The sequence below is a fragment of the Streptomyces sp. NPDC029164 genome, assembly GCF_055563995.1.
In genome coordinates, this window is record NZ_JBVHWW010000040.1 from 1 (window position 1) to 56327 (window position 56327).

Consider the following 56327-nt stretch of genomic DNA (forward strand, 5'->3'; position numbering starts at 1 on the left):
CTCCGCTGCCTTGGTGTCAAGGAGAGGAAAAACTACCCAAGAACGTGCCCTCCCCGCCCCGCCCAGGCGCGCCTGGGCCCCCCGGTCCCACCCCGCCGCGCGCCGGCCGGCGCGGAACCACCGGTCCCCCGGCCGCCGCTACGGCAGCCGGGCGCCCGGCGGCGCGACGAGGGCCCCGTTCCACTCGATCTCACCGGGCGGGTTCTGGCAGGTCAGGTCCTTCGACGGCAACCGGCCGGTGAGCAGGTAGTCGTTGACGGGCGCATTGGCGCAGGCGTCGGGGCGGGAGAGGTAGACGCCGTGCCCCTCGCCGCCCGCGACGAGCACCATCCGCGATCCCTTCAGTGCGTCGTGCAGTCCCTGCCCGCTGGCGAGGGGGGTTCGGGAGTCCCATTCGTTCTGCACGGTCAGAACACCGGCCGGTTTCGTCATGGGTGTGGCCGCCTCCACGGGCCGGTCCCAGAACGCGCACGGCTTGATGTTGGAGGCGAAGTCCCCGTAGAGCGGGTAGCGGACCTTGTCCCTGGCCGCGTCCCGCTCGTACTGCTCGGTGTAGCGGGGCCAGCTGCCCGTGTCTGCGCAGGTCACGGCCCACACGGCGGCCATGCCGTTGTCGCCGGCGGGCTGGGGGCCCACCTCCGCGCTCCGCCCGGCCGCCGCCGGGCCCGAACCGGCGAGCAGCGCCTTCACGTCCGGCACCGGGACGCCCCCGGCCGGGGGCGTGCCCTCGGCCGCCGCCTTCAGGGCCCGGACGACGGACGAGGCCTCCCTCGGTGCGAAGAACATGACCGGATCGCCCCGGAGGGAGTCCCCGGTGACCTTCTCCCCGTGGAACAGGAACGGTTCGCGGTCGGCGCGGGCGACCAGCTCCCAGAACGTGGCCGACACCGCCTCGGGAGTGTCGCCGAGCCGGTACTCGGCCGACCGCTCCGCCGCCCACACGGTCCACCGCTCGAAGGCGGGCTTGGCGCCGGTGGCCCACACCTGCATCATCCCCCGCCAGATCCGCTTCGGGTCGACCCCGCTGTCCAGTACGAACCGGTCGGTCCGCCCCGGGAACATCTGCGTGTAGACGGCGCCGAGGTAGGTCCCGTACGAGTAGCCCACGTACGAGATCTTCCGCTCGCCCAGCACCGCGCGGATGGTGTCCATGTCGCGGGCCGTGTTGCGTGTGGTGATGTGCGGCAGGACGTCGCCCGCCTTCTCCCGGCACTTCTCGGCGACGGTACGCGCCCACGCGACCTCTGCGGGGAAGGTCTCGGGGTGGTAGGGCCGTTCGTCCTTCCGCTCGGCGTCCGTCAGCCCACACGTGATCGGGCTGCTGCCGCCGACCCCGCGCGGGTCGAAGCCGATGAGGTCGTAGCGGTCCCGGACCTCCCGCGGCATCAACTCGTCCATCGTCAGCGGGCGGTAGATCCCCGAGACGCCGGGGCCACCCGGGTTCAGGAGCAGGACGCCGTGCCGGGCGGCCGGATTCTCGCTCCTCAGCCGCGATATCGCGAGGTCGAGCATCCGGCCGTCGGGGTGCCGGTAGTCCAGCGGGACCTTGAGCGTGGCGCACTCGTACGCCGCCGGCCGGTCGGGGCGGCAACGGTGCCACTCCGGCTTCTGGTTGAGGTACTCCGGCTCCGGAGCCGCGGACGCCGGAGCGGCGGCCAGCAGGGGCAGGGTGGTCGCCAGGAGCCCGGCAGCGGCAAGCAGGGGTGCAAGGTGTCGTTTCAGGCGCATGAAGACCCTTTCGTCAAGGAAATCGCTTACTGATCAACCCTGTTGCACACGAAGGAGTGAGGAATCATCCCGAAGGGTCATGGTTGTCCGACTTGCGAACGAGTCGAGATCCGGACAACCGGCCGACGCGCCCCTTCGATACGCTCGCTGCGGCGTCCGGAGCACCGGCAGGGCGCAACCGCCGACAGCAGGGAATGAGTCGAGAATGAGCAGTACACCGCCCACGGAGCCCTTCCAGCCCCTGAGGGCCGACGACCCTGCCGTCGTGGGCGGGTACCGACTGGCGGCGGTCCTGGGTGCGGGCGGCATGGGCAAGGTGTACCTGTCGTTCACTCCCGGCGGGAGGCCCGTCGCGCTGAAGGTGATCCGGCCCGAGTTCAGCGAGGATCCCGAGTTCCGGCGCCGCTTCCAGCGGGAAGTGCAGTCCGCCCAGCGGGTGCAGGGCCTCTACACGGCACCGGTCATCGACTTCGACACCGACGGTGCGCAACCCTGGCTCGCCACTTCGTACGTACCCGGTCCCTCGCTCGCCGAGGCGGTGTCGACGTACGGCGCGCTGCCGCTGCGCAGCGTGCTCCTGCTGACGGCCGGCGCGGCCGAGGCCCTGCACGTGATCCACGCAGCGGGCATCGTGCACCGTGATCTCAAGCCCGCCAATGTCCTGCTCGCCTCGGACGGCCCGCGCGTCATCGACTTCGGCATCGCCCGGGCCGCCGATACCACGGCCCTCACCGGCACCGGCGTCAGTGTGGGGACGCCGTCGTTCATGGCGCCCGAACAGGCGGCGGGCGCTGCGGTGACGCCCGCCACCGACGTCTTCGCCCTGGGCCAGATCGCGGCCTACGCGGCGATCGGGGCGCCCGCCTACGGCGACGGGCCCTCCCACGCCGTGCTGTACCGGATCGTCCACGAGGACCCGGACCTCAGCCGACTGCCCTCCGAGCTACGGCCGTTGATCGCCCGGTGCCTCAGCCGCGAGCCGGCCGGGCGGCCTGCCCTGACCGAGATCATCGAGCAATGTCACGCCCTCTCCGCCGAACCGCTGCGGCAGGGGGAGGACTGGCTGCCGCAGACACTGGCCGGGTCCCTCACAGCCCGCCAACGACTCCCGGAGCCCGCCCGTACGCCGCCGCCCGCCGCGCCGACTCCCACCGCGTACTCCCCGCACGTCCCGCAGCACGGCGGGGTCGACCCGTACGCGCCGACCGGCTTCGGGCCGGCGTCCGCGCCCACGCGGACGGCACCGGTCAGGCCGGAGGCGGCTCCGGCCGGCCCCGGTTTCCCGCCCACCCCACCGCCCGCCGCCAACGGGCAGCAGGGATGGGGCCCACCGCAGCCACCGCAGCCACCGCAGCCACCGCAGCGACGCAAGGGCCGCGGCCTGCTCATCGCCGGCGCGGTGACGGCAGCGGTGGCCGGGCTCATCGTCCTCAACTCGCTCTTGCCGGACGGCTCGGGCAAGGACGGCTCGGGGGAGCCCACCGCCGGCAACTCCGCCGCCTCCTCGGGCGGGAAGCGGCCCGACCCCCAGCCCGCCGAGTACAAGGGAATCGACCTCACCGAGAACTACTTCGTGATGCTGGCCGACAACCCGCCGCGCCCCACCGACAGGAAGGGCTCCACCTTCGGCAGCAAGAGTGACCTGTTCTACCAGCCGCGCGTGCTCAACGTGGTGGACCGCGACGAGATCGGCACGGGCAACGGCAAGCTGGTGCTGCTGGCCGGCGGGCAGCAGGGTTCCCTGGACACCTGCCGCTCGGAGACCCGTTACGCCAAGTCGATCCGACTCGACCAGCTCGGCGACGGCTCACAGTTCTGTGTGCTGAGCGACGCCGGACACATCGCGCTGGCGACGTACCGCGGCGCGTCGGGCGGGAGCGATCCGAGCAAGTACGTGACCCTCGACCTGACCGTCTGGCGCAACGCCGAGGAGCCGCGGAAGAAGGGCTGAACGACCCGCCCGGCCGGTCAACCCACCCGGATGCGGCTCGTGTTGCTCCAGTGGGCTGACGTGGGGCTCTTGAAGTGCCACGATGGTCCGTGCTTCAACAGTGTGCCGTTCGGGACGCGGTGAGAGCGGTGACAGCGCGTCCCGGTGGCAGCCCTACCCCACGAAAGGGCGGACACCCCATGCGCGTCGCACCCCTCGTATCGTCCTTAGACAGCGAGCAGGGCTCAGCCGCGGACGACATACGGCTGTACTACAGCCACAAGACACAAGAGATCCTGCAGAAGTACGGTCCGGGCCCCCGCGTCCACTTCCACGTGGGGCTGTACCCGGACGGCCCGCCGGACACCACCGTCTCCCAGAACATGCTCAAACAGCGCATGCTCGACGCCCAGGAGCGGATCGTCGAGCACGCGGCCCGGTCCTGGGGTGCGTACGAGGTACCTCCCCGGCGACTGCTGGACGTCGGCTGCGGCCTGGGCGGGACGTCGCTGTACTGGGCGCAGGAGCACGGGGCATCGGTCACCAGCCTCACCCTCGCCGGGGAACACATCCCGATCGTCCGGCACTTCGCCCGGCACGCCGGGGTCGACGGGCGGGTCAATCCCGTACTGGCGGACGTGCACGACCTGGACGAGACCCGTGCGTACGACGCCGTCTACGCCAACGAGAGCAGCGGCTACACCGACCGGACCCGGCTCTTCGACGTGGTCGCCAAGGCACTGGAGCCCGGCGGATGGTTCGGGATCCAGGAGCACTTCGCGGGCCGCTCCGAGTGGCGGGAGTTCATCGACGACTACTACAGAACGCGGCTGGGGCTGCGCGGGGAATACCTGGCCGCGGCCGAGGCGGCCGGCTTTGAACTCGTGCACGAGGAGGACGTGACGGACTCGGTGGCGGAGTTCTGGGTGCAGTCCATGGCGTGGAACACCGCCGAACTCGACCGGCTCCGGGCGGGCGCACACGTCGAGCGCGGTGCGTGGACCCGCGAACGGCTCGAACAGTCGACGCTCGCGCACAGCAGGTTCTTCCGGCTCTGGCGTGACCACGCGGTGCACACCCGGCTGCTGTGCTTCCGGTTGGGTGGTGGCCGATGAAGGCGTCACCCTCACCGGCGCCGCGCCCCTCGCTCCTCGGTGCGCGCCTGCCGTCGTTCTACTGCCCCCTGGAGCGCGACCTCCTCCATCCCGAGGCGAAGCAGGTGGAGGCCCGGGCGGTCGAGTGGCTGGACGCCTTCGGCCTGTACCCCGATCCGGTCGAGCGGGCGTGGGGTCTCGCCACCCACAGCGCCGACTTCTCCTGCCGCATCATCCCCGTCGGGAACGCGGAGGCCCTCCTGCTGTTCACCGAGTGGAACTACTGGGCCAACGCCGTCGACGACTGGCAGGACTCGGGCTCCGACGAGGTGGGGACGGCCGCCGTCGTCGAACACGGGGCACGGCTGCTGCGGACCATCGAGGACCCGGGGGCCTCGGTGCTGCCCGAAGGTCCCATGACCCGCGCGCTCCTGGACCTGGTGGGCCGCACCCACGCCATGCTCACCCCCTACGAGTTGCGCCGGTTCGCCGAGGGGACGCGCGACTGGCTGCTCGGTGCGGCCTGGCGCGCCGCCCAGGCCGAGGCGGGGACCATGCCGGGGCTGAACGACTTCGTCGCCATGGGGCCGTTGGCGAACGGTACGCGTTTCTCGCTGACCTGGTCCGACGTCGCACGCGGGGACCGCCTGCCGGCGGACGTGCTCTGCTCCCCCGCCCTCTCGGCGTTGACGGACGCGGCGGGATTCGTCGTCAGCGCGGACAACGACCTGTTCTCCTACGACAAGGACGACCACCTGGAGCCGCGCGAGGTGAACCTCGTCAACGTCCTGGCCCACCAGGAGAACTGCTCCCCCGCCGAGGCGGTGCCGCTCGCGGTGGCCCTGCGTGATCGGGTGATGGTCCTCTTCACCAGGCTGCGGGCCCAGTGTGAGGACAGCACGGACACGGCGAACGGTATGGAGGGAGAACTGCGCCGCCATCTGGCCGCGTTGGGGCACTACGTGGCCGGCTCCATCGCGTGGCAGAGCCGCGCCCCCCGGTACGCGAGCCCCCGCAACCGGCACGAACTGCCGCTCGCGGACGCCCGTTTCGCGCTCCGGTACGCCGACGCCCCCAGCGTCGGCGGAACCGAGCCGCCGGATCTGCCGGCCCTCGCCTCCTGGTGGCGGCAGGTACGCGGCTGAACACAGTCGGGGCCCCGGCCGAACCGGCCGGGGCCCTGGCGCGGACGGCCGCCCTCAGCGGCGGCCGAACAGCCGGCGCCACCAGCTGACGCCACGGCGCCGGCGGCCGCCGACCGCGGGCGCCGCCGCCGGCTGCGGCGGGATGAGCGCGTGTACGGGATGCCCGGCCGGCTGCTCCTCCTGGAGCTGCGGGACCGGCACGGAGCGCGGGGCGAACCGTACCGGCAGCGACAGCAGATGGCGCGACATGAGGGTGCCCCGCCATTGGAGCTCGCTCGCGTCGACGGCCAGCTGGAGGTCGGGCAGCCGGTCCAGCAGGACCTCGATGCCGGTGTCCGCGATGGCCCGCCCGATGTCCTGGCCCGGGCACTCGTGCGGTCCGCTGCTGAAGGCCAGGTGGGATCGGTTGCCGTGGACGGAGACCTGGGGATCCGGCCGGATCTGCGGGTCGGCGTTGCCCGCCGCCAGGCCGAGCAGGATCATGTCGCCGGCCTTCACCTCCTGGCCGCCGAGCAGGGTGTCACCGGTGGCCCAGCGCCCGATGATCGTGTTGATCGGCGGGTCGTCCCACAGGACCTGTTCCAGGGCGTCGGGCAGGGTCATGTGGCCTCCGGAGAGGCTGGCCCGGAAGCGGGGGTCGGTCAGTACGGTCCGCAGCGTGTTGGCGATCAGGTTGGCGGTGGTCTCGTAGGCCGCGATCAGCACGACGCGCAGGTGCATCAGCACTTCCGTGTCGCTCAGGTTCGCGGGGTGCTCGATCAGCCAGGAGGCCAGGTCACGGGCGGGCCGGGCCTTGCGCTCCACGACCAGGTGTTCCAGCGTGGCGGTGACGTAGCGGTCGCTCTGGAGGGCCGTCTCGGTGCCCTGGAGCATGTCGCGTGCCGCGTTGACCAGGAGGGGTCCGTGTTCGTCGGGTGCCCCGATGAGCTGCGTCATGACCAGCATGGGGAGCTGGTCGGAGAAGGCGGACACCAGGTCGGCGTACCCCTCGCCCGCGATCTGGTCGACGAGCTGGTTGGCGAAGCGGGTCACGTAGCGGCGGATGCCGCGCTTGTCGAAGCGCTCCAGGGACTCCACCACGGCCGAGCGCAGCCGCTCGTGCACGGGCCCGTCGGTGAAGTTGCAGACCGGCACCCAGGAGACCATGGGGCCGAGCGGGGTGTCGGCCGGCACCCGGCCCTCTCTCATGTCGCGCCAGCCCCGGGGGTCGCGGGCGAAGCGCGAGGACGTGCGCGCCACGTCCAGGTTCTCCCGGTGGCCGAGGACCAGCCAGGCCGGGAGGTCACCACTCACCAGTACGGGGGCCACCGGGCCGTGTTCGGCCCGCAGCTTCTCGTACAGTGCGAGGGGGTCGGCCTGGGCCTCCGCTCCGTGGAGCCGGTACAGGCCGCCCGCCGTCGCCGCCGCGGCGTGGGCGGGGCACTCGGGCGGTGGGGTGGGGGTGGTGCTCACATTGCCTCCTGGGTGGCTGCCTGGGAGTGCAGGTAGCGCATGAGGGTCAGCAGGACATCGCGGGACGAGTCCCGCCGTCTGGCATCGCAGACGAGGATCGGGACGGCGGGGGGCAGATCGAGGGCCTGGCGCAGTTCCTCCACCGGATGCTCGGGCGCGCCGGGGAAGGAGTTGACGGCCACGACGAAGGGGACGCCCCGTTCCTCCAGCCGTCCGATGACGTCGAAGCTGATCTCCAGCCGTCGGGTGTCGAGGAGTACGACCGCTCCGAGCGCGCCCTCGAAGAGTCCGCGCCACAGGAACCAGAAGCGCTCCTGACCTGGTGTTCCGAACAGGTACAGGACGAGTTCGTCGTTGATGCTGATGCGGCCGAAGTCCATGGCCACGGTGGTGGTGATCTTGCGGGCCACGCCCCAGGTGTCGTCGACACCGACGCCGGCCCGGGTCATGGTCTCCTCGGTCGTCAACGGCTTGATCTCGCTGACCGCACCGACCATCGTCGTCTTGCCCACCCCGAAGCCGCCGACGATGACGACTTTCACGGCGGCCGCGGCCGTCTGCGGGAGTATGTCCGCCTCGCGCGGCCCGGCGGGCGGGTCAGAGTTTCTGAAGTCCATCGATCACTGCCTCGATCAGAGCAAGGTCGGGTAGCTGCGCGGCGGGAACGGGCGGGCGGACGTATACGCGCTGAGCGGCCATCAGGTCTCCGACCAGCACGGTGACGACGCTCACGGGCAGGCCGGCGTACGCGGCGATCTCGGCCACCGACAGCGGTGACCGGCACATCCGGAGGATGGACGCCTGCTCGGGCTGCATCTCGGGCCGGGCGTGCCCTTTGGCCACGACTAAGGTCACGAGGTCCAGATGGACGGCGGTGGAGGGTCCACTGCGTCCGCCGGTGATGACGTAGAGCCGTTCGGGGCTGCCGTCCTCCCAGCTGAGGGGCGGCTCATTCACGCGGGCTGCCCGTCATGTCGGGGCGGACTGCTCAGGTGGTCCCCCATTCGGGTCACCAGGTTGCGCATCTGCGCGCCCATCAGGCCCGCGTCCACGCCCTCGTCGGCGAGGACCGCGAGGTAGGATCCGTCGCCGGCGGCCATCAGGTAGAAGAACCCGCCGTCCATCTCGATCACGACCAGGCGCATCCTGCCCTCGGAGCGGGGCAGTTCCGCCGCCACCGCTCCGGCGAGGCTCTGCAGGCCCGCACAGGCCGCCGCCAGGCGGTCGGCCGTGTCGGTCTCGGCTCCGTACTGCGCCACGCAGAGCCCGTCCGCGGACAGGACGATCACGTGCCGCGTCTGCGGCACTCCGGCGGCAAGGTCCTTGAGCATCCAGTCCATGCTGCTGATTCGCTGAGTCATCACTGCTTACGCCCCCTTGGTCGCTGAACCCGACGCGCCCTCGGCGCCCGGCGCGTCGTGACCGGGCGCGCCGGACAGTCCGCTGTGGAAGGCCTCCAGCCACATTCCGGGGCCCTGGTCGTCCGCCGGCTGCGGCTCCGCGGCCGGCCGGACGTCGAAGGTGGTGGCACGGTCCTTCCGGCGTCGCTGCGGCAGGCCCGTCGCGGTGCGTCCGGTGTCCGGCTGCCCGCCGCCGGCGGGCGCCGGCCTGGGCACCGGAGCCGGTGCCTGCCGGGGCGCGGAGACTCCGGCCGGCGAGCGGTCGAAGGGGTGCTCGCGCGGTGTGGCGGCCACGGCCCTGGGCCCCGAGGAGGAGCCGATGCCGTGGGCGAGACCCGTCGCCGAGGACGCCGTGGTGATCAGGTGCTGCGGCACGATGACGACGGCGCGCACGCCTCCGTACGCGGACGAGCGCAGGGAGACCTGGAACCCGTACGCCTGTGCCAGCCGGCCGACGACCGCGAGGCCCAGCCTCGGCGTCTCGCCCAGGTCGTTGAGGTCGATCCCGGACTGCGCCTGCGCGAGCATCTTCTCGGCGCGGCCGCGGGCCTCCTCGCTCATGCTGAGGCCGCCGTCCTCGATCTCCACGGCGATGCCCGACTGCACCTCGACGGCCGTGAGGTGGACCCGGGTGTGCGGCGGCGAATACCGGGTGGCGTTGTCCAGCAGCTCCGCCAGGGTGTGGATCAGCGGCTCCACGATCGGGCCGACGACGGCGACCTCGGAGACGGAGTGGAGCTCCACCCGCTGGTAGTCGATGATCCTCGACATGGCGCCGCGCATCACGCTGTACAGCGTGACGGCCCTGCTCCACTGGCGGCCGGGGCGGGCACCGCCGAGGACCGAGATGGAGTCGGCGAGCCGGCCGATGAGGGCGGTGCCGTGGTCCAGTCGCAGGAGGTCGCCGAACACGTCGGGGTTGCTGCCGTGCCGGTCCTCCATCTCGCGCATCTCGTGGGCCTGCTGGTGGACGATCGCCTGCACGCGGCGGGCGACGTTCACGAAGGCCCGCTGCGCCGAGTCGCGCAGGCTCTCCTCGTTGTCGACGGCGTCGATGACGTGGGACAGCACGGCCTGCAGGGCCGCGCGGAAGGGCGGGGTCAGGGCCTCGTCGTTGCCCCAGCGGTTGCCCTGTCCGCCGCGTCCGCCCAGGGCGGTCAGCACCTCCTCGGCCAGCTCGCCCCTGCGCAGTCGCTCGATGGCCTCGGGCAGTACCGCCTGGGACAGGCGGGCCGCCTCGGTCTCCTGCCGGGACAGGGCGTGCCGGAGGGCCGCGACCTGGGCGCGCTCGGCGGCGAGCGCGCGGCCACGCCGTAACGCCTCGACGAACACCGCTGCCGTGCACACGGCGGCCACGGCGATCAGCGCGGTGCCGGCCGGTGCCGCGGAGGAGGCGAGTGCGCCGACCAGGCAGGCGGCGGCCACGAAGGCGATCGTGGGCATCATCCGGCTTGCTCTCCCCTCCACGTGGGCACTCTCGGGGGGAATGTCTCTTTGCTCCATCGGCGTCCTCGAACTATCGAAAAGGGGGGACCTTCTGACCGGTGGGCGGGAGCATAACTACGCCCAACTTCCCGCACGCGTGGTTTCGTTGGAGTTCATCGGACCGGAGGAACCGATATGCGCCAAGGTCAGCGCCGGATTCGGGCGCCGACGGAGCCCGCTCCGCGCCGCGCGGCGGCGTAGTGGGAGGTCGACGGGGTGCCGGCGCCGCACACGGCGGGTAAACCGGCGCTCACCCTCCGATCGGATCCGGCCGCGCCCCTTTGCCGGGCGGTGGCGTCCCGGACGGAAATGCGCTAAAGCCTGTCCGGGGCGCGCGGTGCGGGATCGCCTGCCCCACACTGGTGGCCAGGCACCGCATACCGCTGGTGCCGTCCGGATCCGGGTGGGCGGGAGGCGCAGCATGGTCATCAGTCACCGCATCGCCGAGGACACCCTGTACGTGCGGATCCTGCAGGAGCTGGACGTCACCAACCGGTCCGCGGCCGCCCTGCAGATCGAATCCCTCGTCCACGAGCACCGCCCCTCGCGGGTCACGGTCGAGCTGCCGACCGCCGCCCCCTCCCCCATGACCTTCAGCGCGCTGGCCCGCGCGCAGCGGATGTGCCAGAGCCTCGGCATCGCCCTCACCGCGACCGGGCCCGGCGAACACGCGCCCCCGCTGCCCCTCGGCCCTGATGCCGGTGCCGGCGCCGGCACCGGCCGGCCCCGGTCACTGGAACACGGCGCGCGCCACGACCACTGACCGGAGCCGGAGCCGGGACAGGACCGGACCGGGACGGAGCCGAGAAGCTAGTTGAACGGGTCCAGCGTCATGAAGGCCTCCTGCGGGTTGCCGTCGTGCACCAGCGACTCGTGCGCGCCCACGTCGTCGAAGGCGAAGCCGTACGCCTTGCCGTCGGCCATCTGTGCGTGGATGACGCGGGAGTAGTGGTTGGTGACGGCGTCACGGTAGAAGCCGGCGCCGTTCGGGTCGGGCTGGCTGGGATTGGTCAGGAGCGTCGACCGGTTGAAGCCCGCGCACAGGGTGCGGGAGATCGGGCCGCGGACGAGGTCGTTGGGTGCGTCCAGGAGCTTGTAGCAGCCGAAGATGCTGTCGGAGTCCGGCTTCTGGAAGCTGGTGACCACCGCTCCCGAGGCGTTGGTGAAGTTCATGACGTTGCCCGACACCCGGCCGTGGTACTTGATGTCCGGCTGGTTCGCGAACGGCGTCACGGTGAGCGTGGAGGAGCCGTACTTGTTCCAGACCCGGTTGACGTAGTCGTTCATGGCGGTGGCCGGGATCCCGCCCGCCTCGAGGCCGTGACCGGGCGAGAGCGCGCGCAGCGGTGTGCCGTCGGGGCGGTTCTGGATCAGTCCGCCCCAGCCGGCCGAACGCAGCTGGTCGAAGACGGCGTTGTAGCCCCCGGGCCGCAGCCGCCCGGTGGTGCGGACCGCGCCGCCGGCCGCCTTCACGCCGACCGCGTAGGGAGCCGAGAACATGTCGACCTGGGTGCTGTTGATCCACAGGCCGGCGTCGTTCAGCGTGTACTCGGACCAGTTGAACAGGACGTTGCGGTTGGGGTCGGAGGGGTTCTGGACGGCGGGCTGCACCAGGCCGCCGGTGCTGAGCTTGAAGACGATCTTCTGACCGATGGAGAAGTAGACGCGTCCGGAGAACTTGGGCATCCGGATCGTCTTGGTCTGTCCGTTGGCCGGGCCCGCGATCGACGCGTCGGGCGCGGGGGTGGGGGGGTTGCCTCCCGCCGGCCACGGGTGGAAGGTGCCGTTGGCGTCGGCCCAGCCCTGGCGGCCCGTCGCGAGCTCGGTGCCCAGGTTGTAGACGTAGACCGGCTCGCCCCGACCCGAGGCGTTCTTGATCGTGAGCGGGATGGTGGCCGGTACGGCCTCCGCGGACGGCGACGGACCGAAAACCATCACGCCGACGACGACGGCCAGCGCCGAGACAGCGGATGCGATCACTTTCGATAGGCGGAACACATTCTTCCTCCTGACGACTATTGACGACTGAGAGCGCTCTCAGGATCAAGCTGTGTTCAATTTCTGTCAATGAAACTGACACAGCCCGGACTGCCCCTTCGCGCCGTTGTGGCACGGGGACTGTGGGTAGTACTCGTGCGCGTGCCCGTGGTCGGCGCCGTTCGGGTGGGCGCGGACGGCGGAGTGGCCGGTGTGCAGGCCGATCAGCAGCGAGCAGCGGGAGGGCGCGCAGACGGTGGCCGTCGAATGGGCGTCGGTCGTGGCGGCTCCCGCTCTTCGAGCAGATCGTCCATCTGATCCGCCGCCACGCGCCCGGGCGGCCATCGCGTTCAACACCGGCGTCGGGGACAGCCTCGATGCGGCGCGCCGCCGGCTCCGAGCCCCCGGCCGGCGCGCCGGTGACGGCGTGTTCATCCGTCCTGCGCGGGACGCCTTCCGGTCAGCCAGGGGAACCGGTCCGCGGAGTAACGGTAGGCGCGGAAGACGGAGTTCTGGGCGCCCGCCGAGGACTCCAGGCCCACGCCCTCGCCGAAGGACCGGAACTGCGGAACGACGAACTCCCAGACCACGTCGCCGTCGGGCGTCACCTCGAAGAGCCGTCCGAAGGAGCCCTCGGCGATGAAGGTGTTCCCGTTCGGCAGCCGCTGCGCGCTGGACATGTACGGGCTGTAGAAGTTCTGCGGCGGGTTGTCCTGGTAGGACCACACCTCCTTGCCGGTGCGCGGGTCCAGCTCCAGCACCCGCGAGTACGGAACGGAAGTGCTGTCGCGGTAGGTGCCGTTGTCGAAGACGAGGATGTTGCCGCCCGCCAGCTCGTGCGGGTGGTGCTGCTGCGCCAGCACGTCGGGGCCGATGTGCCACAGCACGGACCCGTCGGCGCGGTCGACGGCCACGGTGGAGGACGCGCTGCGAAAGCCCACCACGATCGAGCCGTCGGCGCGTTCGTTGACGGTGTTGGCCATGGGCCAGTGCTCGCGGGCGAAGTGCGGGTTGAGCGGGAACTCCTCCGGGTCGAGGTGTTCGATGGCGGCCCAGCGCCACACCTCCTCCCCGTCCCAGGTCAGCTCGTACACCACGTCCCCGTAGATCACCCCGCCCGGCGCCTCGGAGCCGGGGATACCGCCCCGGATGCGGGCCGCGTCGGCCGGGTCCAGCGGTTCGACGACCGTGATGACGAGGTTGCCGTTGCGCAGGATCGAGGCGTCGTGGTGGTGGAAGGGGTGCCTCGCCTCGCGGATCACCGTGGAGTCGGGGGCCAGTTCCTGGAAGATGCCGCCGTGGTAGACGTCCCAGATGGGGAAGAGGGTCGGGCCGTCGGTGTCCTTGGCGGCGTAGAAGAGGTTCCCGTTCGGCAGGAGCTGCGCTTGGCGGCCGGGCGGGTGCGGGGAGTTCCAGATGTGGACGGTCCGGCCCTCGATGTCGACGAGGTGGATCTCGCCGGCGCTGGTGATCGGGGTGTAGAGGGTGTGGCCGCCGTGGCTGCGCTCGGGGTCGTGGGCGATCAGGCCGACGCCGCGGCGGCGCAGGGTGTTCTGGTCGACGGTCATGAGGATCGGGATCTCCTTGGGCGGGTGTGGTTCAGCGGAAGTGGGTGTGGTTCAGCGGACGGTGACGGCGGCGGGGTCGGCCGCCGTCAGCGGGCCGGGGTTCAGGTACCGCAGCAGGGCGGTGCGGTCGGCGGCGCCCGGCAGGTTCTGGGCGGCCTTGGCCCAGGCGGCCTCCTCCTCCAACTGCGCCAGCAGCTCGGGAGTGAGGGTCGCGCCGTAGGTGTAGCGGGGCTGGTAGGTGTCGACGTAGCCCGCCTGGAGCGCGCCCTTGGACTGGGCCACCAGGGCCTGCCGTGCGCCGGCCGGGTCTTCGCCGATCTCGCGCTGGGCGTGCCGCAGGGCGCGGAGCACGGCGGCGGTGGTCTCTTCGCTCGCCTTGGGGCCCGCGATCAAGAGGGTCCGTGCGGTGTAGCCGGCGAACGGGAGCTCGGCGTACCGCTCGCCGAGGGTGGTGCGCGCGGCGTCGTAGAAGCTGGGGAAGGTGACGCCGGCGTCGATGTCGCCCCGGGCCAGTGCCGGAGTGACCTGGTTCGGGGCGAGGTTCACCACGGTCACGTCGGCGGCCGTCAGCTGGACGGAGCCGAGCATGCGCGAGAGCGCGTACTCGACGTTCGTGCCCTGCGGGACTCCGACCTTGCGGCCCTTCAGCGCGGCGAAGCCGGTGATCTGCCGGTCGGTCCGGGTGAGCAGGCGCCAGTCGGAGAAGCGGGACAGGTCGGCGACGATCCGCAGGTCGCGCCCGCCGAGCGCGGCCGTGACCGCGGGCAGGTCCCCCACGACGCCGAGCTGTGCCTGGCCGCCGAGCACGGCGTTCAGGGCGTCGCGTCCGGTGGGCTGCGTGGTCACGGCGGCGTCGATGCCTTCGGCGGACCAGAGCCCGCGCTCCTGGGCCACGTAGACGGGCGCCCCGCCGAGGTGGTCGCTGCCGGCCAGGGAGACGGCCGGGCGGTCACCGCCGGTGGGGGTGGAGCCGCCGGCGCAGCCCGAGGTGAGCACGCAGAGCAGCGCCGCCATCGGTACGAGGGCCGCCGCGCGGAGTCTGGGCATGGGGAAGTCCTTCCGGGGACGGAGGTGGGGTGGGAGTGGCGGAATCGCGGAATCGCGGAATCGCGCGACGAGGAGTCGAAGGGCGTCAGTTGGATTCAGTTGGCTTCAGTTGGCTTCAGTCGGAGCCGAGGTGACGTGCGATCAGTGAGCGCAGGTCCGGGTCGGGGGGCCCGTCGGGCACCCGGTGGTCGGCCAGTACCCGCCCGGGGGAGCCGCCGAGGACGACGACCCGCTGGGCGAGGGCCAGTGCCTCGTCGATGTCGTGCGTGACGAACAGCACGGTGGTGCCCCGGCGCTGCCACAGCTCCCGCAGCAGGCTCTGCATGCGGGTCCGGGTCAGGGCGTCCAGGGCCCCGAACGGCTCGTCCATCAGCAGGACTTCGGGCTCGGCGGCCAGCCCCCGGGCCAGCGCCACGCGTTGCTGCATGCCGCCGGAGAGCTGCGCCGGGTACTTGTCGGTGCCGTCCGCCAGGCCGACCTCGGCGAGCGCCTCCAGGGCGCGCCGACGGCGTTCCGCGCGCGGCAGCCCGAGCCGCTTGAGCGCGAACTCGACGTTGCCGCGGGCGGTGCGCCAGGGGAAGAGCGCGTAGTGCTGGAAGACCACGCCGCGGTCCGGTCCGGGACCGCGGACCGGCCGCGCTCCGGCCGTCACCCTTCCGGTGGCGGGCGGTACGAAGCCGGCCACGGCGCCCAGCACCGTCGACTTGCCGCAACCGCTCGGCCCGAGCAGGGCGGTGAACGACCCCGCGGGGAGTTCCAGGTCCGTCCGCTCCAGCACGGGGGCGGCGCCGTAGCCGAGGGTCAGCCCCTCCAGTCGTACAGCCAGGCTCATGACGTGCTCCAGTGCACGAACCGGCGCCCGATCGCGGCCAGGACGAGGTCGACCGCCACACCGAGCAGTCCGAGGACGAGCAGTCCGGCGAACATCCGGTCCACGCGCAGGAACTGACCGTCCACCTGGAGCCGGTACGCCAGTCCGCTGTCCGCTCCGCCGAGCTCCGCGGCCACCAGGGCGAGCAGCGCCACCGAGGCCCCGTAGCGCAGCGCCGCGAGCAGGGCGGGTGCGGCGGCGGGCAGCAGCACCTCGGTGAACCGGCGGTGCAGCGGCGCACCCAGTGACCGGGCCGCCCGCAGGTGGGAGACCGGGACCCGGGAGACCCCGTCGTGTACGTAGAGCCATACGGCGAGCAGTACGGCGTACGCGATCAGCAGGCGCTTGGCGGTCTCCCCGATGCCGAACCAGGCGGTGGCGAGCGGTACCAGGGCGATGGCCGGGATCGGGCGCAGGAAGGAGACGACCGGGGTGACGGCGGCGGAGAGCCTCGGCAGGTAGCCGGTGGCGAAGCCCAGTGCGCTGCCGACGAGGGCGCCCAGCGCGAAGCCCTGTCCCGCGCGGGCCAGGCTGGCGCCGAGATCGGCGGCCAGGAGGCCGCTGCGGGCGCTGTCCGCGAGCGCGGCCAGGGTCTCGGCGGGGGTGGGCAGGAGTCCCGGAGCCACCGCGCCGGACCAGGCGAGCAGGTGCCAGAGCGCGAGTACGGCTCCTGCCGCGCCCAGGGCCGGGCCCAGTCGGCCGAGGGCCCGGCCGGGTGGTGAGGGGATGGCTTGCACGGGGCGGCTCCTCCGTCGTCGATAAGTGAGGTCAATAATTGACCACGCTTATGAAGGGAGTGTTGCGGCAGTGCGAAACCTCTCCGGGGCCCCGGTCCTTGATCGGTGATGCGGTACGTTCAGCTGCGTGCCTCGACCCGAACCCACGCCCGAGGCGATCGAGGTCGGACGGGTGATCCGGAGCTGTCGCAAGCAGCGCGGCGTCTCCATGGCCGCCCTCGCCGCCCGCTCCGGCCTCTCGCAGCCCTTCCTCAGCCAGCTCGAACGCGGGCTGGCCACCCCCAGCCTCAGCTCGATCTACCGGATCGCCGAGGCGCTCGACGTCACGCCGGGCACCTTCCTCAGGCCGCCCGGCCACCCGGGAGCGGTCAGCCACGAGAGCGATCCGCAGGTGATCCGGGTGGACGAGACCGCGGGGCAGGTCGCGCGGGTGCTCATCCCCGGCGGCAGCAGCGCGCTGATGGAGGCGTACGAGCACCACTTCGAGCCCGGCCAGGGCGAGCGCGGCTGGTTCGAACACCCCGGCGAGGACTTCCTCTACGTCCTGGAGGGCGAGGTCGTCCTGGAGGTCGAGGGCGAGGCACCGCTGACCCTGCGCGCCGGCCAGAGCGCCCACCACCGGGGCGACGCCCCGCACCGCTGCCGCCTGGCTGGGCCCTCCGCTGCCCGCACCCTCCTGGTCATCGCGAACGCCTAGGGGCGTCTCCCCTAGGTGGCCTTTCAGCTCCTGTCGCCGGCCTCCGCCGCCTTGTTCGCGATCTCCTCCAGGACGGCCTTCGGGTCGCCGCCCGGTTCCACGGCGCGGCCGATGTTGCGCTTGATGGTGTCGCTTACCGTCACCCACGACGGGTCGTTCACCGGGTAGAGCCGGGCGGTGCGCAGCGCGCTCAGGAAGTCCTCGTCGGTCCGGCTGAGGCCGCCGCCGGCGGGGGTGCGCGCGGCGGAGGCGGTGGCCGGCAGCAGGTGGTAGCGGCCGGCGAAGTCCGACAGGTTCTTGTCCTGGTAGACGAATTCCAGGAACCTGCCGATCTCGGCGCCCTTGCCGTTCTGTTTGAAGGCCACCATCCAGTCGGCCACGCCCACGGTCGGCGGGTTCTCGCCGGAGCCGAGCGAGTCCGAGACCGGCATGGCGACGGTGCCGACGGTCATGCCCTTCGCGGCCGCGTCGTGGGCGAGGGACGGGTAGCCGTTGAGCATGCCGACCTCGCCCCGCAGGAAGGCGGCGAAGGCGTCGGCGCGGTTCAGCCGGGACGGCGGGGTGGGCCCGACCAGGCCGGGGGTGACCATGTTGTCCTTGACCCACTGCCAGGTACTGATGTTCTTCTCCGAGTCCAGGCTGTAGTTGCCGCTGCTGTCCGCGTAGCCGCCGCCGTTGCTGAGCTCCCAGATCAACGCCTCGGCGTGCGCCTCCTCCGGGCCCAGCGGCATGGCGTACGGGAACCTCACGCCCTTGTCCTTGAGTGCCTTGGCGGCGGCCTTGAGTTCGGACCAGGTCGTGGGGGCCTTCTTGACGCCGGCTTTGGCGAAGAGCGCCTCGTTGTAGTAGAGGAGGCGGCTGCTCGCCACGAACGGCAGTCCGTAGAGGTGGCTGTTGACGGTCCCCGCCTCGGCGAGCGGCTGCAGGAAGTTCGCCTCGGCGCCGACCGAGAGGAGCTCCTCCGCCGAGTAGAGCTTGCCCTGGGCCGCGAAGTCCGAGTAGGAGCCCATGAGCGCCACGTCAGGCGCCTTGCCCTCCTTGACCATCCGGGAGACCTCGCGGTCGATGTCGGCCCACGGCAGCAGCCGGACCTCGACCTTGACGCCGGGGTTGGCCGCGGTGAAGTTGCCGGTCACCTTGTCCCAGTAGGCCTTGGAACTGGTGGCGGGGGTATCGCCGTACTCGGCGGCCACCAGGCGGAGCGTACCGCCGCCGCCCGCAGCGTCTCCCGGACTGCCGCATCCGGACAGTGGTATCAGCAGGCCGAGCACGACCGCGGTGGCGGCCGTGCCGAAGGTCTTTCGTCGCACGGGTCTGTTCCCCTGATGTCGCTCGGATGTTGCCGCTCGTCGCACACCCCGGCCAAGGGCGGGTGCCCCGCGGCCCGGTGGCCGGAATCATCTCCTGATGTTGGAGTGATTGATTCCACTCCCGGCGCAGGTGTGGTCGATGATCCAACCGCAAGGTTTCCCGCTTGTGGTTTCCGACGTGCGACAGGCCGTTTTGACGCGCGTAGAGGCACCTGCGGCGGGCCGTCGGCGACGGCCGGGGCGGCACCCCGCGCGCGGTCCGCGCCGGCTCGTGCTCAGGCGGCCTGTTCGCCGGGGCCGAGGACGGCCTCGACGTCGACCACGACATCGACCGTCGCGCTGACGACCACCCCGCCGTGGTCGACCACGTCGTTCCAACTCACCCCGAAGTCGTGCCGGTTGAGCCGCGTCGTGGCGGTGAAACCGGCGCGCCGCCGGGGCCCGAGGTCCCGTCCTTCCTCCCACCACGGGGTCTCCCACTGTCCCAGGTAGGTGACGTCGAAGGTCACGGGGCGCGTCACGCCGCGTACGGTGAGGTCGCCGGTGACCTCGAACTCGGTGCCGCTCACCTGGTGTACGCGCGATCCGACGAACGTCCAGGTCGGGTGGTGTTCGACGTCGAAGAAGTCGGCACTGCGCAGGTGCGCGTCGCGCTGCGGCTGCCCGGTGTAGACCTGGGTCGCGTCGACCGTCGCCTCGATCCGCGCCTCCTCCGGCTTGTCGGGATCGAACTCCAGCAGGCCTTGCACGTTCTTGAGCTGCCCGCGCACGTGGGTGACCATCATGTGTCTGGCGCGGAACTCGGCCGCGGTATGACCGGGCTCGAAGAACCACCTGGTCAGCGCCATGCGCGCTCCTGGCCGACGTGCTCGTGGTCCGTCATCGATGTCACCGGTGACAGCGGTGACCGTGGTGACCGTGGTGACAGCGGTGACAGCGGTGTCCGTTGACGCCGTCGACGAGGAGGGACACGCCCATGCCCAGCAGCCATACGTCCTTGGCCAGCGCGATTCCCTGCTCGGTGGGGCGCAGGCTGCCCTCCTCCCGCATCCCCGGCGTACGCAGGTACAGCCCGAGGGTGCCGACGGAGAAGGCCGTCACCGCGGCCCCGGCGACGGCGGCGGGGACGACAGGCAGGAGCAGCGCCGTGGCGATGGCGAGCTCCCCGGCGGAGAGCAGCCGGACGAACTTCCGGGCGTCCTGCTCACCCAGGAAGGGGTAGGTGCCGGCCGCGAACTGATGCAGTCCCTCAGCGGTGGCTTCGTCCGCATCGAGCTTCGAGAGGCCGGAGCTCAGGAAGAACGCGCCGGCCGTGAGCCTGAGCGGAAGTTGCCGCGCCAGGGAATCCCTTGCCCAACCGAATGCCATGCGGAACCTCCCGGGAATGACCCCACCTACCACCCTGCCACCCCTTCGGACCGTGTCAACCGGGCGTCGGTGCGCCCGGCCGGGCGGGGCCGCGGACCGGGTCAGCGCTCGGCGCGTACGAGCCACTCGGCGAGGAGGGCGCGCAGGAGGTCCGGCTGCTCGTGGGGCAGGGCGTGTCCCGCGTCGTCGACCACGGCGAGCGAGGCGTGCGGGTGGTGGTCGAGGAGGTCGACGGCGGTGGCGTACCCGACCGTGGAATCCAGCCGCCCCGCCACGACCAGCGTCGGCCCCGCATAGGCCGGCGCGCGATCGGGGGTGAGGGCCCACCGTTCGCCGATGCGCTCCAGTGCCGCCTCGTCGACGAGCGCGGCGGCCGGGGCCACGTACCGCTCGTACCGTTCGAGCATCTCCGGGGTCTGGATCACGAAGTAGCTCCGGAAGACGTCGTCACCGAGCTCCCCCGATCCGACGACGGCGCGGTGCTCCGGTACGTCGTGCAGTCCCGGCACCAACGGGCAGACGAGCGCCAGACCGGCGACCCGCGCCGGGCGCCTCGCCGCCATCGCCTGCGCGTAGTACGCGCCCGCCGAGTGAGCGGCGAGGAGGTACGCGGCCCCGTCCGTGACCTCGTCGGCGAAGGCGAGCAGCGCGTCGAGCACGTCGTCGGCGCCGCGCAGCGTTCCGGGGGCGGCCGTCCGGCCCATTCCGGGGAGGTCGGGATAGATCCGCCGGAGCCCCGCGGCGCCCTCGAAACCCGGCTCGAAGCAGGCCTCGGTCTCGCGGTGGTCGACTCCGGCGCCGTGGAGCACCAGCACGGGCCGGCCGGTCCCGTGCTGCACGTAGTGGACCGGCACCCGGCCCACGCTGATCTCCATTTCGGCATGCTAGACGCGCGGGGCCGGGAAAGCCGGAAATAACTTCGGGCGGGGATGTCGAGAACCCGTGACCGGCTCCGTCCCAGGGGTGAAGGCGACCACAATGGGTCGCACAGCACCGAGGAGAATCACGATGGCCAAGTACCTGCTGCTCAAGCACTACCGCGGCGCCCCGGCTGCCCGCAACGACGTCCCCATGGACAAGTGGACGCCGGAGGAGATCACGGCGCACGTGCGGTACATGCGTGACTTCGCGACCCGGCTCGAAGAGAGCGGCGAGTTCGTCGACGGTCAGGCGCTCGCCCCCGAGGGGGCGTGGGTCCGGTACGACGGCGAGGGCCGGCCGCCGGTCACCGACGGCCCGTTCGCCGAGACCAAGGACCTCATCGCCGGCTGGATGGTGATCGACGTCGACAGTTACGAGCGCGCCGTCGAGCTGGCCGGGGAGCTGTCGGCCGCCCCCGGGGCGGGCGGGGAGCCGATCCACGAGTGGCTGGAGCTGCGCCCGTTCCTGGCCGCGCCCCCCACCATCACGGAGTCCTGCCACTGATGGACGAGGTCCTGCTCAGGAGCCTCACCCCGAGCGTGCTCGGGATCCTCGTCCGCCGCGGAGCCGAATTCGCGGCGGCCGAGGACGCCGTACAGGACGCGCTGGTCGAGGCGCTGCGCGTCTGGCCGGCCGACCAGCCGCGGGACCCCAAGGGCTGGCTGGTCACCGTCGCGTGGCGCCGGTTCCTCGACGCGACCCGGGCGGACACCGCCCGGCGCCGCCGCGAGGACCTCGTCGACGAGGAGCCGGCGCCCGGCCCCGCGCCCGAGGTGGACGACACGCTCCAGCTCTACTTCCTGTGCGCCCACCCGTCGCTGACGCCGTCGTCCGCGGTCGCGCTCACCCTGCGCGCCGTGGGCGGGCTGACCACCCGCCAGATCGCGCAGGCGTACCTGGTGCCCGAGGCGACCATGGCGCAGCGCATCAGCCGGGCCAAGCGCACCGTCTCGGGCGTGCGGTTCGACCAGCCCGGCGACGTCGCCACCGTGCTGCGCGTGCTCTACCTGGTCTTCAACGAGGGGTACTCGGGCGATGTCGACCTCGTCGCCGAGGCCATCCGGCTCACCCGGCAGCTCGCGGCCTCGGTCGACCACCCCGAGGTGGCGGGGCTGCTCGCCCTCATGCTGCTCCACCACGCACGGCGCGCCGCCCGGACCGCGCCCGACGGCAGTCTGGTGCCGCTCGCCGAGCAGGACCGGGGCCGGTGGGACACCGCCTCGATCGCCGAGGGGGTCGTGATCCTGCAGGCGGCCCTCGCCCGCGACCGGCTGGGCGAGTTCCAGGCCCAGGCCGCCGTCGCGGCACTCCACGCCGACGCGCGCAGCGCCGAGGAGACCGACTGGGTGCAGATCGTCGAGTGGTACGACGAGCTCGCGCGCCTGACCGACAGCCCGGTGGTCCGGCTCAACCGCGCGGTGGCCGTGGGCGAGGCCGACGGACCGCGCGCGGGCCTGGCGGCGCTCGCGGAGCTGGACGAGGCGCTGCCCCGCCACACGGCGGTGGCGGCGTACCTCCACGAGCGCGACGGCGACCTGGCGACGGCAGCACGCCTGTACGCCGAGGCGGCCCACAAGGCCCCCAACACCGCCGAGCGCGATCACCTCACCCGCCAGGCCGCCCGCCTCAACACCCGCCGCCGCCCCTGACTTCCCGAGCTGCCGCGAACTCAGGCTGTTCGTCGCGGCTTTCGCGGGCGACGGCAACCGCGCGACGATGCCTACGGCGCGCCGGGGAGCCGGACCGTGACGAGGAGACCGCCGGCGGGACGGGGGACCAGGTCGAGGGTCCCGCCGTGGGCGCGGACGATGCTGTGCACGATGGCCAGGCCGAGACCGACGCCGGCGTGCTCGTCGGTGCGTACGCGTTCCGTTCCGCGCCGGAAGGGCTCGATGAGGGTCGGCACCAGTTCCGGTGGGAGCGGACGGCCCGTGTTCTCGACCCGCAGCACGCTCGTGTCGCCGTGCGCCTCGGTGTGGACGGTCACGGTGCCGCCGGCGGGGAGGTTGTGGACGATGGCGTTCTGGACGAGGTTCGTCGCCATCCGCAGCAGGAGTTCCGCGGAGCCGCTGGTCCGGGCCGCCCCGCCGGTGACGTCGAGCGTGATCCGGCGCTCTTCGGCGAGGGGAAGCAGCGTTTCGGCGGCTTCCTCGGCGATGAGGGAGAGGTCCACGCCCTCACGGCGGAAGTTTCCGCGGTCGCCGCGGCTGAGCAGCAGGAGGGCCTCGGTGAGGTCGATCGCCCGCGCATTGACGGCGTGCAGGCGTTCGATGAGTTCGCCCCGGTCCCGTGTGGGGTCCTTGCGGGCGACGTCGATGAGGGTCCGCGAGATCGCCAGTGGGGTGCGCAGTTCGTGGGAGGCGTTCGCGGCGAACCGCCGCTGCTCGGCGACGTGGGACTCGAGTTGTTCGAGCATCAGGTCGAACGCGTCGGACAGTTCACGGAACTCGTCCTGGCGGCCCGTGATGCGGATCCGGTGGGACAGCGACCCGTTCCCGGCCATGCGTGCCGCGTGCGTGATCTGTGTCAGTGGTGCGAGCATCCGGCCGGCGAGGAGCCACCCTCCCACGAGGCCGAGCACCAGCAGGAGGACCAGTACCGCCGCTGCCCTCGGGGCGAACACGCGCAGGAGGTTGGACCGGACGGGAAAGACGCCGTGGGTGGGGTTGCCGGTGGAGCCGGGGACGATGAGCGCGCGGTCGGGGACGTAGCGCAGGAGGAAGACCCACACCGCGGCGAGCAGCAGGACGCCGGCGAGCATGAGGAATCCGGCGTAGCTGAGGGTGAGCTTGGAGCGAACGCTCAGCCCGCGCGCCCTATCCACGGTCCGCTCCCTCGTGTCCGGCCTCCGGTCGGGTGTCGATGCGATAGCCGACGCCGGGCACGGTGGCGATGATCCACGGTTCGCCGAGCCGTTTGCGCAGGGCGGAGACGGTGATGCGCACGGCGTTGGTGAGCGGGTCGACGTTCTCGTCCCAGGCCCGTTCCAGCAGCTCTTCGGCGCTGACGACCCCGCCCTCGGCGGCGACGAGGACTTCCAGCACGGCGAACTGTTTGCGGGTGAGCGCGACGTAGCGCCCGTCGCGGAAGACCTCCCGGCGGAAGGGGTCGAGCCGCAGGCCGGCGATCTCGCGGACCGGGGGCCGGGCGTGCCCGCGCCTGCGGTCGAGCGCCCGCAGCCGCAGGACGAGCTCGCGCAGCTCGAACGGTTTGGTGAGGTAGTCGTCGGCGCCGAGCTCGAAGCCGGAAGCCTTGTCGTCGATCCGGTCGGCGGCGGTGAGCATCAGGATCGGAATGCCGCTGCCGGAGGCGACGATCCGCCGGGCGACCTCGTCGCCGGAGGGGCCGGGGATGTCGCGGTCGAGGACCGCGAGGTCGTAGGAGTTGACGCCGAGCAGTTCCAGGGCCGAGTCGCCGTCGCCGGCGATGTCGGCGGCGATCGCCTCCAGCCGCAGACCGTCACGGATCGCTTCCGCCAGGTAGGGCTCGTCCTCCACGATCAGTACGCGCATGTCCGAACCCTAAGCAACAGGACAGGTCGCCGACGTCCGCGCAGGCGTGCGCGAGGGCGTGCGCCACCAGCGGCGCGACGCCAGCCCGGCCAGCACGGCGCCGGCGGCGTTGACCAGGACGTCGTCCACGGAGGACACCCGGTCCAGCCGCAGGACGTACTGAGCGGTCTCGACCAGGACCGAGCAGCCCGCCCCGAGCGCCAGGATCCGCGGCACGGACGCCAGTGCCGCGAACCGCATCGGGGCGAAGAACCCCAGCGCCGCGAAGACCAGCAGGTTGCCGACGGTCCCGAGCGCCCCCATCGTGACCAGGTCCCGCAGCGGTACGAGGCTGACCCGGCCCGGCACGATGCCGGCCCCGGAGCCCGGCATCATGGTCATCCATACGAACGGCACCGTCCCGTGGACCATGCCCACCTCGGCCAGCGACATCCGCCACGGCGACGCGAGGCCGGCGGCGCGCCGGCGGCGGGTCAGCGCCCATGCCACCAGCACCGCCGGCGGCAGCCCGACCAGCGTCATCAGCACCACACCGTTGAACGTGTCGAAGCAGCCGTGCCACCGCCCGGCCATGCACGTCGGAGCGGACATCATGAGCGGCCGCCGTACGACGAACAGCGCGCTCGCCACGGCGAGGAGCGCCAGGCCGAGGAGCACGGTCCTGCGCGTGCGGCGGGACGGCGCCGACAGGGATGCGGTGTGGTTCATGCCCTCATTGGAGACGGAGGGCCGTTGCGGGGGCGTATGCGGTTTTCGATACGTCCACGATATGCGCCGGGTCCGCGAGGATCAGAATCGGCTGAAACTCGCCCATGCCAGCGGAAACAGACGCTGCGGCACACACGTTCGACGATCTGGAAGAAGAATCAAGGAGCTCCACCCAAGGAGTAACGCCGTGCGCGTACTGTTCACCGGCCCCGCTGCCGCAGGCCACCTGTTCCCGATGGTGCCCACCGCCCAGGCGCTCCAGGCCGCCGGGCACCAGGTGCTGTTCGCCGGTTCGGCCCCGCTCGACCAGCTGCGGCAGACCGGCATCCCCACCGTCGAGATCGGCGACGGCTCGACGCTGATGGAGGCCTTCCGGCGCGCCTCGGACAACACCGAGCCGCAGTTCGTCACGGACGGCAAGAGCGAGGAGGACATGCAGCGGCAGGCAGCGGCCGGTTTCGCGGAGCACAGCCGGGTCACCATCGACGGCCTGTTCGCGGTCGCCACCGCCTGGCAGCCGGACCTCATCGTCCACGCCGCCTTCCAGGCCGCCGCACCCCTGGTCTCGGCGGCCCTCGGCATACCCGCCGTGGTGCACAACTTCGGTGTGATGTCCGGCTTCGACATGGTCGGCCGGCTCGCCGGCGTCCTGGCGGACGAGTACCGGGCCCGTGAGCTCGAAGGCCCGGCGACCCATACCGTCCTCGATGTCGTACCCGCCTCACTCGGCGGGGACGGAACCGGCCTGCGCGTCCGCTACGTGCCGTACAACGGCGGCGGCACGGTGCCCGGCGATCTCGTGGCCCGGGGCTCCCGGCCCCGGATCGCCGTCACCCTCGGTACGGTCGTGACGGCCTTCGCGGGCGTCGACCCGGTCAGCCGGGTGATCGCCGAAGCCGCCTCCGTCGACGCCGAGTTCCTGCTCGCCGTGGGCGACACCGACCTGAGCCCGCTCGGCACCCTCCCCGACAATGTCCGCCCCCTGCCGTGGGTGCCGCTGGCCCAGCTGCTGGACACCGCCGACGCGGTCGTGCACCACGGCGGCTCCGGCACCATGCTCACCGCTGCCGCCCGGGGCGTCCCCCAGCTGATCCTCCCGCAGGGCGCCGACCACTTCATCAACGTCGACGCCGCGACGGGCCTGGGCTTCGCCCTGCGCGCGAGCGGCGACAGCGTGGACGCCGACCTGCTCGGCCGGCTGCTCACCGACGACGACCTCCGCAAGGCCGCCGCCACCACCCAGGCCGAGATATCCGCGCTCCCCTCCCCCACCGACCTGGTCGCCTCCTTCGAGGCCCTCCGGTAGCGCCGCCCCTCAGGGGCGCGGGCGGGCGACGGCTCGTACGCCACCGGCCGGTTCCGGCCGGCTGGGGCCGGATGCGTGGCCCCCGTACGGGCCACGCACCCGGGGGATCAGGCCCCAGCGCACGCCGAGGGCCGGGCCGTGGTGATCTCCACCCACCACGTGGAGTCCGTCGCCCGGGCCGCCGACCGCGTCGTGGTCATGGCCGAGGGCGACATCGTCGCCGACGGCCCCACCTCCGAGGTCATCGTCGCCTCGCCCGCACACAGCCCCGGGACAACGGGCTCACTGAGACGGGTCCGCGCGCCGCCAGGGGATCTCGGCCCACACCTGCTTGCCGCCGCTGAGGGGCACCGAGCCCCAGGACATCGCCGTCGCCTCGACGATGAGCAGCCCGCGACCGCCGGTCGCCTCCCAGCTCACCGACACCGGTTTGACGGGGCTGCGCGGCGACGCGTCGTTCACGGAGATCCGCAGCCGGTCCGTCGAGAGGGTCAGATCCATCCCCACCTCGCCCTGGGTGTGCGCGATGGCGTTGGTGACCAGCTCGGACACGATCAGCAGAGCCGTGTCGAGTTCCTCCACCACTCCCCAGGACCGCAGGGTGCGCGCGGTGAAGCGGCGCGCGTGCAGGACCGCCTTGGGCAGCCGCCACACCGTCCAGTGGCTCCGCTTCGGCCGGCCCCGTGTGCCGTCGTAGCGCAGCAGGAGCAACGCCACGTCGTCGTCGCGGCGGCCCACGCGCATGACCAACTCGTCGGCCAGCCCTCCGACATCGACCGGGTCGGCCTCGGCGGCCACGTCGCACACCCGTCGCATGCCCTCCTCCACGTGCAGCCTGGCGGACTCGACCAGCCCGTCCGTCAGCAGGATGAGCAGGGTCCCGGGGAGCAACCCGATCTCGGTCATGGGGAATTCGGCCTCCTCCAGCACGCCGAGGGGCGGCCCTCCTTCGACCACCATTTCCTCGGTGACGCCGTCGGGGTGGCGCAGGATCGGCGGCAGGTGGCCGGCCCGTACGACGCGGGCGATGCCCTCCTCCATGTCCAGGTCCACGTACCCGCAGGTGGCGAACAGGTCGGTCTCCATGCCGACGAGCAGCCGGTTGGCCCGCGCGACCACCACGTCGGGCGGGTGGCCCTCCACCGCGTAGGCCCTGACCGCCGTCCGCATCTGGCCCATGATGGTGGCGGCTCCCGCGCTGTGCCCCTGTACGTCTCCGATGACGAACGCCACATGACCGTCGCCGAGCGGAATGACGTCGTACCAGTCGCCGCCGACCTCGAGCCCGGCCGTCGCGGGCAGGTAGCGGGCGACCGCGACCCCGCCCGGCAGCTCCGGGAGCTTACGGGGCAGCAGGCTGCGCTGGAGCATGGTGGCGAGTTCGTGCCCCGCGTCCAGTGCGTGGGCGCGGACCAGCGCCTGCCCCACCAGCCCCGCGGTCGCGGTCAGCAGGGACCGCTCCTCGGGTCCGAACCGGTGCTCCGTGGCCCACCCCACCAGGCACACGCCGATCATCCGGCCTTCGGCGGGCAGCGGCAGCACCGCGAGACCGCCGGGCCCGACGCCCAGGAGACCGGGTTCGAGGTCCGCGCCCGGCGGCCACAGGCTCATGTGTCCGCCGCGCAGCGCGCTCTGCAGGGTGGGCAGGTCGCTGAGCGATACGTCGGGCCACTCGGACCGCCATTCCGCGCGCCACATCCCGGGCCAGGCGTCGGGCTCGGGAGGGTCGAGGGCGGTGACCCGGAGCCGTTCGAGCTCCAGTTCGCCGACCGCGACCCGGCAGGCGCCGAGCGGCTCGCGCAGGGCGGCGACCACCAGGCGGCTGACCTCGCGGATGGTCGCCGCCCCGGCCAGCGTGGCCGACAATCGCTGCACGACGGAGACCTCGTCGGCGCTGGGGCGCAGATAGGTGGCGTCGGCCACCACGCCCAGCACGCGCCGGGGGGTGCCGGCGGAGTCCACCTCCACCCGGCAGCGCAGCCCGAGCCAGCGCAGCTCGCCGTTCGGGCGGCGGATCCGGAAGGCCAGCTGCTGTCCGGCCGCGGCGGCCAGCCGGTCCGGCTCCACGATCGCCATCAGTGCGGGCATGTCGTCGGGAACGGCGCAGGCGAGCAGGGTCTCCACCTGCCCGTCGAACTGGTCGGGGGGCAGACCGAGCAGTTCGAGCACGTGCGCGTGGGCCTCCATGCGGCCGGTGCCCAGATCCAGGATGAACGCGCCGCCCTGGTCGGGCACCAGCGACTGGCCCAGATGCGCCTGCGGGGCCTTGCGCCCGGCGAACCGAGCGGCGACCGATTCGAGTCCGGCGGCCACCTGATCGGCGTAGAGCTCCAGGAGGCTGCGGTCGTCGGCGCTGAAGCCGTCCCCCACCTCGCCGGCGACGACCAGGCACCCGAGCTCCTGGTCGCCGTGTCCGAGCGGCAGCGCGCCCAGCGAGATCGTGGCCGGCGACTGGGGGGCGCCGTTCCCGACCCGGGTGGGGAAGTGGTGGGGGTCGTCCTCGACGAACGCGGCGAGTTCCTTGGGCGTCAGCCACAGGGGGCGGCCGGAGCGGAAGGCGTTGGCGGCGGGCGAATGACCGGCCACGGCGAGGATCGCGGGCAGTCCGTAGAGGACCCCGCGGTTTCCGGTCAGCTCGGCCAGATGGAGTTCCCTGTGCTGGTCGGCGACCACGTAGACAGCGGCGAGCTCGGCCCCGCAGAACGCAAAGCGATGTCTGGTCACCGTCCGTGTCGCCTCCTGCCGAGGGCATCCCGCGGCACGCCCTCTCCCTCCATGCTGTCCCGCACGGGACGGTTCGGGCGAGTCGGAACGCGGTCCGGAGGGCCGGACGCCGCTACGCTGCGTGAAGCGAGCGTGACGGGAAGGATGCATCGGGTTCGATGGGGACACAACTGGTTGCGCGTACGAAGACCCGCCACACGGGGAGGCCGGCCCTCGTGGAATCCACCCACAGCGGCTTGACCGATCAACCTGCGGCAACGTAACTTCGACCGCACCCGCCCACGAGCCGCTGGAAGGAGCGAAGCCGGATGTCGACCATCTCCGAACTGCCTCGCTCCGCACACCAGATCGCCTGGGCTCCGGGTCGCGTGGCACACGGCTGCTGAACAGCCCCCTCACCGGCGTGCCCGATCGCGGCCCCGGCACCTTCTCATCTCTGTCATCACTTACGGCACTTCGTTGTGTGCCGATGTGTCGCGCTGCGGTATGCCGGGCTGCGACCACGAAGAGAGAAAGCTCCTGTACATGGCGATTATCACGGTCAACGGGAACGAAGCACCGATCTCACCGGCCGCACCCCACACCACGGTGCTGGATTTCCTGCGCGAGCGCGGCCTCACCGGCACCAAGGAGGGCTGCGCCGAGGGTGAGTGCGGCGCCTGCTCGGTCCTGGTGGCCCGTCCCGGGGTCAACAAGCCCACGGACTGGGTGGCGGTCAACGCCTGCCTGGTCCCTGTCGCGGCGCTCGACGGCCAGGAGGTCATCACCTCCGAAGGCCTCGCCGCCGCCGGCGCGTCCGGCGAGCCGGCCGGGCTGCACCCCGTACAGGAGGAGATGGCAGTCCGCGGCGGCTCCCAATGCGGTTACTGCACACCGGGGTTCATCTGCAGCATGGCCTCCGAGTACTACCGGCCCGACCGCTGCGCGCACCCGAAGGCGGAGGCAGAGGCGGCCGACGCCACCGACTCCGGCTCCGACTCCGACTCCGAGCACGGTCCGAACGGTTTCGATCTGCACGCACTGAGCGGGAACCTGTGCCGCTGCACCGGCTACCGCCCCATCCGCGATGCCGCGTTCGCCGTCGGCGCGCCCGCCGAGAACGACCCCCTGGCGCGGCGCCGCGAGCAGTCCCCGCCCGCACCCGTCGCGACCGCGTACACCCGGGACGACAGCACGTTCCTGCGGCCGGCCACCCTGTCGGACGCGCTGCGGCTCCTGCGCGAGCGGCCCGACGCGGTGGTCGTCGCCGGCAGCACCGACTGGGGCGTGGAGGTGAACATCCGTTCCCGCCGCGCCGGTTGTGTGGTCGCGGTCGACCGGCTGCCCGAACTGCGGGAACTGCGCGTCGAGTCCGGCCACATCGAGATCGGGGCGGCGCAGACGCTCACGGAGATCGAACGCCGCCTCGACGGCAGCGTCCCCCTGCTGGCGGAGCTGTTCCCCCAGTTCGCGTCCCGGCTCATCCGCAACAGTGCCACCCTCGGCGGCAACCTCGGTACCGGCTCCCCCATCGGTGACAGCCCGCCGGTCCTGCTCGCGCTGGAGGCGTCGGTGGTGCTCGCCGGCGTCGACGGTGAACGCGAGGTCCCCCTCCGCGACTACTTCACCGGCTACCGGCAGAGCGTGCGCCGCCCCGGCGAGCTGATCCGCGCGGTGCGCGTCCCGCTGCCGCTGTCGCCGGTCACGGCCTTCCACAAGATCGCCAAACGGCGCTTCGACGACATCTCCAGCGTGGCGGTCGCCTTCGCGCTCGACATCGAGGACGGGACCGTACGCAAGGCACGCATCGGCCTGGGCGGCGTGGCCGCCACCCCGATCCGCGCCCTCGCCGCCGAGGCGGCCCTGGAGGGCGAACCGTGGACGGCGGCGACCGCCGAGGCCGCGGCCCGCGTGCTGCGGAACGAGGGCACGCCGATGGACGATCACCGCGCCAGCGCCGGCTACCGCTCGGCGATGCTCGGCCAGAGCCTGTTGAAGCTGTACGCGCGAACCACCGAGGCGGTGTCGTCATGAGCCAGTTGTCCCAGCGTCCCGAAAAGCCTGTCGTCGGGCTGTCGATGCCACACGAGAGCGCCACCCTGCACGTCACCGGCGCCGCGCTGTACACCGACGACCTGGTCCACCGCACCAAGGACGTCCTGCACGCCTACCCGGTGCAGGTCATGAAGGCCCACGGCAGGATCACCGCGCTGCGCACCGGGCGCGCGCTCGCCGTGCCCGGTGTGGTCCGCGTGCTGACGGGGGCCGACGTACCCGGTGTCAACGACGCCGGAATGAAGCACGACGAACCGCTCTTCCCCGACGAGGTCATGTTCCACGGCCACGCCGTCGCCTGGGTGCTCGGCGAGACCCTGGAGGCGGCCCGGCTCGGTGCGGCGGCCGTCGAGGTGGAACTCGACGAACAGCCCTCCGTGATCACGCTGCGGGAAGCGATCGCGGCGGACAGTTTCCACGGCGCCCGGCCGGTGATGGTGACCGGTGACGTCGACGCCGGCTTCGCCGACTCCGCGCACGTGTTCACCGGCGAGTTCCAGTTCTCCGATCAGGAACACTTCTATCTCGAGACGCACGCGGCGCTGGCCCTCGTCGACGAGAACGGGCAGATGTTCGTCCAGAGCAGCACCCAGCATCCCTCGGAGACGCAGGAGATCGTCGCGCACGTCCTCGGCCTGCACAGCCACGAGGTGACCGTGCAGTGCCTGCGGATGGGCGGCGGTTTCGGCGGCAAGGAGATGCAGCCGCACGGGTTCGCGGCCATCGCCGCTCTCGGCGCCAGGCTGACCGGCCGGCCGGTCCGGGTGCGGCTCAACCGGACCCAGGACCTGACCATGTCGGGCAAGCGCCACGGGTTCCACGCCACGTGGAAGATCGGCTTCGACGCCGAGGGCCGCATCCAGGCCCTGGACGCCACCCTGACCGCGGACGGCGGCTGGAGCCTGGACCTGTCCGAGCCCGTGGTGGCCCGCGCGCTGTGTCACATCGACAACACCTACTGGATCCCGCACGCGCGCGTCACCGGCCGCATCGCGAGGACCAACAAGGTCTCCAACACCGCCTTCCGCGGCTTCGGCGGACCGCAGGGCATGCTGGTGATCGAGGACATCATGGGCCGGTGCGCTCCGCTGCTCGGCCTGGATCCGATGGAGCTGCGCGAACGCAACTTCTACCGGCAGGGCCAGGCGACGCCGTACGGACAGCCGGTCCTGCACCCCGAACGGATCTCCACCGTATGGCGGCAGGTCCGGGAGGACGCCGCCCTCGCCGAGCGCAGGCAGGAGATCGCGGCCTTCAACGCCGCGCACCCGCACACCAAGCGGGCGCTCGCGCTCACCGGGATCAAGTTCGGCATCTCCTTCAACCTCACCGCCTTCAACCAGGCCGGCGCGCTGGTGCTGGTCTACAAGGACGGCTCGGTCCTGATCAACCACGGCGGCACCGAGATGGGGCAGGGCCTGCACACCAAGATGCTGCAGGTGGCCGCGACCACGCTGGGCATCCCGCTGCACAAGGTGCGGCTGGCCCCGACGCGCACGGACAAGGTGCCCAACACCTCCGCCACCGCGGCCAGTGCCGGGGCGGACCTCAACGGCGCGGCGGTGAAGAACGCCTGCGAGCAGATCCGCGAGCGGCTGTTGCGGGTGGCCGGCACCCAGCTGGGTGCGAACGCCTCGGACGTGCGCATCGTCGAGGGCGTCGCGCGCGTCCTCGGCAGCGACAAGGAGCTGGCCTGGGACGAGCTGGTGCGCACCGCGTACTTCCAGCGGGTCCAGTTGTCGGCGGCCGGCTTCTACCGGACCGAGGGCCTGCACTGGGACGCGAAGGCCTTTCAAGGCTCCCCGTTCAAGTACTTCTCCTACGGCGCCGCCGCGACCGAGGTGGAGGTGGACGGCTTCACCGGCGCGTACCGGATCCGGCGGGTGGACATCGTGCACGACGTCGGCGACAGCCTCTCCCCGATGATCGACATCGGTCAGGTCGAGGGCGGCTTCGTGCAGGGCGCGGGCTGGCTGACCCTGGAGGACCTGCGGTGGGACGCCGGAGACGGCCCGAACCGCGGCCGGCTGCTGACCCAGGCGGCGAGCACCTACAAGCTGCCGAGCTTCTCGGAGATGCCCGAGGAGTTCCACGTCAGGCTGCTGGAGAACGCCACCGAGGAGGGCGCGGTCTACGGGTCCAAGGCGGTGGGTGAGCCTCCGCTGATGCTGGCGTTCTCGGTGCGGGAAGCCCTGCGGCAGGCGGCCGGGGCATTCGGGCCCGCGGGAGTCAGCGTGGAACTCGCCTCCCCCGCGACTCCGGAGGCGGTGTACTGGGCGATCGAAGCGGTCCGCGCGGGCGGTTCGCGGCACGACGGTCACGCTCCCGGCGCCGGCGAGACCCCTGCCGAGGCAAGCGCCTTGAGTCATGCCTGACATGACGTGGGTGGCCGCGGTCGCGCGGTTGCGGGAACGCCGGGAACCCGGCGTGCTCGTGACCGTCGCGACCGTGCGCGGCCACGCGCCCCGCCGGGCCGGGGCCAAGCTCCTCGTGGGACGGACCGAGACCTGGGGGTCGATCGGCGGCGGCAACATCGAGGCCGTCGCCATCGACCGGGCGCGCGAGCTGAACGGCGCGGCCCGTCCGGAGCCGGAGCTCATGGAGTTCGCCCTCAACGACAAGGTCACCGGCCCCCACGGCGTGCAGTGCTGCGGCGGTGCCGTCACCGTTCTGCTGGAGCCGCTGCCGGTGGTCCAGGCGGTGGCGGTCTTCGGCGTCGGGCACGTCGGACTGGAGCTGGCACGCATCCTCGCCCGTCACCACCTCGATCTGCACCTGATCGACAGCCGCCCCGACATGCTCTCCGGCGAACGGCTCGGCGTGCTCGCGGACGCGGTGGCGCAGATCCACGTGCACCACACCCCGCTGCTTCCGGAGGAGGTGCTCGGGGAGCTGCCGCCCGGCACGCACGTACTGATCATGACCCATGATCACGCCGAGGACGCCGCGCTCTGCGACGCCGCCTTGCGCACCGCCGGTCTCGGCTCGATCGGGCTGATCGGCTCGGCCGCCAAATGGGCGAGGTTCCGCCGGCGCCTGGCCACCGAGGGCGGCCACGAGACCGCCGCCATCGACCGGATCAAGACCCCGATCGGGATCCCCGGGATCGCCGGGAAGGAACCGGCCACGATCGCGTTGAGCGTGGCGGCGGACCTGCTCCGGACCTTCGAAGGCGCCCGGTCCTGAGGGGTGCCCCCGGACCGCACGTGCCGGGGGCACCCCTGCGTCCGCCGCTACGGACCGCTCACGGCCATGGCGTGGCCGAGCAGGCCCTCCTTCACGTACGGCCTCTCGCAGTCCGCCCTGTTGGAGACGAAGTGGTCGAAGACGGACGGTATGTAGCACCGGTAGAGCGGCACCGAGCCCGACAGCGGCTTCGTGTGCACGTATCCGACCGGGCCGAGGGGCTGGTGGCCCTCGCACCCCGGGTCGGGGGTGAGGAGCGAGTGGTCCGCCACCTTGCACTCGTAGAGCCGGACCGTGCCGGGCGCGGGGTCGCGCAGCACGTTCCAGACCGCCTCGTGGGTGAAGCCGGCGGGCAGGGGGCGTGAGGAGGCCAGGTGCCCGGCGTGGGGGCGGTAGCCGCCGGACCAGGGGTGCGTAGGGGCCGGAGTGACCGCGGGCCCGCTCCCACGTGCGCAGGTAGCCCTCGGCGCCCTGCATGAGCTCGTCCACCACGTCCTGGCCGCCGGTGACCCGGATGTCCTCGATCCAGTCCGGTACGAGGCCGTAGTGGGTGCCGCCGCCGTCCGTGTTGACGTCCCAGACGCGCCGGCCGGTGACTTGCCTGTCGAGGACCGAGCCGCCGTCGGGGCTGCGGAAGGGGTAGCGGACGGGGTGTGCGGACGGGGTGTGCGGCCGCGGCCCGGGGGCCGGGCAGCCAGGCGAAGCCGTTCATGTCGGTGCCGATGCCGTACCCGGCGCCGGCCGAGGACCAGGGTGACCATCGCGAGGACCAGGCCGATCAAGACGTACCGGCTTCGTCCGAAGACGCTTCGTCGATCCATACCCGTCCCTTTCACGAAGCGTTCAGGACACTGCGGAGATGGTCTTCGGCCGCCGGCCCGCGCGATCCGGGGGCGGGGCTCAGCCCGCCCGGTGCACCGCTCCCGCCGCATGGGCGCGGACCAGGGCCAGGTAGTCCGCCGCCAGGCGGTGGCAGTCGCCGGGCCACCGCGCGGAGACGTAGTTGCCGTCCTTGACGGTGAAGCCGCGTCCGGGCCGGGCTGCGGTGTCGCGCAAAGGCAGCGGCGGGCCGGCGAGGAAGTGGCGCGGGTCGGCGAGCGCCGCGGTGACCTCCTGCTGCACGGTGGTGGGGTACGTGCGGTAGTAGCGCCCCAGCCAGAGCCGGGTGAGGTTCCATCCGGTCAGCTCCAGCAGGGACGTCAGCGCCGTCGTCCGCCGGCCGTGGAGGACCGAGCGCCCGGTGGCGGGATCCTTGGCCCGGGCCGCGAGCAGCACGCCGTGGCAGACGGCTCCCACCGGCAGCCCCTGGGTGAAGAGCCGGGCGAACAGCTGCTGGGCGGTGGCGTCCTCGAGCAGCGTCCGCATGCCCGCGGCGTGGCCGCCGGGTACGAAGAGGCCCGTGATGGCGGCCGGGTCCACGTCCGCGGACGCCGCGTACTCCGCGTACTCCGCGTACGAGGAGGGGGCGCGGAAATGGGGGTCCTCGGTGAGGCGCCGGTAGGCGGCCAGTTCGGCACGGCGGGTCATCAGCCAGGGCGACAGCCAGGAGAACCCGAGGTCCGTGAGCCGGGGGTCAGCGAGCGCGACCTTCGAGGGCATGCCTCCCGGGGCGTACCGCAGCCGGCACCGGCCCGCGCCCCCGGGTCGCGACGCGGCCGGCGGCGGGTGAGGAACTTCACCGCAGGCGGGGCGCCGGCCGACCGCGCGCGTTGCTAGATTGTCCGGCGGCCGGATCCAAGGCCCCGGACGAGATGCGCCGTACCCGGTCACGCACGACGACGCGCGAGGTGCTGCACGAGCAGCGCCTTACGCTGTCCGCACCCGGGCAGCGTCCTCGTCGAGCAGGATGGGCCGAACGCCATGACCGTGCCACTCACCAGCAGCCTGTACCGGACGACCGCGCATGCCGCGGGAGGCCGTACCGGATCCGTCCGCACGGACGACGGGCGCCTGGACGTCCGCCTCGCCCCGCCGCGCAAGAAGGTGCCCGGGACCACCAATCCGGAGCAGCTGTTCGCGGCCGGTTTCGCCGCCTGCTTCACCTCCGCGCTCGCCGAGGTCGCCGCCGAGTTCGGGGCGGACGCCACCGCCGCGCGCGTGGCCTGCGAAGTGCAGCTCGGCACCACGGACACGCCCGCCGGCTACGGCCTCGCGGTGGCCCTCACGGTCAGCCTGCCGGGGTGGCGCGCGGCGGACCTCCAGCCCCTGCTGCACCGCGCGGACGCGGTCTGCCCCTACGCGCAGGCCGTACGCGGCAACGTACCGCTGACGCTGCTGGCCGTGGACGACCCCGCCGACGACGACCGTGCCTGAGCCCGGGCCGGCGGCGGCGCCCGTCCCGGGTGGACCCGGCGTGCCGGTGCCCGAGTACGGCGCCTGGCTGCGGCGCGGCATCAGCCGCGACGGCGGCCCCCTGATCGAGGACCGCGAAGTGGTGTGGCTCCAGGCCGGGCCCTACTACGCCGACAGCCGGGGCTTCGCCGGTACGACGTCCTTCGACGGCTCGCGGGTGCGCTTCCGCCACCTCAGGGGCGAGCCGGGCGAGGACACGGGCACCTTCCGGCGGGAGGGTGCGAACCTCGTCGAATGGGGCACCAATCCGGACGGCGGCACCTTCCTGGAGGTCTGGACCCCGCTGCCCGGCGCCGAGGGTGTCACCGGCTCCTGGTCCGGACCGGACCACCACGTGGTGCGCGTCGGCCCGCACGTGGTGCACGTCGACTCCCTTACGGGCACGTACTGGCTGCTGTGACGTCGCGAAGGGCGCCGCGCCCGGCCGCCGGACGTGCACGGCGTCACGTGCACGGCGTCACGTGCACGGCGTCACGGAGCGTGGGCCTCACGGAGCGTGGGCCTCACGGTGCGCCGGACGAGCCCCGTCGCGAGCGGGTGTCGAGGATCCCGGCGGTGAACTCCGCCAGCTGCTCGCGCAGTTCCTCGCGGGGCACCCCCTTGTCTCCGGCCAGGTAGGCGACGAGGTCGGCCCGGGTGGCGGCGAGCAGGGCGTGGGCGGTGAAGCCGGTGTCGGCCGGGCCCGGGATCTGCTCCAGCAGGTCCCGGAGCAGGGCGTGCCACCGCTCGTAGTGCGCCGTCCGGTAGGGACTGTCCGCGCCGGTTCCCTCCAGGGCCAGCGCGAGGTGGCGGTTGTCGAGCTTGAAGCACAGGACGGCGTCCAGCAGGGCGGGTACGCGCCGGAGCGGCGGGGTCGTGGGCCCCAGCGGTGGCGGACCGTCCTCAACGGCGCTCCTGACCGGTTCGAGCCGTGCCTCGTACAGCGCGCCGATCAGCCCGGTGCGGTCGCCGAAGGCCCGGAAGAGCGTTCCCTTGCCGACGCCGGCCGCTGCCGCGATATCGGCCATCGTCACGTCCTCGGGGCTCCGGCAGTGGGCGAAGAGGTCGTCGGCGGCGGCGAAGACGGCTGCCCGGTTGCGGGCCGCGTCCTTGCGCGGACTGCGCTGCTCGGTCATGGGGATCCTCCGGTTGCGATGCGGACCGGCGGTCCGTATCGTTCGCCGAAGAAGCGGACCACTGGTCCGCATCGTACGGGACGGAGTACCCCCATGCCCACATCCACCGCACCGGCGGATCTGTACCGCCACAGCCTGCGCCTGCTCCTGGCCAAGGACATTCCCGGCTGGGTCGGCCTGTGGGCCGACGAGGGCGTGATGGAGTTCCCCTTCGCTCCCGCGGGATGGCCCGAACGGCTGGACGGCCGGGAAGCCATCGCCGCCTACATGCGCGACTACCCCGACCACATCGACCTGCACGACTTCCCGGACGTTCGGGTCCACGAGAGCACCGAGGCCGGGACCATCGTGGTCGAGATGCGCGGTGTGGGCCGGCTCGTCGCGACGGACAGCCCCTTCGACATGACGTACATCGCCGTCGTGACCGTCCGCGACGGACGCTTCACCTCCTACCGCGACTACTGGAACCCCCTCGCCGTCCAGGCGCCCGGGATGGACTTCACGGGGAGCGGCGCCCGATGAACCCCACCGGAACCGCTCTGGTCACCGGCGCCACCGGCACCACCGGCGGCCGGACCGCCGCGCAGCTGATCGCCGCCGGCCACCGCGTCCGGGCCGCGGGCCGTCGAGCCACCCCGCTCCCCGGAGCGGACCCGGTCCGCTTCGACTGGTACGACGCCACCACCTTCGGCGACGCCCTCGACGGGGTCGACCGTGCCTACCTCGTCCCGCCCATCGGCGACCCGGACCCGGCCGCGGTGATGATGCCCTTCCTCCGCGAGGCCCGCGCCGCCGGCGTGCGCCGCGCCGTCCTCCTCAGCTCCTCGGCCATCCCCGCCGGCGGGCCCGCGGTCGGGGCGGTGCACCAGGCCCTGCCCGGCCTGTTCGAGCAGTGGGCGGTCCTGCGGCCTTCCTGGTTCATGCAGAACTTCACGGGCACGCACGCGCACGCCGACAGCATCCGCGCCGAAGGGCTCATCCGGACGGCGGCCGGGGCCGGCCGGGTCGGCTTCGTCGACGCCGACGACATCGCCGCCGTCGCCGTACGCGCCCTGACGGACGACCGGGCGCCCAACACCGACCTGGTCCTGACCGGCCCGGAGGCACTCAGCCACGACGACATCGCCGCGATCGTCACCCAGGTCACCGGCCACCCCGTGGTCCACCACCGCTTGGCCTACGAGGACATGCGCGACCGTCTGGCCGCGGTGATACCCCCGGAGTTCGCCGCGATGCTGGCCGCGATGGACCGCGCCATCGCCGAGGGGGCCGAGGACCGCACCACCGACACCGTCGAGCGCCTCACCGGCCGCCCGCCGAACCCGTTCCGCGTGGTCGCCGCACGGGAACTGCGTGCCGGGCCCGTTCCGCGCGGATGAGCGTGCCGGGTCGCCGCCATGCCGGGCAGGAGTCGTTGACGGTGCCCCGGACGGCCTCGTCGCCTCCGGCGAGCTGCGCGTCGCGGAGACCACCGCCCACCCCCTGACCCAGATCTCCGACGCCCACGCGGCGTCCACCGGCGGGCCACGTCCGAGGCAGCTCGGCATCACCGCCGACCAGGCCGCGCATGTCGTGTACGGCGGCCGGGTGGAACCACCGTCTCCGGCGGTGCGAGTCCGGCGCCCCGCAGCACCGGCACCCTCTCCGACACGGCCACGGCGGACGCGGCGGAGCCCGACCCCGTGCCCGGCAACGACAGTGCCACGGCGAACACCACCGTGAACAACGCCCGCGGCTGCACGATCATCGGCACCAGCGGCGCGGACACGCTGAACGGCGGCTACTGCACCGACGTGATCTGCGGTCTCGGCGGCAATGACACGATCCGCCCGAGCTACGGCAACGACACCGTCCACGGCGGTGCGGGCAACGACGACATCGACGGCGGCCACGGCGACGACACGCTGGCCGGCGGCGCCGGGAACGACACCCTGCTGAGGAACTACGGCAACGACCGGCTCAACACGGTCGACGCCGTCACCGGCAACGACACGGCGAACGGCGGCCTCGGCACCGACACCTGCACGACCGACCCGGGCGACGCCCGCATCAGCTGCCCGTAGGTCTGCGCCGGGCGGGACCGGCGTCCGCGGCGCCGGCCTTCCCGCCCGGGGCACCCTCGCGAGACACTGTGACCGACGCCTGAAGCGGAACCGGATGGCGCAACGCCTCTGGCTCCCGTTCCGGACATCGATCAGCATGAGGGCAGTGGGACCGGCGGACGAGATGGGCACGCATGCGCGCCACCGAGAACAACCAGGACTATCCCTTCGCTGCCACGAGCGCGGCCGCGGCACTGCTGGACGACTCCGGGACGGTCCTCGCCTGGACACCGGCGGCCGAAGCCCTCCTGGACCGCCGGTCCGCGGACGTGTGCGGCCGGCCGGCACGGGACCTCCTGGCCGACGCGGGCAGCTGGGAAGCCGTTCTCGCCCAGAGCGGGCAGAAAAAGCGGGAGGGCTTGGAGGGCCGGGAAGGCCCGGCGGGCTGGGAAGGCCGGGCCACGCTGCGGCACGGCTCGGGACGTGAGCTGGAGATCGGCTTCCGCGTCATCCCGCTGAACGACGGCGCACGCGAGGGCACGGCCCGCTGCCTCGTACTCGGCGCGCCGCTGGAGCTGGTCGCCCGCTGGCGGCAGGACCACGCCTTCACGCAGGAACTGTTCCTGCAGGGCCGCGTGGGTCTGGCCGTCTTCGACGCGGACCTGCGCCTGCTGCGGACGAACTCGCACCTGTTGCCGTACACCGGCGTGCCGGTCGACCTGTCCGGCCGGCGCCTGGCCGACTTCCTGTGGGCGGAGGACGCGCGGATCATCGACGACCGGCTGCGGGAGGTCATGCGCAGCGGGGTCCCCCTGATCGGTCTCAATACGACCGTGCGCACCTTGGACGACCCGAGAGGCGGCCGGGTCGTGACCATCCAGGCGTTCCGGCTGCAGGAACCCGACGGACATCCGATGGGTGTGGCGACGGTGTTCACCGACGTCACCGACCACGAGCGGTCGCGGGGGCGCCTGGACCTGCTGTACCGGGCGACCGGGGCGCTGGGCGGTTCGCTTTCCGTCCTGCGCACCGTGGAGGACCTGGTCAAGGTTCTGACGCCCGCGTTGGGCGACTGCGCCGCGGTGGATCTCGCGGAGACCGTTCTGACCGGAGGTGAACCACCCGCGGACGGGCGGCTCACGCTGCCCCTGATCCGGCTGGCCGTCGCCGGAGCGCAATCGGCGGCGCTGCGTACGGGGACGGCCCAGTTTCCGGTTCCTCTGGCCGCGGCCGTTCCCCACCCGAACGCGACCGAGGCGGGCGGGCGCGAAACGAGTCCGCCCGAGGGGCGGGGGTGCCGGGGAGAGCTGATCACCGGCCTCGGAACCCCGCCCACCGGGCCCGGGGACGACGCGGCCCCGGAGTGGGCGACGACCGTCCCGGGTGCGCATGCGGCGATGACGGCGCCGCTGTGCGCACGGGGCATCAGGTTCGGCAGGCTCACGCTCTGGCGCACGGGGGACTCTCCCCCGCCGGACGACGACGATCTGGCACTTCTGGAGGAGATCGCCGCCCGTGCGGCCGTCGCGGTCGACAACGCGCGGCGCTACACCAAGGAACGCCGCACCGCTGTGGGCCTCCAGCGCAGCCTCCTGCCGCCCGCCACCTCGGAGAGGCCCGCGCTGGAGGCCGCCGGTCTCTATCTGCCCGCCGACGCGGACAGCGGCGTGGGGGGCGACTGGTTCGACGTGATCCCCCTGTCGTCGGCCCGGGTCGCCCTGGTGGTCGGGGACGTCTCCGGTCACGGGCTGCACGCCACGGCCATGATGGGCCGCCTGCGCAGCGCCGTACGCGCGATGGCGGACCTGGAACTGGAACCCGAGGAACTGCTGGCGCACGTGGACGACATGGTGCTCCAGGTCGCCGCCGAGGCCGAGAGCGACGACCCGGAGGACGGCGACGCGGGCATACCGGTGCCCAGCGGACCGGCCGGGGCCACCTGCCTGTACGCCGTCTACGACCCGGTCACCCGGACGTGCGTCATGGCGAGCGCCGGGCACCCGCCGCCGGCCGTGGTCAGCCCGGACGGAACGGTGGAGTACGTCGAGCTGAGCCCCGGCCCGCCCCTGGGGGTCGGCGGTTGGCCCTTCGAGCCGGTCGAACGCGAACTGCCGCCGGGGAGCGTGCTCGCCCTGTACAGCGACGGCCTGATCGAACGCGGCGAGGGGGACATCGACCAGGGCATGGACGACCTGGCGGAGCGGCTGCTGCGCGCGGACGTACTGGGCCGGCCGCTGCGTCAGGCCCGGCACGACATCGTGGAAGGGCTGCCGCCGGGCAGGCTGCGGGACGACGTCACCCTCCTGTTGGCCCGTACCCGGGTGGTGGATCCCGGCTCCCTCGCGACCTGGTGGCTCGAAGCCGACCCGGCGATCGTCGGCGACGCACGCCATCTCGTCCTGGACCAGTTGACCGCCTGGGACCTCGACGAGCTGGCCTTCAGCACGGAGCTCATCGTCAGCGAGCTGGTCACCAACGCCATTCGTCACGCCGGCGGCCCGGTCCGCCTCCGCCTGATCCGGGCGGACACCCTGACGTGCGAGGTCTCGGACGCCAGCAACACGCAGCCGAGGATGCGGCGTGCGAGGAACTCCGAGGAAGGCGGCCGCGGCCTGTACATCGTCGCCCAGCTCTCGCACCGCTGGGGCAGCCGCTACACCAGGGGCGGCAAGACCGTCTGGTCCGAACAGAACCTTCCGCTCGCCTGATCGACGGGAATGCGCAGAGGCCCGGCGGAGCATTAAGGGGGAATCAACCGGACCTTAAGGCTGCCTTCGCTCCCCACGTCTCCGTGTCGGTCAAGAGGGTCGACCTGAGCGCTGTACGCGTCGATCACCCTCAGTGGGACGGCGTCCACCTGCGCCTTTGCACGTACTCCGTGAGCCTCGAGCGACCGCGGCGTGCCCCCGCACAGCACCCCGGGACCTCCCCACCGCTGGATTTGTCATGCCGCGACAAGGAATGAACTGGCGTGTGGCGGCGGGCGTATGCAGGACGGGGGAGACAGCGTCCATCGGATCGAGGAGTGTCCATGTCCCGCAAACGGACTATGAGTGCCATGAAGAAGCTCGTGCTCTCTGTCACCACGGGAACCCTGGTGACCGGAGGCGTCATCGCCACGGTGGCGACCGGCAACGCCTCCGTTCCCGACGTCGTGTGTCCGGGGTCGACGGTGACGCTGTCGGGCGAGGCCGGCCCGCCGGCGGCGACCAGCGGAACCTTCCCGGTGGGAACGAAGCTGAAGGTGACCAACCTCGACAACGGCCAAGCCACGACAGTCACGGTCAACGGCCCCTCAGGAAGCTGCGTCCTCCTCAACAACGCAGCCTTCGACAAGGTGCGCGAGCCGGGCAAGAACCTCATCCGCCGCGCACGCGTCGAGCGCGTGGGTGGCGGCGGCACGCCGACCGCAGGCCAGACGGGCGCGACGGGTGCGGCGGGCACGACAGGCGCGGCGGGTGGCCAGGCGCCGCCGGCCACGGGTGAGGTGGTGTGTCCGGGGTCGACGGTGACGCTGTCGGGCGAGGCGGGCCCGCCGGCGGCGACCAGCGGGACGTTCCCGGTGGGAACGAAGCTGAAGGTGACCAACCTCGACAACGGCCAAGCCACGACAGTCACGGTCAACGGCCCCTCAGGAAGCTGCGTCCTCCTCAACAACGCAGCCTTCGACAAGGTGCGCGAGCCGGGCAAGAACCTCATCCGCCGCGCACGCGTCGAGCGCGTGGGCTGAGCAGCCAGAGCCGCCGCGTACGGCATGTGGGCCCCGGTGACGAGCCGGGGCCCCTCGGTGGACAGGATGCCCGGCTCCGGCCGTCCGGGGGATCTCGCGGAGCGTCACACCCTCCTGACCCCGCCGCGCTACGGGGCGCCGCGCAGCCCCGGCTCTCGGCCGACTCTCGGCCGGCTCGCCGCGGGATCGATCGGCAGGGTGCACTGTGCCGCCGCCCCGTGCGTCAGGCCGAGCCTCGAACCGATCACGCCCTAGCGTGGCCCGGGAGACGATCCGGGCGGACCGCCGCCGGGATCCAGGCCCTACGGAGGCACCCTTGACCACGTCCCCCGCCCTCGCCGATCTCACCGGGGACTACGTCCTCGACCCCGCCCACACCCGGATCGGCTTCATCGCCCGCCACGCCATGGTGACCAAGGTCCGCGGCGCGTTCCACCAGTTCGACGGCACTGCCCACCTGGACGGCGCCGACCCGGCCCGCTCGACCGCCCAGCTGGTGATCAAGGCCGAGAGCATCGACACCGGCGTCGAGCAGCGCGACCAGCACCTGCGCACGAACGACTTCCTGGACGCTCCCACCTTCCCCGACATCACCTTCCGCACCACCTCGGTCGAGCCGCGCTCCGACGCCGAGTACCGCGTCACCGGCGACCTGACCATCAAGGACACCACCCGCCCGGTCAGCATCGACTTCGAGTACACGGGCACGGCGGTCGACCCCTACGGGAACCGGCGCGTCGGCCTGGAGGGATCGGTGAGCATCTCCCGCAAGGAGTACGGCGTGACCTGGAACGCGGCCCTGGAAGGCGGCGGCGTCCTGGTCGGCGACAAGGTCGTCCTGGAGTTCGACATCTCCGCGATCAAGCAGGGCTAGACGAGTAAGTCCGAGGCGGCCCCTGGGCAACCGGCTGGCCGAGGCGGTCTCCGAGCAGGCTCAGTGCCACCGCGCGCATCGACGCCTGATGGCGGGCCGGCAGCAGCCCGAGGGCTCCCGTCTCACGGGCCTGCGCCCGGCGGGTCAGTTCCTCGTCCGTCGGCCCGGCCCTGGGATCCGTTCGGCTTCGCCTGCGGGCCGGCCTGCTGAGCGGCGGCGCCTGGGCCGAAAGGGCTCCGCGGGGTCGTGCCGGGGCGCTAGCCTGAGCCTGCCGGACGCTCGATGCGGGGGGTGCCGATGGCGGGCCGCGGGATGGGCGCACAGGGCGGCAGACAGCGCCGACTGTGTCTGATCGTGGACGTGGAGAAGTACAGCGGGCGCAGGCATCAGGCCCAGATGCGGGTGCAGGACGGGCTCGCCCACGCGCTGGACTACGCCTGTGAGCGGGGCGGAGTGCGCTGGCAGGGGTGCGCGCGGCAGGACCGGGGTGACGGTCAACTCCTCTTGCTGCCCGCCGGGGTGGACGAGGCGAAGGCCGTGCCCGGACTGGTGCAGGGGCTGCGGGACATGCTGCCCGTGCTCAACTCGCGGGCGGCGGCCGATGAGCAGATCCGGCTGCGCGCCGCGCTCGCGCAGGGGTCGGTGCAGCGGGCACCGCTGGGTTTCGTCGCCTGGTCGGTGGAGCTGGCGTCGCGGCTGCTGGACTCCGCTGAACTGCGTACGGCGCTCGCGGAGTCGGCGGGCAGCGACATGGCACTGATCGTGTCGGCCGACCTGTACGCGGACACCTTCGCGACCGGTGCGGGCGGTCTGACCGGCTCGGCGTTCCGTCCGGTGCGGGTGGACATCCCGGAGAAGCGGTTCTCCTCGGACGCGTGGATCAGTGTGCTGCCCCGGGGCCGTACGGCTCCCCTCGGGGTGGCGGTCCCCCCGCCGGGCACGCAAGCGGCCCCGCGCGGCCGCGGCGTACGGGCGGGAGGCGCCGCCCTCGGCGTGTCCGGGACGTACATCCTGGTCAGGGCACAGCACCAGGGTGACGACCCCGAGGGCCACTCGACGGACGCGCACAGCCATGACCGGCATGACGCCCCGCAGGCCCGGCACGACCAGCACGACCAACACGACCCGCACGACCACCGGATCGGCGAGGAGTTGGCGGACATGAGCCATGACGGCCACGAGGGTGGGCAGACCTGGGACGACGGGCACCTCACCGGGAGCGAGGTGATCGAGTCGGCCGACGGGACCGGCTACACCTCGGTCTCGGACTACGTGCACGGCGAGAACGGCCACGAGCCCGACCCGCGTCCCGAAGCGGACTGGGACGACGACCACGGCCACGACCGGTGGTGAGGATCAGGTGGAGGCGGCCCTGAAGTAGATCTCCTCGCACAGCTCGCGGGCCGTACGGGCGTGGCGTTGCAGGACCCGTGACGGCCCCGATTCCAGCTGCCGCCACCGGGCCGCCGCCTCGGCTGCCGTACGGGCCGCGCGCGCGGATGCCGATGCCGATGCCGTCGTACCGGGGGCCGGTTCCGGCAGGCCGAGGCAGGCGGCCGTCGTGGTGCCGGTGGCCAGGCGGAGCAGGGCCTCGGTGTCCGGCCCGGACAGGCGCAGCCGTCCGGCGGCGAAGTCGGCCAGCGCCGGGGCGAGTTCGGTCTGGCGCAGCAACGGGTGGCGGCGCAGCGCGGCGACCCCGGCCCGGAGGTCGTCGAGGGCGCGGCGGGCCGCCGGGGCGAGGGCGTCGCCGGCGAGCGCGGTGCGCGCGGCCTCGTCGAGCAGGCCGAGGGCGGCGGCGGCCCGCAGCCGGTCGGCGGCCGCGACGAAGCGCTCCTGGATCTCGCCCACGAGCGCGTCGATGCCCGAAGCCGCCCGCAGCGCCGCAAGCAGGGGCCGGGCGGCGGGACCGGCCACGGCGGGTACGGCGGCCACGGCGGCGCTGATGCCGTAGCAGCCGAGCAGGTCCAGTACCCGGGCTCGGCCGGGCGCGTCGAGGGGGCCGTCCGGCCAGTGCAGGAACTCCTGCGGGGAGTACAGCGCCCGGCCCAGCTCTTCGCGCGGCGCGGTCGCGAGCCGCCCCAGCAAGGCGGCGTCGGCCTCGGTGAACTCTTCGCCCAGCGCCGTCTGCGCCAGCAGTCCCGCCACCGGCACGACACCGGACAGCAGGCCGGTCAGCCGGGCGGAGTAGGTGGCGGCCACGCGGCGGGCCCGGGGCCAGGGGTCGCCGGTGCCGTCGCCGAGTTCGTCGATGCGGCTGAGGACGCCGACGACGTTGAGGGCGGTCATCCGGCCGTGGGCCTGGCGGCGCAGTGCCTCCAGGGCCTCCGCGTCCCCCGCGCCGGGGTGCGGCATGACATACAGCAGCGCGTCGGCGGCGCCGAGCGCGCGCAGCGCGATGCCGTCGAGTCCGCTGAGGGTGTCCATGCCCGGGGTGTCCACCACCGTCCAGGGTCTGCTCGGGTCCCGGCCGCCGGCGGTCTCGACGACGATCTCCTCGATCTCCTCGCGCGCCGAGCCGAGCAGGGTCACGTCGCGGGGGATGCCGCCGCCGGGGCGGCCGGGTACGTGGTAGCAACGGCCGTCGGTGCGGCGCACCTCCAGGCGGTTCTGCACGCCGCCGCGGAACCAGGCGACCAGCGTGGTGCATTCGGTGGCCCCGGTGGCGGCCAGGCGGCGGCCGAGCAGGGCGTTGACGAGCGTGGACTTCCCCGCGTTCATACGGCCGCCGACGGCGATGCGCAGGCCCGGTTCGGCCAGGCGCAGCCGTACGGCGGTGAGGACGGCGGCGACGGGCCCGCCGGGCGGCAGATGCGGGGCGGCGGCCCGGCAGAGGACGTCGACGCGCCCGCACAGCTCGCCCGGCGGGCCCGTCGACCCCGTCGACCCCGCCGGCCCCGCCGCGGTCGGGTCGGCGGGGTCGGCGGGGCCATTGAGGTGTGCGGTCATGCGGTCTCCGGCGCCGGTACGACGATCCCCTCGGCCTGGGCGGCCGCGGCTGCCGCCGGGTGGCCGATGGCGGCGGCGAGATCGCGGCCCCGGGTGATCAGCTCGCCCAGGGCGGCCGCGCGGCGCCGGGCGCGTTCGCGTTCCTTGGCGAGCTGTTCCCGGTCGGCCGCCAGGTTGCGCTGGAGTTCCTCCAGTTCGCCCTCCAGGAGCGCCCGCTGGGCGGAGACCTGGTCGGTGATGCGGACCGCTATGCGTTCGCTGACGTCGTCGACGGTGCGGGTGATCTCCGGAGGGATCTCGGTGGTCAGTTCGGCCACCATCCGGTGTGCGTAACGCATCGCGTCACCGCGTACCCGGCCGAGGTCGGTGCGGCGCTTGCGGCGGTTGGAGAGCAGCGCGATCATGCCGAATCCGGCGGCGAGCGGCAGCAGGACGCCGCCGGTGGCGAGCGCCGTCACGGTGGCCGCGAGACCGCCCGCGCCCCAGGCGGGCATGACCCGCTCGACGAGGGCGAGGGCGCCGCTGTTGTCGTGGCCGGTGCTGACCAGGGTGGGGAGCGCGTCCAGCCGTTCGGGGCGGGCGAGGGCGAGTTCGGCGACGGCCGGTCCGGCGTCCAGCCTGCACTGGTGCTCCATGAGGGCGACGAGCCGGGCGATGCCGTCCCGGGTCGCGTTGTCCAGGTCCAGCCAGATGGCCTCGACGCCGGCTTCCAGGTCCCGGGGCAGTTCGGTGGCGAGGTCGGTGCCCGAGGACGCGGCGGTCTTCTCCTCGGCGAGCTGGCGCAGGTCGTTGACGTTGCGCTGGAAGCCGACGCGGAGCCGGCGTTCCAGCTCCCGGGCCGCCTGGCGGAGGTTGCCGCGCCAGGTGGCGTCGGAGCGCTGGAGGGCGCGCAGGGCGTCCCGATGGCCGCGTACCTCGTCCTGGAGGGTGGGGTCCTGGGCGAGGGAGCGCAGCCGGCGTTCCTGTACGGCGGCGAGCGGGGCGAGCACGGAGAGCGTGACGTGCAGGGCGTTGGCGAGCCGCAGTCCGGCGGCTTCCTCGGCGATCCGGCCGGACAGCGCCTCGGTGAGCGGGCCGAAGCCGCTGGCCTCCAGGCGGCGCGCGGCGGTCTCCCGGTCACCGGCGGCGGTCGCCGCGTCCGCGTCCCCCTTGGCCCGGCTGCTGACGGGGAACCAGGGGGCGGCGGCGTAGCGGGGGGCGTGCTCGGCGAGGAGCGCGCGGTTGCGTTCCAGTACGGCGGGCCACTCACGGTACTTGTCGGTCTGGGTCAGGACGAAGACCACCTCGGCGATGCGTTCGGTGGCCTGTTCCAGGAAGCGGAGTTCGGACGCGGTCAGCTCGCTGGAACCGTTGACGACGAAGACCAGGGCGTCGGCCTGGGAGAGGGTCGCCATGGTGATCCGGGCGTGGCCGGCGACGAGCCCGCCGACGCCGGGGGTGTCCACGAGGGTCAGCCCGGAGGCGAGCAGGGGTGCGGGGACGCCGACCTCGACGTGGTGGACGTCGTCGCGGCGGGCGGTCTGGGTGACCGGGTCGACGGCGGCGTACTCGGCGATGTCGGCCGGATCGATGGTGAGCGGGGCGGAGCCGTCGGTCAGGTGGGCGACGGCGGTGGGCGTGTCCGCGTGCCGGACGACGAGGTGGACGCCGGTGGCGACGTCGACCTCCACGGGCAGCAGGCCCCGGTGCCCGATCAGGGCGTTGATCAGGGAGCTCTTGCCGCGCTTCTTCTCACCGACGACGACGAGGGAGGCGGCGCCGGACCGGATGCGGGCCGCCTCGGCACGGACGGCGACGGCCAGTTCCGGGGAGACGGGCGCGCCGTCGGGGGACGAGCCGTAGGGGCCGTCCGCGGCGTCGGAGCGGGCGGCGCGGTCGAGGAGGACGGCGGCGTCCCCGACGAGGCGCAGCACCTCCGCGGCGCGGGGGTGGGCACGGTGGTTGTCGGTCATGCGGACCCTCCTGGGTGGGAGCGGTGCGGGTCGTCGGGGCCGGAATCGGGGTCGGCCTCGGCGGCGGGCGGGGTGCCGGGGCCGTGGCCGGACCGCCCGTCGGTCCCGACCGGCGTGCCAGTACCGGCGGCGCGGCCTGCCGGGCTGCCGGGGGCGGGGGTCGCGCCGGTGCCTCCGGCGGCCGAGCCGTCGGCCGCGGAGGCGGTCCCGGGGCGGGCGAACCCGACCGGGCCGGAGGGCGCGGCGTCGGCAGCGGGTGGGCGGAACGCGTCGAAGTAGCCTTCGAACGAGGCCTGTTCGGCGTCCACCTCGCGGGGGCGGCCGAGGAGTCCCGGGGCGGGCGGCTCCGGCTCGTACGCCGCGCCGCCCGTCAGGTACGACTCGGTGTCCGCAGGACGACGGGGGCTACGATGCTGCGGCGCGGGCCGGGGGCGCTGGGCCGGCGGCCGCTCGTCGGAGCGGCCCGCATCGGCCACGAACCGCCACACCTCGTTCGCCGCCCCGGTCACCAGCTCGGTCGCCCCTGTCCAGAGGCTCTTCCTGGCCTTCCCTCGGGGGCGGCGCTCCGGCTCCGCCCCGCGCACCTGCTTCGGGACCGCGGCGGGGGCCGGAACAGGCGCGTGGGCAGGGGCCGGGGGGGCCGTGTGCGGCGTACGGCGGTGCTCGGTGACGTCCGCGCAGCAGGCGTGCGTGAGACCCGGCTCGCGGGCGTCGCGGGACCGCTGCCAGCCGGTGGTCAGGACGCAGTCCGCCATCGGTCCGGCGGCGAGCGCGGCGTCCCACAGCTCGTGCGCGTGCCCCGCCGGCAACAGGTGGACGTCCGCGGAGAGGGCCGGCAGCCAGTGCCGCGCGGCGGCGGGGTCGGCCGTCCGCCCGCGCCCCTCCCAGGGAGCCGCCGCCGCGGTGCTGGTGAGCGTCTCCGCGTCCGCTGCGAGGGCGATGTCCCAGACCGGTGCGGCCCAGGCCCGGTAGGTGGCGCCCGCCCAGTGCGGGAAGGAGGCCTCCAGTTCGCCGAGGCCCGGCAGGTCGTGCGCGGGCGCCCGGTCCGGGTGGTGCCAGCCGACGAACCCGTACAGCGGCCTGCCGTGCTCGTCGTGCGCCATCTCGGGGCCCAGCAGCGGCACCTGGCAGGCGACGCCGACCAGGACGCCGTACGCGCCCCGGTACAGGACGAAGCGGGGCGCGACGTCGAGCCGCGTACCGCCGGCGACGAGGGCGAGGACCGTGCGTCCGAGCGGTCCCCCGGGCGTCGCCCCGTCGGGCAGCGCCCGCCACCAGCGGTCGATCCGGTACGTACGGCCGTAGACGACGGCCGACCAGCCGCCGCCCGGCCGCGGTCCGGGGCCGTCGTGCCCTTCGGTGTGTTCCGTGGACATCGCCGTCAGCCGATCTGGAGCTTGCCGGAGCGGTAAATGGGCATGTACCGCAGCTCCTCGACGAGTTGTTCGGCCCGGACCCGGGCGGCGGTGACCCGTGCCTGCGCCTCGCCGTGCAGTTCTCGGCCCGCGGCGATCTCGGCGTCCACCCGGTTGATCTCGCTCTTCTTGAAGTAGTTCCTGATCCTGCCGCCGCTGCGCAGCCCGGCCAGTTCCTGTGCCTGTTCGTCGAGCTGCCGCTCCACGTCGCGTACGTGCTCCTCGCCGTGTCGGACGATGCCCTCGTCGAGGTAGTGCAGCAGGGCGAAGATCATGGGGTGGTGCAGGTTCTGCGGGTCGACGAGCGTCGGGTCCACGGTGACGGGCGAGGCGCCGCCGAAGCTGCCGAGCTGTACGGGGCAGAGCATGGCCGTGACCCCTTCGGCGTCGATGACCTTGACCAGCTTGGAGAGGTTGCGCGCGGTCTTCTCCAGGGCCTCGTGGGTGGCCAGTCCGGAGATGGTCCCCAGCAGGTCGGCCTTGGTGACCAGCACGACGATCGAGGGCGAGGGCTCGCCCCGCTGCCGCCGCTGGTCGCAGACGTTGGAGATGGCCCGGGAGAAGCGGGCGATCTTCATGGGGTCGGCGGCGGGGTTGAGGTGGGCCGGGGTGTCGTCGGCGACCCAGCGGCCCACGTGCTGCCCGTCCAGGACGAGGAAGATGCTGTCGGAGCGCTCCAGGCGTTCGGTCAGGGCGGCGATGTCGGCGGGGGCGCCCTCGCCGCCGCGCTGGGTGGCCGCGCCGCCGCGGAAGTCCTGGCAGTCGAAGTCGACCAGCGAGGTCACACCGTGCCGCAGGACGAACTCGTAGTCGATCGGGTCCTCGTTGTTCGGCGCCGGCAGTCTGCCGTCGGCGCACAGCTTCTCCCAGGCCTCGGCGAGGTCGAGGTCGGTGTCCGGGTCGGTGGCGTACATGAAGTAGCCGCGCAGGCCCATCGAGAGCGTGGCGTACATGCCGTGCAGGTAGGTGGTCTTGCCGGAGCCGGTGGCGCCCAGCATGGTCATGGTGATCCGGTGGTCGCTCATGCGTGGAGTTCTCCCGTTTCGGTGGCGCGGGACGGACACGGGTTCGAAGGCAACGGGCTCAGAAGCAGGGGACGCCCTCCAGCAGGCCCGCGAGGCGTTCGGCCGGTTCGAAGAGCGGTTCCAGGAGCTCGTACTCGGCCTGGGCGGTGTGCTCGTGGCGGGCGCTGATCTCGGCCCAGGAGCTCTCCTCCTTCCACCAGCTGGAGATCCGGTCCCAGGTGGTGTCGTTGGCGGCGGCGCGCCGGGCGGAGGCGAGGGCGTCCTCGATGGAGGAGTGCAGGGCCAGCCCCCGGCCGACGATGCCGTAGTGCAGGCTCCACAGCACGGGCACGGCCACGTTGACCGGTTCGGGGCCGCAGGCCACCAGCGCCACGGCGCCGCGCAGGTGCTGGGTCCGGGCCACTCCGGCGATCAGGGCGTCGAAGGGCTCCACGAGCCGGTCCAGCAGTCCCGGCCGGTCCAGGTCGAGCAGGTCGCTCTTGGTGAAGGCGAGGACGAGCGGGGTGAGCTGGTCGCCGCGGGCCTCCAATGCCCGCTGGACCAGGACGGTCATCCGGCGCGTGTAGCGGTGGGACCCGCTGTCGGTCAGGAGCTGGTGGGCGTCGACGAACACGACGATGCCCTGGGCCTCGACGAGGTCCTGCTGGAGCTGCCCGGCCTGCGGGCTGTCGGCCTGGCGTTCCGTCAGGGCACCGCCGCGGTAGTCGCGCCAGCGGAAGGGCAGCACGTCGCGGCCCTGGTACTGGAGGACGAACTCGAAGACCTGGCGCCTGCTGCTCATGCCCGGGTAGCGGCCGCGCAGCACGGACTCGGCGGCGGCGGTCAGCGCGCCGTGGACGTGGAGGTCGTCGGTGCGCAGGCTGAAGCCCTGGATGCCGTCGCGCATCGCGGCGTACATGAGTGAGACGTAGGTGGTCTTGCCTGCCGCGCTGTGGCCCAGCATGACGATGTCCATCGGGCTCCCTCGGCCTCGTGGGGAAAGCGGTGTCGGGGATACGGGCGGGTCAGGGATGCGGCACGAAGCGGAAGCCCAGGTCCCCGTCCGGGTTCAGATAGCGCCGGACGCGCCCGCCGGGGGCCGCCGCATCGCCGTCCGCGTCCGGCGGCTGCGCCGCCTCCGTCGATCCGGGCGACCGCGTCACCGGCAGGACGGCCAGGGCGCCGAGGACGACGGCGGACTTGGGGTCGGCGGTGAGCAGCGGCAGCCGCCCGGTCCGCTCGGCGATCAGGTCGGACACCCGGGGGGTGCGGCTGGCCCCGCCGGTCAGGACGATCTCGTGTACGTCGGCGGGGTCGAGCCCGGCGTCCGCGATGGTGGCCGCCAGCAGCTCGTAGCTGCGGGTGAGCAGGGGCTCGGCGGCGGCGCTGTATTCGTGCGCGCGGATCAGGAACGGCTGCGGGTAGCCGGGCACGGCGAGGTCCACCGAGCCGGTCTGCGAGAGGGCTTCGCGCGCCGCCGTCAACTCCCGGCCGAGCGCGGCCCGCTGGGCCGCGGCGGGCGGCCCGGGGTCCTCCCAGAGGGCGTGCCAGGGGTCGGGGTCGCGGTCGGCGGCGCGTTCGGCGAGGAGGTCGCGCAGGCACTCGTCGAGGTCCTCGCCGCCGAGGTAGGGGTCACCACCGATGGCGACGGTGTCGAACCCGCGGGCGGTACGGCGCAGCACCGCGGTGTCGAAGGTGCCGCCGCCGAGGTCGTAGACGGCGACGGCGCCGCCCTCGGGGACCGCGTGCACCTGGCCGTGGTGCAGCGCGGCCGCCACCGGTTCGGGCAGGAAGCCGGGGTCGGTTATGCCCGCGCGGGCGGCGGCGTCGGCGAGCCTGCCTCGTTCGGCCGTGCCCCAGCGGGCGGGGTGGGTGAGGACGGTACGGGAGGGCGCGCGGCCCTCGTGCGCGGCGCGGGCCTCGGCGTACACGCGGCGCAGGACCGCGGCGGCGAGTTCCGCGGCGGGGACGGGCCGGCCGCCCAGGAGCACCGCCGACTGCCGGGCCAGGGCCCGCTTGGGGGCGCGTTCGGCCTGGTCGGGGTGGTGCGCCGCGCGCTGCTGCGCGGCCCGGCCGGTGAGGAGGGCGCCGCTGTCGTCCAGGCAGACCAGGGCCGGCAGGCAGCGGCTGTTCTCGATTTCCAGGGAGCGGGGGCCGACGGCACCGGCGGCGGCCTCGTCCCCGGACGTGGCCGCCGTGGTGAAACAGGTGCCGAAGTCGACGGCGAGCGACCACTCCCGCTCCCCTCGCCCCGCACGGGTGGTGCCCCTGCCGTTGGCCACGACTCCCCCCGGGTGATGTCGTCCCGCTCCCTGGCCCGGCGCTCCCCGCGCCGGGAGCCTCATCGTGGCGGAGGGCGGCAGTCGAGAACCGGTCAGGTGAGGGAATGCGGGCGCGCGCCCGGGTCGCGGGGATCCGGCGGCACCGAAGGAGCCGGAGGGGCCTGCGGTCGCCACAACGTGACTGGTGAGTAGCCTGGTTGGGGCGGACCGCGGCCTGTGGTGCAGATGAGGAATGTCTCGCTCCACCAGCCCGGGGCGTTACCTGATCCGGTCTGTCCATCTCATCCCCGGACAACTTCCGGGTGCGTTAAGTTCCTCGCACTGGCACCGCCCCGTGCACGAGCGGGCGTGAAAGCCGAGGGGGCTCCCATGCGCACACACACCCAGTCCAGCTCCGGGAACCACACGACCGCAGTGAGTCGTTGGCCCCGGGGCACCGTCATGGCCAATCTGGCGGCCGGCGACCGCGAGACCCTGGTCGGCCTCGGCCGGATCGTCACGTACGGCGTCGGGGAGGCCCTCATACGGGAAGGAGGCCCCGAGACGACGGCCCTGCTGATCACCTCGGGCTGCGTGAAGGTGTTCGGCGGCGCCGAGGACGGCGCCACCGTGCTGCTGGCCCTGCGCGTACACGGCGAACTCGTCGGCGAGATCTCCGCGCTGGACGGCCAGCCGCGGTCCGCCACCGTCGTCGCGGTCCGGCCCACCGCCACCCGGGTCCTGACCGCCGCCGCCTTCCGCTCCTTCTTACGGGAGAGCCCGACCGCGTCGGAGGTCGTGCAGCGGTCGGTGGCGGGCAAGCTGCGCGGGGCCACGCGCCACCGCATCGACTCCAGCAGCGGTACGGCCACGGTCCGTCTCGCCCGGACCCTGGACAACCTGGTACGCAGCTACGCGCGCACCGTCCCGGAAGGCCTGCGGATCGACGTACCGCTGAGCCACGCGGACCTCGCCGCCCTCGCCGGGATCTCCGACGCCAGCGTGCAGCGTGCCCTGCGCAGCCTGCGCGCCGCCGGCGCCGTGGCCACCAAGTACCGGGGGATCATCGTCCGCGAGCCCGGCATCCTGCGGGCCATCGCGGGGCAGAGCGGCTGGCCGGCCGCCGGGACCCTGCTCCCGGGAGCCCCCATCCCGCGCGGACCCCGGCAGCCCCGGCCGAAGCGGCCGCCGCTGGAACCGAGCCCGCCACGCGCCGAACCGGCCACCGGGCCCTACAGCGCACCCCTGGCCGCGCACGGCCCGGTGCCCGCGCCGGCGGCGGCGCCGGACGAGGACGGCCCGCTGTCCGAGACGGGCTGAGCCCTCTCACCCGGCCGTTCCCCGGCCGTTCCCCGGCCCTCCCCCGCCCCGCAGCCGGACCACACCCGGCCCGGATCGGCCCACACCGCCCCAGACCAGCCCAGACTGGCCTACATCAGCTCACATCGGGCCGGTTGCCCGCCGACGCCGCGCGGGTCGGCTGGGCGCGGCTGACCACGCTGCCCGGCGACGTGCTGGCGGTGTGCAGCCCGCCGATGGCCGAGCTGCTGCTGCGCGACGACGTCGGCTCGTGGTTCGCGGCCCGGTGGGCGGGCCGGCAGCCGTACCTGACCTCCTTCCTGTCCGAGGTCAACGCCCCGGTCCGGTCCACCGGCGGCGACCGGTCCGTGGTCTGCCTGTGGGACTTCGGCGATGCCCGGGACGCCCGCTCGGCGACACCCTGACACCTTGCCCCAGGAGTACGGCTCAGCCGACGCGGCCCCGTGACACCTCCAGGTCGCGTTCGCCTGCGCGCGTCGGGTCGGGCCGGGTGCCGGGCGATGGCGAGTTGCCGGATCTCCGTCACGTGGTCCGCGAGCCAGGCGGGCATGTGGGCGCGGTGGACGAGTTCGGCGCGCGGTTCGTCCGGGGCGAGGTGCACGTAGCGGATCTGATGTCCGGTCAATGCGCTGATCCGACGGGCGAGTTCGGGGTGGGATACGGCTTCGGGTCCGGTGAAGGACGTAGGCGCCGCCCGCGATGGCGGGCCTGGTGAGCGCGGCGGCGGCGACTACTTGGCTGGCAAGGCGCAGGCGCCACGTCCGCCCGGAAGACCTGTGGTTCAGGCGCGGATGGGCATCAGGAGCAAGGGGGTGGTGGTGGGCTGCGGGGATCCCCCGGCGGGTTCGAGGGTGAGGCCGACGGCGCGGGCACCGGCGGTGTTCCCGTCGAGCAGGACGGTGCCGTCCTGGCGGATGAATCCGGCCGGGCTCAACGTTCCGTCGTGGTCGAGCCACAGCTGGTACGTCGTGCCCGCGGCCGGGGCGGGCAGGCCGGTGGCGGTGAAGACGGCCTCGTTCTGCCGGTCGGAGGCGACGACGGTGGTGAGGGCTCCGTTGCCGGCCCGTCCGTGAACGGTACGTGCGTCCGGAGCGGCCAGGACGGTACTCACGGCGT

At 72.9% G+C, this 56327-nt stretch carries 50 protein-coding genes, 1 pseudogene and 1 riboswitch (1 of these 52 running past the window's edge); of the genes and pseudogenes, 22 read left to right on the forward strand and 29 right to left on the reverse strand.

What is annotated here, in order from left to right:
• Positions 1-138: 138 nt before the first annotated feature.
• Positions 139-1728 (reverse strand): alpha/beta hydrolase, encoded by a 1590-nt coding sequence (locus ACZ4VT_RS31210; RefSeq protein WP_467954744.1) that lies wholly within the window; start codon positions 1726-1728, stop codon positions 139-141.
• A 205-nt stretch (positions 1729-1933) separates the two neighbouring features.
• On the opposite strand from ACZ4VT_RS31210, the gene ACZ4VT_RS31215 reads away from it, so the two are divergent.
• The 3 genes from ACZ4VT_RS31215 to ACZ4VT_RS31225 all read left to right on the forward strand — a co-directional run bounded on the left by ACZ4VT_RS31215 (position 1934) and on the right by ACZ4VT_RS31225 (position 5897).
• Positions 1934-3679 (forward strand): serine/threonine-protein kinase, encoded by a 1746-nt coding sequence (locus ACZ4VT_RS31215; RefSeq protein WP_467954746.1) that lies wholly within the window; start codon positions 1934-1936, stop codon positions 3677-3679.
• Between the two features lie 179 nt (positions 3680-3858).
• Positions 3859-4773 carry an SAM-dependent methyltransferase gene (locus tag ACZ4VT_RS31220; RefSeq protein ID WP_467954748.1) on the forward strand — a complete coding sequence of 305 codons (915 nt, stop codon included), beginning with the start codon at positions 3859-3861 and terminating at the stop codon, positions 4771-4773.
• Positions 4770-5897, forward strand: coding sequence for a terpene synthase family protein (locus ACZ4VT_RS31225; protein ID WP_467954750.1), 1128 nt, complete (start codon positions 4770-4772; stop codon positions 5895-5897). The genes ACZ4VT_RS31220 and ACZ4VT_RS31225 overlap by 4 nt, the downstream gene beginning before the upstream one ends.
• Positions 5898-5951: 54 nt before the next feature.
• Here ACZ4VT_RS31225 and ACZ4VT_RS31230 read toward each other — a convergent pair whose 3' ends face one another.
• From ACZ4VT_RS31230 to ACZ4VT_RS31250, 5 genes are read right to left on the reverse strand one after another with little or no spacing between them, the layout of a single operon-like run.
• Complete coding sequence (locus ACZ4VT_RS31230; protein ID WP_467954752.1) at positions 5952-7349, reverse strand: cytochrome P450; 1398 nt, start codon at positions 7347-7349, stop codon at positions 5952-5954.
• Positions 7346-7966, reverse strand: a complete 621-nt coding sequence (locus ACZ4VT_RS31235; protein ID WP_362798425.1) for a GTP-binding protein — start codon at positions 7964-7966, stop codon at positions 7346-7348. The genes ACZ4VT_RS31230 and ACZ4VT_RS31235 overlap by 4 nt, the downstream gene beginning before the upstream one ends.
• Entirely contained in the window at positions 7947-8306 is a 360-nt protein-coding gene (locus ACZ4VT_RS31240; protein WP_467954754.1) for a DUF742 domain-containing protein, read from the reverse strand. The genes ACZ4VT_RS31235 and ACZ4VT_RS31240 overlap by 20 nt, the downstream gene beginning before the upstream one ends.
• Positions 8303-8710, reverse strand: coding sequence for a roadblock/LC7 domain-containing protein (locus ACZ4VT_RS31245; protein WP_030713382.1), 408 nt, complete (start codon positions 8708-8710; stop codon positions 8303-8305). Before ACZ4VT_RS31245 ends, ACZ4VT_RS31240 begins: the two co-directional genes overlap by 4 nt.
• A 6-nt stretch (positions 8711-8716) precedes the next feature.
• Entirely contained in the window at positions 8717-10252 is a 1536-nt protein-coding gene (locus ACZ4VT_RS31250) for a sensor histidine kinase (protein ID WP_467954756.1), read from the reverse strand.
• A 403-nt stretch (positions 10253-10655) separates the two neighbouring features.
• Between ACZ4VT_RS31250 and ACZ4VT_RS31255 the strand changes: the two genes are divergently transcribed.
• Positions 10656-10997, forward strand: a complete 342-nt coding sequence (locus ACZ4VT_RS31255; protein WP_467954758.1) for a hypothetical protein — start codon at positions 10656-10658, stop codon at positions 10995-10997.
• A gap of 47 nt (positions 10998-11044) precedes the next feature.
• Here ACZ4VT_RS31255 and ACZ4VT_RS31260 read toward each other — a convergent pair whose 3' ends face one another.
• The 5 genes from ACZ4VT_RS31260 to ACZ4VT_RS31280 form a co-directional block, all read right to left on the reverse strand.
• Complete coding sequence (locus ACZ4VT_RS31260) at positions 11045-12169, reverse strand: glycoside hydrolase family 64 protein (protein ID WP_467954863.1); 1125 nt, start codon at positions 12167-12169, stop codon at positions 11045-11047.
• 473 nt (positions 12170-12642) lie between these two features.
• Positions 12643-13779 carry an aryl-sulfate sulfotransferase gene (locus tag ACZ4VT_RS31265; RefSeq protein ID WP_467954760.1) on the reverse strand — a complete coding sequence of 379 codons (1137 nt, stop codon included), beginning with the start codon at positions 13777-13779 and terminating at the stop codon, positions 12643-12645.
• 51 nt (positions 13780-13830) lie between these two features.
• A complete protein-coding gene (locus tag ACZ4VT_RS31270; RefSeq protein ID WP_467954762.1) occupies positions 13831-14826 on the reverse strand; it encodes an ABC transporter substrate-binding protein in 996 nt (331 codons plus the stop codon).
• Between the two features lie 115 nt (positions 14827-14941).
• The gene (locus ACZ4VT_RS31275; protein WP_467954764.1) at positions 14942-15658 is read right to left on the reverse strand and encodes an ABC transporter ATP-binding protein; all 717 of its coding nucleotides are present in this window, start codon (positions 15656-15658) and stop codon (positions 14942-14944) included.
• Positions 15655-16434: an ABC transporter permease gene (locus ACZ4VT_RS31280; RefSeq protein ID WP_467954766.1), complete on the reverse strand. Its 780-nt coding sequence runs from the start codon at positions 16432-16434 to the stop codon at positions 15655-15657. The genes ACZ4VT_RS31275 and ACZ4VT_RS31280 overlap by 4 nt, the downstream gene beginning before the upstream one ends.
• A gap of 127 nt (positions 16435-16561) precedes the next feature.
• On the opposite strand from ACZ4VT_RS31280, the gene ACZ4VT_RS31285 reads away from it, so the two are divergent.
• Positions 16562-17131 carry a helix-turn-helix domain-containing protein gene (locus tag ACZ4VT_RS31285; RefSeq protein ID WP_467954768.1) on the forward strand — a complete coding sequence of 190 codons (570 nt, stop codon included), beginning with the start codon at positions 16562-16564 and terminating at the stop codon, positions 17129-17131.
• 23 nt (positions 17132-17154) lie between these two features.
• Here the strand turns inward: ACZ4VT_RS31285 and ACZ4VT_RS31290 are convergent, their stop codons facing one another.
• The 4 genes from ACZ4VT_RS31290 to ACZ4VT_RS31305 form a co-directional block, all read right to left on the reverse strand.
• On the reverse strand, positions 17155-18441 hold the full coding sequence (locus ACZ4VT_RS31290; RefSeq protein ID WP_467954770.1) for an extracellular solute-binding protein: 1287 nt from the start codon (positions 18439-18441) through the stop codon (positions 17155-17157).
• Positions 18442-18716: 275 nt separating this feature from the next.
• The gene (locus ACZ4VT_RS31295) at positions 18717-19289 is read right to left on the reverse strand and encodes a YceI family protein (RefSeq protein ID WP_467954772.1); all 573 of its coding nucleotides are present in this window, start codon (positions 19287-19289) and stop codon (positions 18717-18719) included.
• Positions 19290-19329: 40 nt separating this feature from the next.
• Positions 19330-19809 (reverse strand): hypothetical protein, encoded by a 480-nt coding sequence (locus ACZ4VT_RS31300; RefSeq protein ID WP_467954774.1) that lies wholly within the window; start codon positions 19807-19809, stop codon positions 19330-19332.
• Positions 19810-19910: 101 nt separating this feature from the next.
• Positions 19911-20684: an alpha/beta fold hydrolase gene (locus ACZ4VT_RS31305; protein ID WP_467954776.1), complete on the reverse strand. Its 774-nt coding sequence runs from the start codon at positions 20682-20684 to the stop codon at positions 19911-19913.
• A gap of 133 nt (positions 20685-20817) precedes the next feature.
• On the opposite strand from ACZ4VT_RS31305, the gene ACZ4VT_RS31310 reads away from it, so the two are divergent.
• Both ACZ4VT_RS31310 and ACZ4VT_RS31315 read left to right on the forward strand, forming a co-directional pair.
• Positions 20818-21234 carry a YciI family protein gene (locus tag ACZ4VT_RS31310; RefSeq protein ID WP_467954778.1) on the forward strand — a complete coding sequence of 139 codons (417 nt, stop codon included), beginning with the start codon at positions 20818-20820 and terminating at the stop codon, positions 21232-21234.
• The gene (locus tag ACZ4VT_RS31315; RefSeq protein WP_467954780.1) at positions 21234-22379 is read left to right on the forward strand and encodes an RNA polymerase sigma factor; all 1146 of its coding nucleotides are present in this window, start codon (positions 21234-21236) and stop codon (positions 22377-22379) included. Before ACZ4VT_RS31310 ends, ACZ4VT_RS31315 begins: the two co-directional genes overlap by 1 nt.
• 71 nt (positions 22380-22450) lie before the next feature.
• On the opposite strand, the gene ACZ4VT_RS31320 is transcribed toward ACZ4VT_RS31315, so the two are convergent.
• The 3 genes from ACZ4VT_RS31320 to ACZ4VT_RS31330 are packed head-to-tail and all read right to left on the reverse strand — an operon-like array spanning position 22451 to position 24950.
• Positions 22451-23554 (reverse strand): sensor histidine kinase, encoded by a 1104-nt coding sequence (locus ACZ4VT_RS31320; protein ID WP_467954782.1) that lies wholly within the window; start codon positions 23552-23554, stop codon positions 22451-22453.
• Entirely contained in the window at positions 23547-24242 is a 696-nt protein-coding gene (locus tag ACZ4VT_RS31325) for a response regulator transcription factor (protein WP_467954784.1), read from the reverse strand. The genes ACZ4VT_RS31320 and ACZ4VT_RS31325 overlap by 8 nt, the downstream gene beginning before the upstream one ends.
• Before the next feature lie 9 nt (positions 24243-24251).
• Positions 24252-24950, reverse strand: coding sequence for a VanZ family protein (locus ACZ4VT_RS31330; protein WP_362798375.1), 699 nt, complete (start codon positions 24948-24950; stop codon positions 24252-24254).
• Between the two features lie 187 nt (positions 24951-25137).
• Here ACZ4VT_RS31330 and ACZ4VT_RS31335 point away from each other — a divergent pair, with 187 nt between their 5' ends.
• On the forward strand, positions 25138-26256 hold the full coding sequence (locus ACZ4VT_RS31335; protein WP_362798373.1) for a nucleotide disphospho-sugar-binding domain-containing protein: 1119 nt from the start codon (positions 25138-25140) through the stop codon (positions 26254-26256).
• A 282-nt stretch (positions 26257-26538) separates the two neighbouring features.
• Here ACZ4VT_RS31335 and ACZ4VT_RS31340 read toward each other — a convergent pair.
• Positions 26539-29010 (reverse strand): annotated as a pseudogene (locus ACZ4VT_RS31340) (SpoIIE family protein phosphatase); the annotation flags it as partial.
• A 489-nt stretch (positions 29011-29499) separates the two neighbouring features.
• On the opposite strand from ACZ4VT_RS31340, the gene ACZ4VT_RS31345 reads away from it, so the two are divergent.
• Genes ACZ4VT_RS31345 through xdhC form a run of 3 tightly spaced genes read left to right on the forward strand, consistent with a single transcriptional unit; the run spans position 29500 to position 34200 of the window.
• Positions 29500-30993 carry a xanthine dehydrogenase small subunit gene (locus ACZ4VT_RS31345; protein WP_467954864.1) on the forward strand — a complete coding sequence of 498 codons (1494 nt, stop codon included), beginning with the start codon at positions 29500-29502 and terminating at the stop codon, positions 30991-30993.
• Positions 30990-33389 (forward strand): xanthine dehydrogenase molybdopterin binding subunit, encoded by a 2400-nt coding sequence (gene xdhB / locus ACZ4VT_RS31350; protein WP_467954787.1) that lies wholly within the window; start codon positions 30990-30992, stop codon positions 33387-33389. The genes ACZ4VT_RS31345 and xdhB overlap by 4 nt, the downstream gene beginning before the upstream one ends.
• 1 nt (position 33390) lies before the next feature.
• Positions 33391-34200 (forward strand): xanthine dehydrogenase accessory protein XdhC, encoded by an 810-nt coding sequence (gene xdhC / locus ACZ4VT_RS31355; protein WP_467954865.1) that lies wholly within the window; start codon positions 33391-33393, stop codon positions 34198-34200.
• A 47-nt stretch (positions 34201-34247) separates the two neighbouring features.
• Here xdhC and ACZ4VT_RS31360 read toward each other — a convergent pair whose 3' ends face one another.
• Together ACZ4VT_RS31360 and ACZ4VT_RS31365 are read right to left on the reverse strand one after the other, a co-directional pair.
• Positions 34248-34520 carry a hypothetical protein gene (locus ACZ4VT_RS31360; RefSeq protein ID WP_467954789.1) on the reverse strand — a complete coding sequence of 91 codons (273 nt, stop codon included), beginning with the start codon at positions 34518-34520 and terminating at the stop codon, positions 34248-34250.
• Positions 34521-35100: 580 nt separating this feature from the next.
• Positions 35101-35799: a DJ-1/PfpI family protein gene (locus tag ACZ4VT_RS31365; RefSeq protein WP_467954791.1), complete on the reverse strand. Its 699-nt coding sequence runs from the start codon at positions 35797-35799 to the stop codon at positions 35101-35103.
• 122 nt (positions 35800-35921) lie between these two features.
• A riboswitch (guanidine-III (ykkC-III) riboswitch) is annotated at positions 35922-35985 on the forward strand.
• A gap of 75 nt (positions 35986-36060) precedes the next feature.
• Between ACZ4VT_RS31365 and ACZ4VT_RS31370 the strand changes: the two genes are divergently transcribed.
• Both ACZ4VT_RS31370 and ACZ4VT_RS31375 read left to right on the forward strand, forming a co-directional pair.
• On the forward strand, positions 36061-36513 hold the full coding sequence (locus tag ACZ4VT_RS31370; protein ID WP_467954793.1) for an Ohr family peroxiredoxin: 453 nt from the start codon (positions 36061-36063) through the stop codon (positions 36511-36513).
• Between the two features lie 40 nt (positions 36514-36553).
• The gene (locus ACZ4VT_RS31375) at positions 36554-36952 is read left to right on the forward strand and encodes a hypothetical protein (protein WP_467954795.1); all 399 of its coding nucleotides are present in this window, start codon (positions 36554-36556) and stop codon (positions 36950-36952) included.
• A 103-nt stretch (positions 36953-37055) separates the two neighbouring features.
• Here ACZ4VT_RS31375 and ACZ4VT_RS31380 read toward each other — a convergent pair whose 3' ends face one another.
• Positions 37056-37667 (reverse strand): TetR/AcrR family transcriptional regulator, encoded by a 612-nt coding sequence (locus ACZ4VT_RS31380; RefSeq protein ID WP_467954797.1) that lies wholly within the window; start codon positions 37665-37667, stop codon positions 37056-37058.
• A gap of 93 nt (positions 37668-37760) precedes the next feature.
• On the opposite strand from ACZ4VT_RS31380, the gene ACZ4VT_RS31385 reads away from it, so the two are divergent.
• The 7 genes from ACZ4VT_RS31385 to ACZ4VT_RS31415 all read left to right on the forward strand — a co-directional run bounded on the left by ACZ4VT_RS31385 (position 37761) and on the right by ACZ4VT_RS31415 (position 45666).
• Positions 37761-38189, forward strand: a complete 429-nt coding sequence (locus ACZ4VT_RS31385; RefSeq protein WP_467954799.1) for a nuclear transport factor 2 family protein — start codon at positions 37761-37763, stop codon at positions 38187-38189.
• Positions 38186-39046, forward strand: coding sequence for an NmrA family NAD(P)-binding protein (locus ACZ4VT_RS31390; protein ID WP_467954801.1), 861 nt, complete (start codon positions 38186-38188; stop codon positions 39044-39046). The genes ACZ4VT_RS31385 and ACZ4VT_RS31390 overlap by 4 nt, the downstream gene beginning before the upstream one ends.
• 303 nt (positions 39047-39349) lie before the next feature.
• Positions 39350-39730, forward strand: coding sequence for a calcium-binding protein (locus ACZ4VT_RS31395; protein ID WP_467954803.1), 381 nt, complete (start codon positions 39350-39352; stop codon positions 39728-39730).
• A 173-nt stretch (positions 39731-39903) separates the two neighbouring features.
• Positions 39904-42417 (forward strand): ATP-binding SpoIIE family protein phosphatase, encoded by a 2514-nt coding sequence (locus tag ACZ4VT_RS31400; protein WP_467954805.1) that lies wholly within the window; start codon positions 39904-39906, stop codon positions 42415-42417.
• Between the two features lie 350 nt (positions 42418-42767).
• Complete coding sequence (locus ACZ4VT_RS31405) at positions 42768-43439, forward strand: RlpA-like double-psi beta-barrel domain-containing protein (RefSeq protein WP_467954807.1); 672 nt, start codon at positions 42768-42770, stop codon at positions 43437-43439.
• 316 nt (positions 43440-43755) lie between these two features.
• Positions 43756-44313, forward strand: a complete 558-nt coding sequence (locus ACZ4VT_RS31410) for a YceI family protein (RefSeq protein ID WP_467954809.1) — start codon at positions 43756-43758, stop codon at positions 44311-44313.
• A 360-nt stretch (positions 44314-44673) separates the two neighbouring features.
• A complete protein-coding gene (locus ACZ4VT_RS31415; protein WP_467954811.1) occupies positions 44674-45666 on the forward strand; it encodes a hypothetical protein in 993 nt (330 codons plus the stop codon).
• 3 nt (positions 45667-45669) lie between these two features.
• Here the strand turns inward: ACZ4VT_RS31415 and ACZ4VT_RS31420 are convergent, their stop codons facing one another.
• The 6 genes from ACZ4VT_RS31420 to ACZ4VT_RS31445 are packed head-to-tail and all read right to left on the reverse strand — an operon-like array spanning position 45670 to position 53912.
• Positions 45670-47259 carry a GTPase gene (locus tag ACZ4VT_RS31420; RefSeq protein ID WP_467954813.1) on the reverse strand — a complete coding sequence of 530 codons (1590 nt, stop codon included), beginning with the start codon at positions 47257-47259 and terminating at the stop codon, positions 45670-45672.
• Positions 47256-49211: a dynamin family protein gene (locus ACZ4VT_RS31425; protein ID WP_467954815.1), complete on the reverse strand. Its 1956-nt coding sequence runs from the start codon at positions 49209-49211 to the stop codon at positions 47256-47258. The genes ACZ4VT_RS31420 and ACZ4VT_RS31425 overlap by 4 nt, the downstream gene beginning before the upstream one ends.
• Positions 49208-50587 carry a hypothetical protein gene (locus tag ACZ4VT_RS31430; RefSeq protein ID WP_467954817.1) on the reverse strand — a complete coding sequence of 460 codons (1380 nt, stop codon included), beginning with the start codon at positions 50585-50587 and terminating at the stop codon, positions 49208-49210. Before ACZ4VT_RS31430 ends, ACZ4VT_RS31425 begins: the two co-directional genes overlap by 4 nt.
• A 5-nt stretch (positions 50588-50592) precedes the next feature.
• Positions 50593-51651 carry a hypothetical protein gene (locus ACZ4VT_RS31435; protein ID WP_467954819.1) on the reverse strand — a complete coding sequence of 353 codons (1059 nt, stop codon included), beginning with the start codon at positions 51649-51651 and terminating at the stop codon, positions 50593-50595.
• A gap of 58 nt (positions 51652-51709) precedes the next feature.
• Positions 51710-52606 (reverse strand): TRAFAC clade GTPase domain-containing protein, encoded by an 897-nt coding sequence (locus ACZ4VT_RS31440; RefSeq protein ID WP_467954821.1) that lies wholly within the window; start codon positions 52604-52606, stop codon positions 51710-51712.
• 49 nt (positions 52607-52655) lie between these two features.
• On the reverse strand, positions 52656-53912 hold the full coding sequence (locus ACZ4VT_RS31445; protein ID WP_467954823.1) for an Hsp70 family protein: 1257 nt from the start codon (positions 53910-53912) through the stop codon (positions 52656-52658).
• A gap of 369 nt (positions 53913-54281) precedes the next feature.
• Between ACZ4VT_RS31445 and ACZ4VT_RS31450 the strand changes: the two genes are divergently transcribed.
• Together ACZ4VT_RS31450 and ACZ4VT_RS31455 are read left to right on the forward strand one after the other, a co-directional pair.
• Positions 54282-55211: a Crp/Fnr family transcriptional regulator gene (locus ACZ4VT_RS31450; RefSeq protein ID WP_467954825.1), complete on the forward strand. Its 930-nt coding sequence runs from the start codon at positions 54282-54284 to the stop codon at positions 55209-55211.
• A gap of 134 nt (positions 55212-55345) precedes the next feature.
• Positions 55346-55615, forward strand: a complete 270-nt coding sequence (locus ACZ4VT_RS31455; protein ID WP_467954827.1) for a hypothetical protein — start codon at positions 55346-55348, stop codon at positions 55613-55615.
• A 377-nt stretch (positions 55616-55992) separates the two neighbouring features.
• Here the strand turns inward: ACZ4VT_RS31455 and ACZ4VT_RS31460 are convergent, their stop codons facing one another.
• Positions 55993-56327, reverse strand: partial view of an anti-sigma factor gene (locus ACZ4VT_RS31460; RefSeq protein ID WP_467954829.1) — the final stretch only. 415 nt of this gene lie beyond the right edge of the window; 335 of the gene's 750 nt are visible here — the last part of the coding sequence; the start codon falls outside the window, past its right edge — the gene reads right to left on this strand; the stop codon is at positions 55993-55995.

Bases quoted from the DNA above. Each gene is read 5' to 3' on its own strand.
- ACZ4VT_RS31245 (WP_030713382.1), bottom strand. From the start codon at position 8,710: ATGACTCAGCGAATCAGCAGCATGGACTGGATGCTCAAGGACCTTGCC.
- ACZ4VT_RS31440 (WP_467954821.1), bottom strand. From the start codon at position 52,606: ATGGACATCGTCATGCTGGGCCACAGCGCGGCAGGCAAGACCACCTAC.
- ACZ4VT_RS31275 (WP_467954764.1), bottom strand. From the start codon at position 15,658: ATGAGCCTGGCTGTACGACTGGAGGGGCTGACCCTCGGCTACGGCGCC.
- ACZ4VT_RS31300 (WP_467954774.1), bottom strand. From the start codon at position 19,809: ATGGCATTCGGTTGGGCAAGGGATTCCCTGGCGCGGCAACTTCCGCTC.
- ACZ4VT_RS31250 (WP_467954756.1), bottom strand. From the start codon at position 10,252: ATGGAGCAAAGAGACATTCCCCCCGAGAGTGCCCACGTGGAGGGGAGA.
- ACZ4VT_RS31270 (WP_467954762.1), bottom strand. From the start codon at position 14,826: ATGCCCAGACTCCGCGCGGCGGCCCTCGTACCGATGGCGGCGCTGCTC.
- ACZ4VT_RS31425 (WP_467954815.1), bottom strand. From the start codon at position 49,211: ATGACCGACAACCACCGTGCCCACCCCCGCGCCGCGGAGGTGCTGCGC.
- ACZ4VT_RS31315 (WP_467954780.1), top strand. From the start codon at position 21,234: ATGGACGAGGTCCTGCTCAGGAGCCTCACCCCGAGCGTGCTCGGGATC.
- ACZ4VT_RS31385 (WP_467954799.1), top strand. From the start codon at position 37,761: ATGCCCACATCCACCGCACCGGCGGATCTGTACCGCCACAGCCTGCGC.
- ACZ4VT_RS31215 (WP_467954746.1), top strand. From the start codon at position 1,934: ATGAGCAGTACACCGCCCACGGAGCCCTTCCAGCCCCTGAGGGCCGAC.
- xdhC (WP_467954865.1), top strand. From the start codon at position 33,391: ATGACGTGGGTGGCCGCGGTCGCGCGGTTGCGGGAACGCCGGGAACCC.
- ACZ4VT_RS31210 (WP_467954744.1), bottom strand. From the start codon at position 1,728: ATGCGCCTGAAACGACACCTTGCACCCCTGCTTGCCGCTGCCGGGCTC.
- ACZ4VT_RS31365 (WP_467954791.1), bottom strand. From the start codon at position 35,799: ATGCCCTCGAAGGTCGCGCTCGCTGACCCCCGGCTCACGGACCTCGGG.
- ACZ4VT_RS31260 (WP_467954863.1), bottom strand. From the start codon at position 12,169: ATGGTTTTCGGTCCGTCGCCGTCCGCGGAGGCCGTACCGGCCACCATC.
- ACZ4VT_RS31255 (WP_467954758.1), top strand. From the start codon at position 10,656: ATGGTCATCAGTCACCGCATCGCCGAGGACACCCTGTACGTGCGGATC.
- ACZ4VT_RS31430 (WP_467954817.1), bottom strand. From the start codon at position 50,587: ATGTCCACGGAACACACCGAAGGGCACGACGGCCCCGGACCGCGGCCG.
- ACZ4VT_RS31310 (WP_467954778.1), top strand. From the start codon at position 20,818: ATGGCCAAGTACCTGCTGCTCAAGCACTACCGCGGCGCCCCGGCTGCC.
- ACZ4VT_RS31330 (WP_362798375.1), bottom strand. From the start codon at position 24,950: ATGAACCACACCGCATCCCTGTCGGCGCCGTCCCGCCGCACGCGCAGG.
- ACZ4VT_RS31265 (WP_467954760.1), bottom strand. From the start codon at position 13,779: ATGACCGTCGACCAGAACACCCTGCGCCGCCGCGGCGTCGGCCTGATC.
- ACZ4VT_RS31370 (WP_467954793.1), top strand. From the start codon at position 36,061: ATGACCGTGCCACTCACCAGCAGCCTGTACCGGACGACCGCGCATGCC.
- ACZ4VT_RS31235 (WP_362798425.1), bottom strand. From the start codon at position 7,966: ATGGACTTCAGAAACTCTGACCCGCCCGCCGGGCCGCGCGAGGCGGAC.
- ACZ4VT_RS31435 (WP_467954819.1), bottom strand. From the start codon at position 51,651: ATGAGCGACCACCGGATCACCATGACCATGCTGGGCGCCACCGGCTCC.
- ACZ4VT_RS31405 (WP_467954807.1), top strand. From the start codon at position 42,768: ATGAAGAAGCTCGTGCTCTCTGTCACCACGGGAACCCTGGTGACCGGA.
- ACZ4VT_RS31450 (WP_467954825.1), top strand. From the start codon at position 54,282: ATGCGCACACACACCCAGTCCAGCTCCGGGAACCACACGACCGCAGTG.
- xdhB (WP_467954787.1), top strand. From the start codon at position 30,990: ATGAGCCAGTTGTCCCAGCGTCCCGAAAAGCCTGTCGTCGGGCTGTCG.
- ACZ4VT_RS31305 (WP_467954776.1), bottom strand. From the start codon at position 20,684: ATGGAGATCAGCGTGGGCCGGGTGCCGGTCCACTACGTGCAGCACGGG.
- ACZ4VT_RS31420 (WP_467954813.1), bottom strand. From the start codon at position 47,259: ATGACCGCACACCTCAATGGCCCCGCCGACCCCGCCGACCCGACCGCG.
- ACZ4VT_RS31400 (WP_467954805.1), top strand. From the start codon at position 39,904: ATGCGCGCCACCGAGAACAACCAGGACTATCCCTTCGCTGCCACGAGC.
- ACZ4VT_RS31220 (WP_467954748.1), top strand. From the start codon at position 3,859: ATGCGCGTCGCACCCCTCGTATCGTCCTTAGACAGCGAGCAGGGCTCA.
- ACZ4VT_RS31380 (WP_467954797.1), bottom strand. From the start codon at position 37,667: ATGACCGAGCAGCGCAGTCCGCGCAAGGACGCGGCCCGCAACCGGGCA.
- ACZ4VT_RS31390 (WP_467954801.1), top strand. From the start codon at position 38,186: ATGAACCCCACCGGAACCGCTCTGGTCACCGGCGCCACCGGCACCACC.
- ACZ4VT_RS31295 (WP_467954772.1), bottom strand. From the start codon at position 19,289: ATGGCGCTGACCAGGTGGTTCTTCGAGCCCGGTCATACCGCGGCCGAG.
- ACZ4VT_RS31325 (WP_467954784.1), bottom strand. From the start codon at position 24,242: ATGCGCGTACTGATCGTGGAGGACGAGCCCTACCTGGCGGAAGCGATC.
- ACZ4VT_RS31225 (WP_467954750.1), top strand. From the start codon at position 4,770: ATGAAGGCGTCACCCTCACCGGCGCCGCGCCCCTCGCTCCTCGGTGCG.